This is a genomic window from Mesomycoplasma ovipneumoniae ATCC 29419 (assembly GCF_028885435.1).
In the GTDB taxonomy this organism is placed as follows: domain Bacteria; phylum Bacillota_I; class Bacilli_A; order Mycoplasmatales; family Metamycoplasmataceae; genus Mesomycoplasma; species Mesomycoplasma ovipneumoniae.
In genome coordinates this window covers 461371-519041 of record NZ_CP118522.1, presented here as the reverse complement: position 1 = coordinate 519041, position 57671 = coordinate 461371, and the positions used below count along the sequence as shown (strand labels likewise).

Here is a 57671-nt window from a genome sequence, read left to right as displayed (position 1 = left end):
ATAGTGTCAACAAAATGGTTATAAGCGAACTTGGAAAAAGGGACAGTGAATTTTATTTTGATTCATCAACAGTCTATTTTGAGACATTTGAAAGAAATGGATTAAGAATTCCTGGTTATTCTAAAGATGCTAAATTCAAAGAAGACCAAATTGTCATTGGCTTAGCGTGTGATAAAAATGGTATTCCTTTTCATATTAAAGTTTTTAAAGGGAATACCGGCGATTCTAGTACATTAATCCCTTTTGTATTAGATGTTGAATCCAAATATAATATCAAAAATATGACAATAATCGCTGATCGTGGCATGTCAACTGCCGCAAATATTCGATTTCTTGAATCAAGAAACTATAATTTCATTATTTCTTATCGTGCAAAGGTAGGAACTCAAAAATTCAAAAATTATTTACTAGATCCAAGCGATTATGTTAATGTAAGTGCGGATTTTAAGTATAAAAAAGAAGAATTTTATTCATCTTATAAGAATAAAAGATACACCGAAAATATTAGAAGAAGAATTATTACTTACAGTACAAAAAGAGCAATAAAAGACAGCAAAGCTCGCGAAGAGCAAATCGAAAGTTTTATTAAAAAGCAAAATAAAGATGGTTTTATTGAAGTAAACAAATTGTTTGGCAAAAAACCTAAATATTTTAAGGAAATTTCAAACATGAAATTTGAATTAGATCAAAGTAAAATTGACAAAGACAAACAATTTGATGGTTACTATGTTTATGAAACAAATATACTAAATTCAAATGTCTTAGACATAGTTGAAAAATACCAAAAACAGTGGAATATTGAAGCTAATTTTAGAAGTCTAAAAGGTTTGTTGAATATTCGGCCCGTATTTTTAAGAATTGACGAGCACATTCTAGCTCATACACTTTTGTGTTTTATCTCACTAGTTATTTTAAAAACTATAATATTTAAAATCAACAAACATATTAGTGATAACAAGTTATTTGAAAACAATCAATTAACTGAAGTTGGTTTAGTAACGATGTTGCAAAAATTAAGGCAAAGGGTTGAATTTAACACTTTAGATCAGCAAATAACATTTAAAAATCGAGATGGTGTTCCTAGTGATCCGAATATTTGAAATAGGTATGATTTTTACTATGATGTGTTAATAAATCAGTAAAAAAATTGTTATTAACTTTTACCGAAAAACTTAAAAAAGTACCTAAAACCAGATGCTTTTTTAAAATTACCTTATGAAACTGGGAAACTCAGGAAAAAATAACACTAAGGTGTTGGCTTTTTTGTCCGAGTTTAAGGAGAAAGCTAACACTCAAAGTGTTAGCTTTTTTAAATTTTCAAATGCAACAAAAAGGAGAATACTAATGTCAAGACACTTTAAAAAAGACGAGTTTGATATGATTTATAAAATTTACAATGAATTTGGATTAAAAAAAACAATAAATTATATAAATGATATTTCGCCAGATACAAATTTTATAACCAGAAGTCAGCTACTTCGAAGAATCAAAAAAATTATTAGATATTATAATAATGGTATGCAAGATCAATTATTAGATAAAAAGGGCGCAAACAGAAAGCCGGGGAGTGGCAGACCTAAAAAATCAATCGAACCAGATTGAAGCGAATTTACAAAAGAAGAATTAATAGAAATAGCTAAGAGATATTACGAAATCAATAAAAATAAATCAAAATCAGCAAAACTTAGTGAATCCAAAACACTAAATATTCCCTACAGCAAATCTGCAAAAATTTTTAATGTATGCAGACAATCAGTGGCAAAATCTAAAACTAGAGTTATAAAAGTAAAGGAGTACAAAAATGACGCAATAATTAAAAAATCCTTTCTTGATAACGAAGGTAGATATGGTCGCTTAAGGTTGAGTGCTTATATTTCTATGAAATATAATATTTACATTCACCCTCGAACTCTTGGAAGACATTTAAAAAGATTGAATTTAGTATGCAAAATTAGACGATAAAGAAGAAAGAACGAAATTAAGAACACCAAATTCGCACTGCCGGATATTGTTAAACGCGACTACAAAGATAAATTAAATAGAAATATTTTTGCTACTGATGTTTCATATGCAAAAGCTACCAGAGATGTTAAGGATAGTCATGTATTTTTGTCTGTAATAATTGAGCATAAAACTAAAAAAATCAGAGATTTTAAATTATCTGTAAACAATGATCTTAATTTAGTTATGGATAATATAAAGACATTTAGGTCTATTGATAAAGATTTTGTTATTCATTCAGACCATGGATTTCAATACACTTCAAAAATCTATATTGACAAAATAAATAAAATGGGAGGAACTGTTTCGTTGTCTCGTGTAGGAAATTCATTATTAGATAATAGGGAGGCTGAATGCTGATTTTCAATTATAAAAAGTGAATGCTTAAACAAGTTAGACTAAGTAAAATAACTTTAGAAGATCTGAAAAAAATAATTGCAGATTATATATTTTGATACAACAACTATAGAATTCAATCAATTTTAAATTGAAAACACCACAACAATATGCTATGATGTTAAAATAATATTAAACTGTTATTTTTTGTCCTAGTTTAGTTTTGGACGCTTTTTTAACTTTTTTGGCAAAAGTTAATTACCTATTTTAAAACACTAACAAAAATCATAAAAAAATACAACTACTATTTAAACTCAATGCAAATAGAAAACTCGTTTTTATTTGCATTGAGCCTAAAAAAATATATGAAGTTTTGAAAGAACAATAACTAAAAGCCTTAAATTTGTAGATTTCTAAACGGTTAAATTTAAGGCATACCATCATATTTAAAAATATAATGGATAATTCACATTTTCTGATTTTTCTATGACAAAAACATAACTAATTCCCCCTTAATTCAATATCAAATTTATTAATTATTCTTAGTGAGTCTTATTATAACATAATTTTTCCTTAGACCAAGCATTTTTTTTTTTTTTGCAAAATGTTGATTTTAAAATAATAAAAAAAAATAAGATTTTAAATCAAAAAACCCGGATTTACGGGTATTTTTGCATATTTATATTCATTGAAAAGTGAATTTTTGCCATCAAACTGTCAAAATCAGAAAAATCAAATAAACTTAATAAAAAGGTAATTTTAGAGCAACCACCTAATATTTATAATACTTTTCCAAATTAAAAAAGATGCAATAAATTACTGCATCTTTTTTATTTTTTTCAGAACACTAGCAACATTTTTATCAATGTTTGGCGGGTAAATTATTTTCACTTTTCTTAGATCAATTCCTACAAAAGCATTTTCAGAAAATTTTTCAAGACTCTGTGGTATTTTAATAATTGAAAGCGAACTTAGAGAGTTAAATGTAAAATCGGGAATTTCTTTTGTGCCTTGGCTAATTTCAATTTCAGTGATTTTTGGATTATTTGCAAATGTATGTGGGTTTAATTTAACATTTTTAGCAGTGATAATTTTGCCTTTATAATTTTTAGGGATAAAAATAATTTTGCTTAAATCGTTGTTGTATAAAATTCCGCCATAGTCTCTAAAGTAATAATTTCCCGGTTCAACAGTGATTTTTTCTAAATTTTTTGCATTCAGAGAAAATTTGTAATCCTCGATTTCTTGTACTGTTTTTGGCAAAACAAATGAAGAAAAGTCGTATTTTTCAGGCATTATAATTAATTTTGTCAAGTTTTTATTATATAAAACGCCGTCTTTTGATGCAAAATAAGGGTTTTGGGGATCAACTTCAATACTTTTAACGTTAAAAGTTCCACTTTGATAATCAATTCGTGAAACGTTTGGACCGATGTATAATTTGCTTGCTTTTTTTAGAAAATCATTAGAAATTCCGACTACTTTAGAATTATTTTTAATTTCAGTGGCAGGCTTAATGTTGCTAGTGTTAGCAGAAACAAGCGAAACACCTAAATTATACTCATAAGTTTGGCCATTTTCTGAATAAAATGAGTCAAGAATTTTAAAGGTTTTATGATCTTTTGCAAATTCAGCATCATTTCTTCTGAATTGTCCTCAAGTTGGATCTGAGTGAAAAAATTCTTTGGTTTTTGTATCAAAAACTAAATTTCACTGGTGTGGACCAAATTTTGATCAACCAATGACAATTGAATTTTTAATGCCAATTGAATCAAGCATCGCTTTATATAAATTAGAATAGCCACCACAAACAGCGTATAATTCTTCTAAAACAGCCGAAGGTTCAACTGCGGGAATCCGATTTAGATTTCAAGCATATTTTACATTTTTAACTATTCAGTCAAAAATAATTTTTATTTTTTCGTCATCATTTTTTGGCTTAGACTCATCGATTAATTTTTTAGTAAAATCAGCAACTTTTTTGCGATTTTTTTCATTATAGCCTTGATATTCAAAATTTCTTACATCTTTTGGGTCGATTAAATTCATAAAACTTTTGGCAGAATTATTGGAATTTAAATTACCTTGATAATCTTGGTATTTTTCAATCCCTAAAGGATAAGAATTTTCGTCTTTTTCTTTTGGTTTATCATCTTGAATTTTTGGCTCAATTATTTGTGAAAAATCAGTTGAATTTTTATAATTAGTTTTAACTTCATCAAAAATTTTTGTTAGTTTTTCGATGTTATTTTTGAAAAAGGAGTCATTTTTATTTTTTTGGTCACGAATTTTTTCATATTCAACCTCGTCAATTACTTGATTTAATTTATCCCTGAAAAATTCGTGTTTGAGCTCTTTTAATTCAGTGTTAATAAAATTCTTGACATCGTTTTCTAACTGCAAATATTTTTGCGAATAATTTACAAAAACAGCCACTTCTGGCTGCTTTTTAGTGATAATTTCAGTTTTATTATTATTATTATTATTATTTGGACTTAAAAGTTGCTGTTGTTGCTGGTTTTGATTTTTGTTTTGGTTAAAATTTTTTAAAATTTGTTTTTTAACTGTTTTTGTTTTTATATTAGATTTTGGAATTGAAACTAGATTTGATTTTTGATCAATTTTTTGTTCAATTTTTTGATCAAAATTGGTTTTTTGGCTAATTTGAGCTTCTGAATTATCTAGCAAATCGCCGGTTTTTTCAGCTGTTAGAGTTTCTTTTTGAATAAAATTATTCTCTTGAAATTGAGTTTTGGGATTTTCATCTTTTTTATTTTGCAACTCAATTCGTGAAGTAGTAAGTCCACAAGAAGTTAAAAGCAAACTCCCTGAAGTTATTAACAGTAAAAACAACGATTTTCTAAGTTTTTTCATAATTCCCCTAAACAAAATATTGACTATAAATTATAGCAAATTGCTTAAAAATTTCCAAGAAAGAAATCAAAAAAACTTAGTAAAATAGGCAAATTAAATCGCAAAACCTAGTAAAACCGCGGCTAAACTAGGAGCAATAATTGGATTTCATGAATAATCAAATCCATAAATTTCTTTTCAATTATTAACATTCAAGAAATTATTATGTTTTTTTAAGACAAATGAAGTAAGGAAAAAGATAAATCTTGGACCAAAATCACGCGCAGGATTTATAGCATAACCAGTTGAAGAACCAAGTGATAGTCCAATTGAAAGCACGATTAGCGCAACAATTACTGGTCCCATTGTTTGAAATGATTTATCCAAAAAGGCAATTGTGGCAAGTAAGACAATAGTTCCAATAAATTCGTATAAAAAGTTGGTTACATAAGATTTTTTAAATGCCGGTCCGGTGTGGTGACATGAGGCAATAACTTCTGCTTTTGTTTCTTTAATATGACTTCAGTTAATCGTATTTAGAATTATCTGGCCAAAAATTGCCCCTAATATTTGTAAAGGAATAAGCGCTAAAAGTTCGGCATTTTTTTGGTTGATAGCAAAAAAAATTGAGACTGCAGGATTTAAATGGGCAACAGAAATATTACCGGCTATTCCGTTAGCAACCATAATTCCTAAAAGTACACCAAGAGCTCAACCAAGGGCAATAACAATCCATTTTCCTGATTGATTTGCAAACATTTTTGTTGCACTTACAGAATAATTAACGCCATTTCCAAGCAAAATTAGCGTTGCCGTTCCCAGAAATTCAGATAAATAAATGATACTTTCCATGTAAAATTTCCTTTTATTTAATGTCTTTTACTCAGTTTAGAGTTTTCTTAACAGCAAGATCTCAATTTGCAACTAGTTTTTGAACCTGATTTTGGTCAAGTTGTGGCTTAAATGTTTTGTCAATTTGTGAAATTTGTTTTAGTTCGTCAATTGATTTTCAGAATTTTGCATGCAATCCTGCAAGAAAAGCCGCTCCCATTGCTGTTGTTTCGGTGTTTTTTGACCTTGAGATCTCAAGCTCAGAAATCGATGACTGGAATTGCATTAAAAAGTCACTTTTAGAAACACCACCATCAACTTTCATCAAGGTAATTTCTTGGCCTAAGTCAGATTTCATCGCTTTAATTAAGTCATTTGACTGAAAAGCAATTGACTCAAGGGCTGCTTTAATAATATGTTCTTTTTTGGTTCCTCTTTCAAGACCAAAAATTGCGCCCCGAGAATAAGAATCTCAATAAGGAGCTCCAAGTCCGGTAAAAGATGGAACTAAAATTGTCCGGTGGTCATCTTTATCAGTTTTAGAAATAAAATAATCAGTATCAGCAGCATTTTCGATTATTCCAAGTCCATCACGAAGCCACTGAATTGTTGCACCGGCAATAAAAACTGAACCTTCAAGGGCATATTCAACCGGACTGTCGCCAATTTGTCAGGCAATTGTTGTTAGAAGATTGTTTTTTGACTCAACAATTTTTTGGCCTGTATTAGCTAAGGTAAAACATCCTGTTCCATAGGTATTTTTTACCATTCCAACTTCAGTGCAAAGCTGACCAAATAAGGCAGATTGTTGGTCACCAATAACTCCATAAATTGGCACTTTTCCTTTTGCATTAATTGATCAAAAACTTGGTTCAACGATTCCATAATCGGCAGCAGAAGGTAAAACTTTTGGCAAAATTTCGACCGGTATTTCTAATAAATCAAGTATTTTTTGGTCTCATTTTCGCTCTTTAATGTCAAACATCATTGTTCTTGAAGCATTTGAGACATCGGTAGCATGAGTTTTTCCTTGAGTTAATTTTCAAACAAGTCAAGTGTCAATTGTTCCGGCAAGAAGATTTCCTTGGGCCAAAACTTCTTTAGCTTTTTGGACATTTTTTAAAATCCAACGTATTTTTGTTGCACTAAAATACGGATTAATTAAAAGTCCAGTTTTTTCTCTAATATAATCTTGGTGTCCTTGTGAAATTAGTTCATCACAAAAATCACTTGTACGGCGATCTTGCCAAACGATCGCATTATAAACCGGCTCACCGGTTGTTTTGTCTCACAAAACCACAGTTTCACGTTGGTTTGTGACCCCAAGCGCGATAAAGTTATCTGACTTTAAATTTGCACGCGTTTTGGCGCTTTGCATTGTATAGAGTTGAGTATTCCAAATTTCATTTGCATCATGTTCAACTCAACCTGATTGTGGATAATATTGTTGAAATTCCTTTTGAGAAATGGAAATTACATCGCCATTTTTATCAAAAACCAAACTTCGGCATGAAGTTGTTCCTGAATCAAGTGTCATTATATATTTTTGATTGATGGTGTTGTCCATTTTTTAGCCCCCTTTTTGTGCTTTTTTTAATTTAATTATACCATTTAGATAAGATTTTTTTATTTATAAAAATGTAAAATCTTATAATAAATTTTAATTTTGTCTAAGTTTTGAAAAAAATCAAAAATTAGATAACAAAATTACATTTTTTGCAAAAATTTTTGTCTTGACAGCGGTTTTAAATCCAAGGTGATTTTTTTAATTAACACATTAACTTTTATTTAAAAATAGTTAAATTTATATTGTTTAAACTAGATTTGGTGAATTCGTAGTAAAATATTTAATCAAAAAAATTTTTTTGAAAAAATCAAGGAAAATTAATGTTAAAAAAAATATGTTCACCACAAATTAGATTCAAACAATTTGACTCAGCGTGACTAACAAAAAAAGTAGGGGATTTATTTTTAATAAATCGAAGCGGCAATTTAACCAAAAAATATTTTCGTCCGTTTGTTTCGGCAAAATATATCTACCCAGTTTATTCTTCGCAAATAGAAAATCACGGAATTTTGGGATATTATAAAGATTTTTTGGCTGAAAATGTAATAACATGGACAGCTGATGGCGTAAATGCAGGAGTCGTTAATTTTCGAAAGGAAAAATTTTTTGCAACCTCTGGCTGCGGAATTTTAATCTCAAAAAAGTACCAACCAAATGAATTTTTTGCAATTGCAATCGGTAACAACACTCGCGATCATATTACCCCAGGACCAATTCCACATTTAATTAGTTCGGAAATGGCGCAAGTTGAATTAAAATTTACCCCTAATATCAACGAGCAGAAAAAAATTTCCCAACTTTTTGAAGCACTTGAAAACTTAGCTAATAAACTTGAAGAAAAAATAAGCGTCCTGAAAAATCTTAAAAATGATTTCAATAATAAAATGTTTGCTAATTTAAGTTCAGATTTTCCTTCAATTAGATTCAAAGGTTTCAAATCAGCCTGAATTACTGACCAAGTAAAAAATTTATTTGAGATTTCCCGAGGTCAAACGTTAACCAAACACCAAATAAAAACTAGACCCGTAGAGAGAGAGAGAGAGAGAGAGAGAGAGAGAGAGAGAGAGCGGATACATCTACCCGGTTTATTCATCACAAATAAAAAATCATGGAATATTTGGTTATTACAACGAATATTTGGCGCAAAAAAAGATAATTTTTTCAACTCACGGAAATCCTGGATCGGCTAAATTTATTCAAGAAAAATTTTTTGCTACCTCTAATTGTGGAATTTTGACTTCAAAAAAATATCCTGAAAGTACTCTTTTTGCAATTCAGTTCGAAAAAAACTCCAAAAAATTCATTTCTCAAGGGACAATCCCGCATTTAATTAGCTCAAATGTGCTAAAAATTGAACTAAAATTCACCCCAGATGTTGCTGAACAACAAAAAATTTCACAACTTTTTGAAACTTTTGACTCACTAATTCTTGCATACGAGCAAAAAGTTGAATATTTAAAAAATTTAAAAAATAGTTTTATTGCTAAAATGTTTATATAAAAAAATTTTTGGCTTTTTGTTAAAAAATGCTTAAGTTTAATTAAAAAATGAATTTTTTGAAAAAAATTTTGATTTTTCATACTATTTTTTGTTAAATTTTTTAAATGATTATGCTATAATTTAGACTAGGTAAACAGAGGTGTCCGTTTTGGGCTGAGAAAAACTCTTAAAAGTTGATCTAGGTAATACTAGCGTAACGAGTTTGTCCTTTTTTTCTTTAAAAGCAAATGCTAAAATCGTCATAAAACACCTTGTTTACTAAAACACAAAAGGAAAATTGTTTGTAATGACGAAAAAAAATAAATTTCACTCTAAAAAAAGAAATTTTTTAAAAAAATTATCTTTTTTTTCTTCTTTTTTAACAGTACCATTAGTGATTTCTGCATGTATCAATACTTCAGATCAAAATCCAGAGCAACTAGCTCAAACATGAGATACAAAAGTTAACCTTGGTTTAGGTCAAAGTTGATTTAAACTTAAATCTAAAGAACCTGATCGAGTTAATAAATTTCTTACCAATTTAACAGAAGAATTTAAGAAACTAAAAGAGGCAAATTCGCAAACTAAAGACTTGCCTGATGTGAATTTTGAATTTGTTGGAAATGATGATGCAAAATCAAAAATTTTGCAATTAAAATCATCAAATAACTCAGCTAATGCTCTCGATTTTGTAATTGCTGATGCAACTACAACTATCGAGGATGACCAAGACAAACAACTTTATAATGGTCTCCAAACTTTAACATGAGCTTTTAAAAATAGCCCTGAATCGCCGGTTTTTTACACCGACGGAACAGAAAATGATCCATTATATAAAGGTGCAAAACAATTAAATGAACTATTTAATAAAACTCCTTATAATGAATGGTCAAGTGATCCAAATGATCCGCAAAAATGAGACACAATTGCCTATCGATTTTTATATGATGAATCAAACCCGCGAAAAATAATTTCATATTACCGTGGTATGATTATGATTTATGGCGATGAAAAAACAAGAGCTGAAATTAAAAAAAGTTGACATGATAAAGACTGACCTAAATTCAGAAATTATGGAATAATTCATGGAAATCTAACTTCTGCTGGAACATTTAAAATGCAGAATTTTATTCTAAAAAAACATTTTGGTTCAAGTTTTAGATCGGCTAGTTTAAATGAAGATCGGCTAGGACATTCTGATAAATATATTCAAGGAGATGGTCATGCAATTGGTCAAGATCCAAATTTTAGAATCGCTTTTGATGATGAGGCTTCTTTTGCTTGAACTGAAAATAAAAAAGATTCAAAACAATATACTTCAAGCGAAACAGAATCTAAACCAGACTCTAAAGTTGAAATTTTTATGCTAACAAACCCAGCTTCATATGATATTGGTTCATTCCGCCCAAAATTCAATAAAATTCAAGCTGATTTAATTTCTCAAGCATTTATTAACCTGGCAAAAAACGGAAAAGATGAATACGGTCCAAATGTTGGGTACAATGGTTATAGAAAAGTAAATCAACAAGACCCTGAATTCCGTAAGATTTATGCCCAATCAAAATCAAACTAAAAACTGTCTAATTTTTGAAGATTTTTCATTTAGACATGACAAAAACGGAAAAAATTTAATAAATCCTCTTAATTTTAAGTTATGTAATACAGAACTTTTATTTGTAATTGGCCCAAGTGGTCAAGGTAAGTCTTCGTTTTTTTTGTCAATTTTACAAAATATTTTTGTTTCAGGTAAGCTAATTTGGCAAGAACAAAATTTATTAGATCAAAACAAAAAAAATAAGAAAAAATTTTTAAAAACAGTTGGATATCTTACCCAAACACCAACTTCAATAAATTTTCAAAGTGTTTATTTAAATTTAGCAAAAAATTTACCTAAGTATAAAAATATTTTTTGCAGTTTATTTGCAATTCCAACCAAAAGCCAACGAGAACAAATAATTAAAATTATGAGCCAACTTGGTTTGGAAGAAAAAATTTACTCTATTTTTCAGGACTTATCTGGAGGTCAGCAACAGCGAGTTGAAATTGCAAAGCTCATGTTACACCACCCAAAAATAATTCTTGCTGATGAGCCAACTTCAGCTCTTGATCCAAAAACAGCTTCAAAAATTATTGATTTAATTATTAATTTTGGAAAATTAAATAATTCAATCACAATTATTATTTCTCATAATATTAATTTAGTGAAAAAATATGATGGCAGAATTTTACTAATAAACAATGGAAATGCTAACTTTTATAATTCATTTTCAGATATTGACCAAGAACAAATAGATTCAATATTTGGTAAGGATGACAATGAAGATGACGATCATTAGCGCATTTAAAAACAAGCCTTACCAAAGATTTAAAAAAACAAAACTTTTTTTCACATTTGTTTTTTTAGTTTTGTTTATTGTATCTTTTTACTCAATTTTTTCCGAAATTAATTATAATGGTTGAACCCTTTTTAAAAAAAATTTAACTGACTTGTTTGCTTTTTCAAACAAACATCCTTATTATAGTGATTCAGTTTTTTCTTTAAGCATGAGATTTTTATGAATCACAATTAAATACACTTTTCTTGGCACTTTTATCGGTGCAACTCTTGCTTTTTTTTCTGCGCTTTTTAGCTCACAATTTATTAAAAATAAATATTTAAAAAGCATAATTTGATGAATTATTATAATTCTTAAATCCTTTCCAATTACGTTTATAATTGATCCTTTAAAACTTATTTTTGCTCCAAAATTAGCGGCAATTTTAATTGTGACTTGATTTTCTTGAATTTGGTTACATCGGTATTTTTATTCTTTTTTAAATTCACTTGATTTAAGCGGGTATCAAAAAGCGATAATTAAAGGAAAAAATCGCTTCTTTGCATTTAAAAATGAAATTTTACCTTTTGTAATTAATAAATTTTTTGGGCTATTTTTATTCAGTTTTGAAGCAAATATTCGTTGAACAACGATTATTTCAGCAACTGGAGTTATTGGTATTGGAATTTTAATTAATGATGGGGTTCAAAATCCTGCATTGGGTTGAAAAATTGTCGGAATACCACTTGCAGTTTTATTAGTCTTTGCAACTTTTTTAGAATTTTTAATAATTTTCTTTAATAAATTTATATTACACAAAAGATCTGTTAATATAAACCAAAAAAATAAATATATTTTATGGTTAAAAGTAAATTACAATTGAATTTTAAGGATTTTTTTTGGATTTCTTATATTAACCTTATTAATTATTAGCATTTTGGATATTGAGTCATGGAACGTTAATCAACATCAAATTAATCGTTTTTTTGGATCACTTTTTGTTATTGACTGAAGTGTTTTTTTACAAGGACAATTAGACAATCCAATTTACATGGTTTGAAAACTTTTAGCTCAAGTTATTGTCTGTCTTGCAATTATTGGTGTAGTTTCAATTTTATGACTACTGGCTGCAAATGAAAAATTAAACCATTGAATTAAATGATCATTCTTTAAATTTTTACTTAACTTTTTTAGGATAATCCCGTCAATTGTTATTTTTTATCTTTTCTTGAGTTTTGCTGTTCAACCAATTTTATGGGTAACATTTCTTGTTGGAATTAAAAACGGCCTTGGAATGGCAAAAAAACTAAATGAAACTCTTAATTCGATCGACTGGCAAAAATACAAATTGCTAAGACTTCGCCAGTGAAATAAATTTAAGACAATAACTCACTATATTTTCCCGTTAATTTACAAGGAATATTTTAAATATTTATCGGTTCAAATTTCAGATTCAATTCATGATTTGCTTCTTTATGGAATTTTTGGCGGATCTTTATTGGGACAAAAGCTCACAACCCTTTCCCAGACAGGTATTGCCGGTGATAGAACTGCATTTTTTACTTTTTCGTGAGTAACATGGTTTTTAATTTTATCTATCGAAATTATTATTATATCTATTCAAAACAATTATTTTAAAAAAATACTCGCGATCATGGTCAAATTGAAAAATATGATTTTTAATGTTGGCGCAAAAAAATATTTATTATAACCTTTATCCTTAAAATTAAATTTCTCCCGAGTTTGTCAGTTTGATGAGATAATCTTAAAAAGTGTCCGCTTTTGGGCGCTTTTTTAACTTTCTTTGCAAAAGTTAATTACCTATTTTAAAACACTGGCAAAAATCAATTTATGGATAAAACAACAAAAATCATAAAAAAATTCAACTACTATTTAAACTCAATGTAAAAAGAAAACTCGTTTTTACTTACATTGAGCCTAAAAAAATATGTGAAGTTTTGAAAGAGCCATAATTAAAAGCCTTAATTTGTAGATTTCTAAACGGTCAAATTTAAGGCATTCCATTATATTTAAAAATATAATGAAAAATTCGCAATGTCTAATTTTTTTATGGTAAAAACATCCTTGATTCCTCCTTAATTCAATATCAAAATTTATTAATTCATTCTTAGTGAGGTTTATTATAACATAATTTTATTTTTGACCAAGCATTTTTTTTTTTTTTTTGAAAAGGTTGATTTTAAAATAATAAAACTTAGGATTTTAGGGAAAAAAGCACGGATTTACCGGTATTTTTCAGTGTTTATATTCACTAAAAAGTGAATTTTTGCCATCAAATTGGCAAACTCGGGATATTCATTATAACTTTTATCCTTAAGATTAAATTTCTTTTATCAATATAAATACAAACATGAAAAACAAATATTTTTTCATGTTTTTTTCCTTTTTTAGACAAAAACTAGTTAAAAAATTAAACTAAGTACATGAAAAAAATACAGGTTATCAGTTTAATTGTTTTGGCTGGGTCTCTTGCTGGATTCTCGTTTTTGGCATACAAACTTCAATCTCATGTCAGGCCGAAGAAGCAGATTTCTATAACAATTTTACACGGAGTTCGCAATCCTGGTACAAAATTTTTCAATTATGGAACAAAATGACGGCAAATTTTTGCCGATTTTGATGTAATTCGCGGATATGACACTAGCCAATATGAATCCGAACTAGAAGTTACAAGTGACCAAAAAATTTCCCTAAAACCTACAGAGAAAAAATCCACATTAAATAAAATCACTCTAAAAGCATTAGAAAAAATTATCACTAACAAAAAAATAGCAACAAAATTACATGCTTTTTTAAAAGAATCAAAAAATAAACAAATAACTTGAAAAGAAATCGAATGAGCTTTACATCTTGATTCGGCAACTTTAAAAATTCTTCAAGAAAATTTTATTCTTGATTAGCAATTTTTTTAAGTTGTGTTTTTACAATTTTACTAGTTGATAATTTTAGAATTACCTGAGTTGTGTTGTTATTTTTATCAGTTTCATTTTTAATTTTTGTTGGTGAATTTAAAAAAATTATTTTTTTACTGATATTATTGTTATTTTTTTTAGTATCTTATTGACTAATGTTTCCAAAAATTGCAAATTCAAGCGTTAGTTTTGAAAGTAAAGTTGTCGATAAAGTTAGTTTTGGAAATTTTGTAAAGTTTGAGAGTGACAAAATTTTTATCCGCGGCAATCAATATGAAATTGGAACACTATTAAAACTTAGTGGGAAACTTGTCAGACCTAAAAACACATCAGATTTTGATTTTGTTTCGTATTTGAAGTCAAAAGGTTCCTTTTTAGTTTTGGAAGATGCAAAAATTACTTTTTTAGAAGAAAGCAATACTATTTTTGCAAAAGTTAGAAAATTTTTCTCGATTCAAGAAAATTATTCCAAAAAGCTCATTCCGATGATTTTTCTTGCCGAAACTCCAGTGGATGCTAGTGAATTTCGAAAAATATTAGTAAATCTTGGAGTCTACCAAATTTTTGTCGTTTCAGGATTTCATATTAACCTTTTTAAACAATTATTTTTTTCATTTTCCAAAATGTTGAAAATACGGCAATTTATATACAAACCTTTGTTTTTTTGTTTTTTGACTTTTCAACTGTTTTTGTTCAATTTTTCAATTTCGTTCTTAAGAGGATTTTTGTTCTGAGGTCTCATTGAAGTTAATAAATTATTTTTGAATAAAAAATTTAATAAAATAGAACTTCTATCAATGAGTGGAATTTTAATTTTATCTATAAATCCTTTGATTTTTTACTCAGTAGGATTTGTTTTGACATTTACAATCAGTTTTATAATAACAATTATAAATCAGATAAAATTTCCAAAAAATTGGCACAAAGTAGTTGTTAATTTCTTATTTATAAATTTTTTTAGCAGTATTTTTTCAACTTTTTTAAATTCATATTACAACCTTATGGCTCCGATAAATACGATTGTTTTCACCGGTTTTTTTACTTTTTTATACGCAAGTTTGCTTATATTTATTTTTAATCCACAAATTGTTGAGTGAATTAGCAAGTTTTTCATCCAAAGTGTTGGTTATATTCAGGAATTTCAAATTTTAACTTTAAATATTCAATCCAGTTTAGCTTTTTTAATTATTTCATGTATAATTTCATTAGTATGTTTTTCATCATTGGAAGCGACAATTTCCTTGTCCAAGAAAAAATTTTCAGACTCCCAGAAATTAAAAACTCATTATTAATAAATTTTTTTGCAAATGATTCGCTAGATTTTATACAGGAAAACCTTGAAGATTCATCACTTTTCGACGAAAAAAAAGTATTAATTTTTAATAATTTTTTGCTTTTTTCAAAAAATGAAAAATTAAATAATCTACTGGCTTCTAAAATCATAAAGACAAAACACACAATCATTTTTAAGTATGTTTTTGATGAAAATTTAACCAATTTTGCTCTTAAAAATTCATGAATTTATAAGCGTTTTACTCCTCAGGCCACTAAAATAATTGAAGCCCAGCAAATTACAAAACAAAATGTTGGCCAATTTATTGCTCAAATGGTCAAAAAATTTAATGTTGAATTAGAAGCAACCAAAATTTTTGAGCTTGAATCAATCTTACCGCTAAATGGTTGAATTATTTATAATGAAATTGCAAAGCTAAAAACTCTAAATAAACCTATAAATTCAGCAATAATTCGCGAATATATAAGCGATTACTCATCATATTCTACTTGAGGTTTTATTGAATCATTTGTTGATTTTGATTTAACAAAAGTTCTAAAATTTTACCGACAAAAATTATTAGAAGGGCACACAATTGGCTTGTTATTAGGGCAAATTAACTCAAAATTATTGCTTAGTTTTATTGTTTTTTTACATAAAAAAGCAGGTAAAAAAGATTCTTACATCACTAAAAATCTTAATATTTCTGATTTCCAACTTAAAAAAGCAGTCGAACTATATAATAAAAACGGAATTAAAAAAATTGAAAAATTAATAATTAATCTTGCAAAATTAGATACAGAAATCAAAACTTCGCAAATTAATAACAAAATAGCCTTTGAATTATATTTGCTCCAAGCGTTAAGATAACTAATTTAATCCCCAAAATTGCAAAAAAAAAAAAAAAATGGTTTTTTAAATAAATTATAGTTAAAACACTAACAAAAATCATAAAAAAATACAACTACTATTTAAACTCAATGCAAATAGAAAACTCGTTTTTATTTGCAGCGAGCCTAAAAAACATATGAAGTTTTGAAAGAACAATAACCAAAAGCCCTAAATTTAAAGATTTCTAAATGGGTAATTTAAGGCATTCCATCATATTAAAAAATATAATGGATAATTCGCATTTTCTGATTTTTTATGACAAAAACATCCTTGATCACTCCTTGGTTCAATATCAAAATTTATTAATTCATTCTTAGTGACTATATTATAACAAAATTTTTTTTAGACCAAGCATTTTTTTTTTTTTTTTGCAAAAGGTTAATTTTAAAATAATAAAACTTAAGATTTTAGCCTCAAAAAACACGGATTTACCGGTATTTTTTCATATTTGTATTGACTAAAAAGTGAATTTTTGCCATCAAACTGGTAAAGTCAGGTCATTAAAAATAAATTTTAAAATATTTTTGTTTTTGGAAATTTGTGCTATAATGATGGCAAATTTAAAATCATCTCAAAAAATTTACCGTTTGTTTTTATTAACTTGTTTTAATTCAAACAATTTATTTTTTGGGGTGATTTTTTATTTTTAAAAACAAAAAACAAAAAAAGACGGATCAAAAAACTATGAAAAAACTAGCAAAACCAATTTTATTCTCACCACTTCTTATCTCGGGATTAGCCTTAGTATCCTGTACATTAGGCACTACGAATGCTAAGGAATTTAAATTTGACGGAAATAATGACGGGCAGCTTCAATTTGTAACAAGTTGAAATGAAAAACAGCCAAGATTTCAGGCCTTAGATCAAGTTGTTAAACTTTGAAATGAAAAACCAGAAGTTAAAGATCAAAATAATCACGAGTATTTGCCAATTAAATTAACTCCAAATTATGACAAAGATTACACCGTAATGGCTGCTAAATTCGAGCAAATTTTTTCTGCCAATGATAAAAATCAAACCCTAAATCTTGTAATAAACTATCCAGCTGTTGCGGCAAGTGCGGCTAAACATAAAATGCTTTTAGATCTAAACAAGTTTCCAGATTTGGCTCAGGCTATAAAAGATACTTATCATCCAAAATTTCTCGAATCTAATACTCAAATCGCAACTCTTGATGAAAAAGGAATTTATACAATTCCATTTGTTAAATCTTCGCAGACTTTAGTTATAGACGGACCAGTTATGGCCTGAATTATTGAAAATGCAAAGAAAAATGGCGCTAAAATTGCAGACTCTCCGGAAGATAAACGCTTTTTTGAACAGTTTTCTTTGCCAAAATCAGACACCGAACATATTAAAAAGCTCTGAGCACCGCGAAAATTTGACGATAAAAACCCTAATCCTTGACAGAATTTTGAACTTTCCCACGAGACATTCAAATATTATGATAAAGTTTTTGATTTTTCCAAAAGAATTAAACAAGGATTTGTATTAAAACCAGCTGACATTAGCACAGGAGATTTTCCTTTCGGGACTGATGACATTGAAAATTTAGCTTTTGCCAAAATTTTTGCATCAGCTGGCGGGGATTATTCTAAGTTTATGTTTGAGGTAACAAGGGAAAAATCAAAAGATCTTGAGCGAGTTAGTTTTGATAAATTATTTAATAAAAATTCGCAAAGTTATCAAAATACAAAGAAAAATTATGAACAAATTTTAGATCTTTTTAAATCAGATGCGATTTTTTATCCAGGAAGGTTTTCACAAGAAAGTTTTGCCAACAATTTGATGAATAATCACCAACTTGCAATGGCAATTTCCTCAACAAGTAATTATCAACGCCGTTTTGTAAAGTCAAATTCTAATTTTGTGTTTCAAGTAAATGGAAAAACTGAAAAAATTCCATTTTCTTCAAAAATCCAAGCATACCAAATTCGTGAGCTGGATCCAGACCAAAAAGATTCCCAAAAAGCAATTTATGAACTAAAAAATGTCCTAACAAGTCAAATTAGCCAGTTAATAAATGAGACTAAAAGTTCAACTTATGCTGATTCAAATGTTTATTTAGATCCTAAAGACACTAGTCAAGCTAAAAAAGTAAAAGAATTTGTTGATTCTAATTCAAAAGATTCTCGTCAATCTTATTTAGTTTTTGGTGAAGATTTTTCTAAGTTTTATCAAGAAAAAATTAAAAACACTGACTCAGAAATAATTAATCTTACAAATAAAAATGATAAAAACGACATTTTTTTACTAAAAAATGCCAGTGTTGAAAATCCGGGTGGGGACAAACACTTAAACCAAAATGAAGTTGTTTTCCTCCAAGAGCCAATTAAAAATTCAAGCAGTGATTCAAAAAGTATTTATACTTACCAAGGACCAGATTTAATCGCTTTTCACTCAAATGCCGAAGAAGATATTGCAACAAAAAATTTCCTAAAATGAATGCTAACTCACAAACAAGACTTTACATATCAAGGCCAATCTGGTGAGGCAAAATATCATGGTAGTCCGAGTGAATATGTTGCATTTCGTGGAAATTATCTAGCGCCAACAAAACAAGTTTTTGGCCAAAATTTGTCTAATACTGAACAATTTCAGCAAAATAATTCTTTTAGAGCCGCATTTAAAAATTTTAAAACCGTTAATGATGACCCGCAGCACAACTCATTTTATATGGATCCAGTTGACTCAAGAAGTGCGCTAATCCGTCTTGAGGTAAAATCTACGCTAAACCAAATGGGCCGTCTTGTTGCTGATGGAAACCAAGATCAAGCTAGTTTTGAGAAATTTTTAACAGCACTGCAGACAAAATTAAATTCAGCAAACGTGAGTTAATTTTTGACCAAAAGGCTTAACTTTTTTAAATTAAAGTTTAATTAATTTGAAAAAAATTCAACAAATTTAAGAAAAAAACGTAATTTTTGTTAATTTTTTCTAAAAAGTTATATAATAATCTCAAATGTTAAGCACAACTGGAAATTATTTATTGTTAGTTGGTCTAAATTGTTAAAGTTTTGACTAAGTAAATTAAGATAATTTATCGTTGTGCTTTTTTATTTTAAAAACTAACAGGAGAGCAATTTGGAAAAATAAAATTAGAAAATTAAAGTCACTTTTAAAAAATAAATAAACACTAATTACAGATACTGCAAATCTTCTTATTAAAAAAGAAATTTAACAACAATGGAAAAAATCAACAAATTTAAGTCAATATTTTTAAAAACAGCAATTAGCTTAGGACCGGTTTCTTCTTTGGCTATTTTGACATCCTGTTTTTCAAATGCAAATCACACTGAATTAAAATCACAAAAAGACAATCCACTTCATTTTGAAACCGAAAATGACAATACAATCGATTTTCGCGTAATTTTTGGGCCTACAGATAATCGAACTAAAGCTCTAAAATCAATTTTTGAAAAATGAAACCAAAAATCTGAAGTTAAAGACAAACAGACAGGATTTTTACCCGTTAAATTAGAAAATGTCGCGGCAAATTACATCGATGATCAAACTAATTTAATAACATTTTTAGAAGTTAAAGATACAAAAAAACTGCCGAATTTAACACTAAATTACCCAGCTCTGGCGGCTAGTTTGAATAAACACGGTATGATTTTGGATCTAAATTCCAAAAGCGATTTAGCCCAAACTATTAAAAATAGTTATGATGAAAGATTTCTGGTTGAAACAAAAAATGTACCTGGAATTGACCAAAATACACTAGCTTTTTTACCAATTCTAAAAACTTCAAAGGCACTTTTGCTCGACAAACCAGTTTTATCATACATATTAGAATCAGCAAAAACAAGTCCTAATTTTAAAATTAGTGAATCTGATAAAGTGCGAGTTGAAAATCTAGATCCAAAAAAAACCGATCTTGAATATATTAAAAAAGTCTGAGGAGAGTACAAAAGTTTTCCTTCAGATCAAGGCGGTTTTGAAGGCTATACTTTTAGTTTTGAAAAATTCAATAATTATAAAGATCTAATTGATTTTTTAAGTCGAGTTAGAAAATCGTTCCCAGATGCCGAAAAAGGTAGTCAAACTGAAAAAGTTAACTTTTTACTCGGACTAAATGATACAGCTGCACTCTTCTTTTTTGTGGCATTTGCCCAGGCAGATGGTGAGTATGAAAATTCAAGTTATTTTAAAAATCTTGATGGTGGCTCACTCAACTATACAAATCTTTTTGATGAGACAAGCGCAAACCACCAAAATACAAAAAAAGCCTATGAAATATTGTCAGATTTAGTAAAAAATAAATTACTTGGTCCAACAAGCGGCAGAACTAAAGCTAGCGAATTTTTAAAAAATCACCAATTAGTTTTTGCAATTACTTCAACAAGTGATTATTCGCGTAACTTTGAAAAACAGGGACAAAATTTTTTACGTCTAAAAGTTAATACAAAAACTTTTGACTACCCGGTTGGCTCAAAATCTAAAATTTGAAAAATAGTGAGTGAAGAAAATATGCCTGCAAATGCAATTGCAAAAGTTCACCAAATTTTAGATAATTCAACCGGTTATGTTTATGAAGCTGATTCATTTTCTGTTAAAGAAAACGATATTTCTTTAAGCAAAACTGATGACAAGGATCTAATTGAAAAAATAAAAAACGCTATAAAATCAAAGACTAATTTAAATAGTTTTAATTTTTTAGCAATTGATCCTGATTTTGACAAGTGAGTTGCTGATAAAACAAAAGAAGATTCAAACACTTCTTCACTTTATGTTGAATCAACAAAAAACAAAGTTAAACTGATTAATCAACCTGAAAATGCCTTTATTTTTTCAAAATCACACGAAAAACTTAATGAAGACGAGTTAGAATTTCTCAACGAACCTTCAAAAACACAAGAATCAAATAAATTTAATATTGTTACATCCCAAGGTCCATCTTTGATTGGATTTTACAATAATGAAGTTGAAAATGAGGCCACACTTAACTTTGTTAAATGATTTATTTCGGAAAAAATTGAATTTGACGGGCCAAATAACAAAAAAATGACTGTAACTCCGAGCGATTTTTTAGCATTTTCAGCTTCAAACATCAATCCAACTAAGGCAAATTTGGAATCAAATTTTGATCAAAATCCAGCTTTTGCAAAAAATAATGCTTTCAAAGTTGCTTATGAACAATTCCAAAATCAGCTAAAAAACCCTGAAAAATATAGAGTTTTTACCGAACCTGCAGGAATTGACTCAAATACTTTCCGAAAAGCAACTCTAGGAAGTGTTTCTCAACTTTACAATCAGTTTTTAGCCAACCCGAATTTAAATCTTGAGTTTAATACTTTTCTTAGAATTCTAAAGGAAAATATTGGCGCATCAGTTAAATTAAAAACAGAAAAAAATACACAAAAATAAAATACTAAGGAGAAAAAAATGAACACACATAGTAAAAAAGGTACAAAATTAAGGCATAAAAATAACATAGCAAAGAAAATTAGTCGGATTTTCTTATCTTCTTTATCAGTTTTAGCACCAATTGGAATTATGGCTTCTTGTGGTATCGGTTCAAATGGAGTTAGAGGATTTACATTCGACACTCCTGAAGATGGTAAGTTAGTTTTTGGTCACAATTTTTCTTCAAGTGGAAATGAAATTAAAGCATTAAATAAAATTATCGAACTTTGAAATACAACCCAAAAAGATAAACCTGATTTTGTAGAAATGAAAGAGCAATCCTTTCAAGGGGGATATTCAGGAGCATCTAATTCAATTGACACTTTTTTAAACACAAAAGATCGACTTAAATTACCTAATATTGTTACAAATTATTCATCTTTATTGGCGATTGTAAATAAATATTCAATGACATTTCCGATTGTTACTAATCTAAAATCAGATCAAGATCCAACTGATGAGAATGAAAAAATTACCAAAAAATTCCTAAAAGAGCAAGGAATTGAAGACTTTTTGCAAATTAATTCAGAAATTCCGTTTCTTGATGAAAAAGGAGTCTACACTCTTCCGTTTGGAAAATCTTCTGAAGGTTTATATGTAAATAAAGTTTTATTTGGCTGAATTATTGATCAGGCAATGAAACACTCAACCAATCCAGCAAAAATTAAAGCTGAAGACAAAGCTTTTTTTGAAGAATTTACCAAATTAGCTGCCCAAAAAACTGAAGATGTTAAGGAAATTAAAAAACTTTGAAAAGAATACGTGTCAACCCCAGATGGACTTTCAGGTTATGAGTTTAAAAAATCTGATATTGAAAACTTTAGTGATTTACAGAAATTATCTTCAAGAATTGTCAAAGCTTTTCCAAAAGCACTTGAAGGCTCAAGTCTAACTGCGGCAAAATCAGTTTTAGGAATTGACAATGCAGCTACTTTAATTTATGGGCTTTCACGTTCTTTGTCAGAAAATGATAAATCTAAAGAAGTTACCGTTTTAAATCGAAAAGAAAATCTTATTAGTTATACATCATTTTTCAAAAAACCTGAATCAGACAGATACAAAAATTTAAAGCAAGTTTATGAGCTACTCACCAAAGGAATGGCTGATAAGTCAATTTATTTTACAACTTCTGGTGAATATAATTCAACTTATTTCCGTAATCATCAACAACTTTTTTCAATCGGATCAACAGCAGGATTTCACCATAATTACATAAGAGCAAACGACAAAAATTACAAAGTAAGTTTTACTCACGAAAATGTTGAACATATTTACAGCCCAAATGCAAGATTTTCGGCAGTAATTAAGGCATCAGATTTAGCAGACATCTCAAAAGAAATTAAGGTTAAGGCGCTTAATGGTAAAGACACCGTTAAAATTAAGCAGTCAATTTTAGCTGAAATTAAAAGTCTTTTAGAAAAAAACCCGAAAAAAGAGTTGTTTTATTTTACTGACCGAGATGAGGTTCCTTCTGGAATCATTGAAGGATCATACAAAGTTCTTGATAAAGAAGAAAAATTTAAGCCAATTGTAATTACCGGATACAATGGCGTTGAAATAACAGAAGCCTCAAGTTCACTTAACGAAGATGAAATGGATATTTTAGCAGCACCGCACAAATTTGACAATAATTCAAAAATTACTGCCGTTGCTGCCCAAGGCCCTGATTTGATTTTTATTCACGCAAATGAAAAAGAAGACCGTGCTGTTAAGGCTTTTGTAAATTGAATCCTAACTGAAAAAGTTGACTTTGGGGACAAATTCGGAAAAATAACTCCTGTTGAGTATTTTTCAAAAGCAACTTCATATTTATTACCGCTAAAATCAACGCTAAGTCCAGATGTTTCTAAACCAAAAAACAAAGGTCAAAAGTTAGCACTCGAGCAATTTAGTCGCTTTAATAACGAACAAGCTAAAGCAAATTATTCGCTTGTTTATGATAATGCTGATGCTAGATCCTCTAAATTTCGTTCAAATTTAGACTCAACCGTTGCACAAATGCAATCACTTAAGGCAGCCAATGGCACTGTTCCTAGTTTTAACGATTTTCTAAACACTTTGAGTCAAAATTTAGGACCTGAATTTGCAAGAGAAAAAAATTAATCTGATAAATTTGTCTTATGAAAAGAAAATTTTTAAAGCTGTTTTTTACTAGTATAAATTTTACTTTTATCCCTTTTTTTATTGCCGCTTGTACAACAAATCAAGGCGCCCAAGGTTACTTTCAGGCCCAAAAATACTATAAAATAGAGGATTTTTCACAAAATCCTGAGCTTGATTTGCAAAACCCAGATAGTCAATATGCCAAAGACATTGCAAAATTTCTTAATCCAAATTATTCTTGAACTGAAGAAGATAAACTCAAATTTAAAGACGATACTTTGCCTGATTCAAAATTTTTTAACCACCAAAAAGTTACAATTCAAAAATGGACTGATGGCGATACAGCAACTTTAAAATCTGTTGGAGAAACTAAAATTGAACCTACTTTTAACGTGAGAATTGAAAGTATTGACACTCCCGAGGTAGGAACGTCCCAATCTGGAACTTATAAAAAAACTGAAGGACTTGAGGCCGAATATGCTGGTCGGGCAACTAAATTTGCCGAAAAAATGTTGCCAAAAGGCACTGAAGTTTATTTTGTCTACCCAAAAACAGGTCCAGCGCGTTCTTTTAACCGTTATGTTGGAAGTTTATTTTTTGGTCATAATGGATTTTATAAATCTTATGGAGTTGAAATAATAAAAGCAGGACTTGCTGTTCCAACTTTGCAATCAGGATTTTCAGGAATAACTAACCAGGCTACAATTTATTATTATAATTCAATCAAACAAGCAGCAGCAGTTGAAAATTCCATCAATAAAAAGTTCGGAATTTATGAAAAATTAAAAGATTCAAACATATCTTCGGTTAATGAAAATCTTGAATCTATCTATAAAACACGAGGTCTTGCAAAAATTTCTGATTTTTTAGTTCTAGGTAAAGAAAATAAAGATAATAATGTTGTTGACTGGTATGAATTTAGGTTAGAAAATTCAAAAGATACAAAAAGTGGAAATAATAAATAATATGAAAAAAGCAGATGATAATAAAAAAATCGAAAAAAATAACTTTGAATCCGAGTTAAAAAAAATTCGGCAGGCCTCAAATAGTCGTTATAAATCGAAATTTTCAATCCCTGCAATTGAAATTAAGGACTTAACAATTGACTTTGGTGAAACACTTGCTGTTGATAGTGCAAATATTAAAATTTACAAAGGTGAACTTGTTACACTTTTAGGACCTTCAGGTTCAGGAAAAACTACAATTTTAAATGCAATTGCTGGTCTTTTGAATCCAACTTCAGGTCAAATTATTTTCAATGGCGATGATGTAACCCGAAAATCACCTCAGCAACGTAAAATTGGTCTTGTTTTCCAAAATTATGCACTCTATCCGCATTTAAATGTTTTTGGAAACATTGCTTTTTCTTTGCATAATGACCCAAGATGAAAGCAAAAAGCAATTGAAAAATCAATGCTTGCACGTGTAAATGCTAATTCAATTGCTCTTGCCAAAAACGGTGCTTCACTTGAAGATCTAGAAATTTACAAAAATAAACTATTTGATTATTTTGATATTTACCGTCAGTTAGAACATGATTATAACGAACTGAAAACACAAATTTATCATAATTTAAATCAACTTCAGACCGATTATTTTTTAATTGAAGCACACAAACAGGCTGAAATTAAAAATTTAACGATTGATTTTTTAAAATTAGGCAAGTCTGCATCAATTTTTTGAGCTTTTTGGAAAAAAATTTTTGGCAAAAAAGAAGGGGAAATTTGCCCAATCCAACAGGCAATTACCTTTCGAAAAGCTTATAAATTAAAAGTTGACAAAATTAAAAAACAAGCAAAACTCGACAAAAAAGCTCATAAAAACAAAATTCAGGAAGAAAAATACGCAATAAAAAATGCTCCTGAACTAGTTCGAGCTCGGCAAAACTTTTTAGAACAAAAAGCACTTTTATATGAAAAATTGGAAAAACTTGAGAAATTGCAAGCTCAATTTCTTAGTAATTCAAAAATTGAACTGGCTAAAATTCAACAAGGTTATGAAAATTTTACTAAAAAAACAAGTCTAAAAGATGCTGAATCACTCAAATTAGATTATCAAGAACAAATTGAGGCTTTCAATCAACGAAAAAAAGAAAAAGAGCTTTGATTTAAAACTGAAATTGAAAACGAGAAAAATCAAATCAAAAATTCAGGAAAACTTGCAAATCTTGAGCATACTTACCGTGAAACTACAAAGAAATTTCTTGAAACAAATACTCGTCATTCACCGAATTTGTTGCTTTTAAAATCGCTTAAGACTAAATCAAAAACTTACAAAAAGGAAACTTTAAAACTGTTTTTAGACTATGAAAGAAACTTAATTAATAAGTTTTCCCTTAATACTTCAAAACTAAACGAGCAAGAATTAAAGCAATATCAAGAGTATCAAAATGATAATATTTCAATAAAAGAAGCAATAAATCGCGCTGTTTTACGTACAGCTGAAAAAGTTGAAATAACTAAAAATTTAGCTAAAAAACCAACAAAACTCTCTGGTGGACAACAGCAAAGAGTCGCAATTGCCCGTGGAATTGTTCGACATCCTGATATTTTACTAATGGACGAGCCGCTTTCAAACTTAGATGCCAAACTAAGAGTTCAAACTCGTCAGTGAATTCGAAAAATTCAAACTGAAATCGGAATAACAACAGTTTTTGTTACCCACGACCAGGAAGAGGCAATGTCAATTTCGGACCGAATTATTTGTATGTCAACTGGATATGTTCAGCAAATTGGAACTCCAACTGAGTTGTATCATAATCCTAAAAATGAATTTGTTGCTTCATTTTTAGGTGTTCCTGAGATGAATATTTTTGATGCTTTTTATGACAGAGAAACTAAAAGTGTCATTGTTGATAATCAAATAATTTTTGAATTACTCAAAGATTATCAGCATGAAAAAATAAGAGTCGGAATTAGAGCTGAAGATTTAGTCGAAAATGAAGCTGGTAATTTTCAAGGTAAAATTAGCGTCATTGAATATTTAGGAAAAGATATTCTTGCCAAAATTGATGTTGAAAATATCGGTCAAATTTCAATAATCTTGCGTAAAAAACCAGCTTATGAAATTGACGAAATTGTCAAATTCAGTATTAAATCAGGAAAATTGCATCTATTTGATTATCAAACAAGGGAGCGAATCCAATGAACTTAATTAATAGATATTTCCTAAAACAGCGAATTAAAAAAACTAATCTTGAACTGGGAATTCTAGACCAAAAGCAACCATTTTGAAAGCCTTTTTTAATACTTTTGCCTTCAATTTTAGTTATTTTTATTTTTACTTTTTTGCCATTTTTATACTCAATTTCTAAGTCTGTAAGTATCGAAATTAATCCTAATATTGCCGGAAATACTCGATTTGGTTTTGATAATTTTGTTGATTTAATTACTCTTGATACTAATTTTCATATTGCAATTCGAAATTCTGTCATTTATTCAATAGCAGCTCTACCACTTGGCCTAATAATTAGTTTAATTATTGCCTCAACAATTGCCTCACTCCACCGCAAATATGCCCGTGGATTTTGACAGACAGTGTTTTTTTTACCTTATGTAACCTCAGGAATTGCCGTTTCAGTTGCTTTTGCCTATATTTTTGATAGTGAAACTGGCTTTATTAACCGTCTTTTTGGGATTTCAACAAGATGACTAAATTCCGGAAATCCCTCATCTTTTAATGCACTTTTAGTTGTTTTAATGTCTGGAGTCTGAAGAAGTCTTGCTTTTGAAGTTTTAATTCTAACAACCGCAATGCTTTCAGTTAATCCAACACTTTATAAAGCAGCGGCAATTGATGGAGCTAGCCCAGTTCGTCAATTTTTCAAAATTACATTGCCGTCAGTTTCAAAAACAATTAACTTTTTAATTACAATCGGAATTATCGGCGGAATTAAGGTCTTTCCAATCGGTATTTTTGCCAACGAAACTGAAGCAATTAGTAACGGTGGTGCAACTTTACTGATCTATATTTACAAAAATGTGCGCGGAACACCTAACTTTGCCCAAGCAGGAGCGCTAACTATTTATCTTTTTGTTTTTGGAATTGCCCTTTCAGTTGTTGTCAAAAAGTTTTTAAGCACAATATTTTTAGTAGCTGACAAAATTACGGAGAAAAATGTTCATTATAAAATTAAAAATTCTAAAATATATTAGCGACAAAAAAACCGCTAAATTAACAGAGTCAATTAATTCGCAAGTTCGCAACAAAAATATCACAAGTGCAATTTCAAGCTTTTTGCTCAAATTCATCGTGCTTTTCTTTTTTGGAATACTAATTGTTTTTCCTTTTTATTTTATGTTAGTCTATTCACTCTCGCCTGAAGAGCAAATTCTTGACACGCGAATTCCAGTTTACTGACCGAATCATTTTGCCTGAGATAATTTTGTCAAAGCTGCTCAGTCAGGTTATTTTGCCGCTCTTGGAATCACGATTTTAGTTACTTTAATTTCTGTGGTTGCAAAAGTTTTTTTCTCAATGACTTTTGGCTATGCCTTTTCGCTAAGAAAGTGAAAATTTAAACAAGCTTCTTGGGTAGTTTTCCTTTCAATTTTAGTTCTTCCTGAAACTGCCCTTTTAATTGGTCAGTACCGGATTATGGTAATGCTCGGGTGAAATGATGGTTTCCAGTCAATTTTTGCCCTAACTAGTCCATTTGTTGCCTCTGTTTTTTCAGGCTTTATGTTTCGAAATGCCTTTGAAGAAATTCCTGATCGAATTAAAGAAGCCTCAATGGTTGATGGTTGTTCTGGGATTAGATATTTTTTTAAGGTAGCCACCCCGATGATATCGCCAACAATTTGAACTGTCGGAATTCTAACTGCTTTTTCAGCCTGAAATTCAACGCTTTGGCCACTTTTAATACTACAGTCTAATTCAGCTGATCTAACTACGCTAAATACTTGACTATTACAAAAAGTTGGAGTTGCTGATGAGACCGCCCAAATTCCCGGAGGCTACTTTAAAAACATCAGAATGGCCGGTGCAATTTTAACAATTCTGCCAATGTTTATTGCTTATTTTGTCTTTCGTAAGAGAATAATGAGTGCAGTCTCACGTCAAGGATCAACCGTAAAAGGATAAAATATGACTAGATTGAAAAGTTTTTTTAAAAAAAATAAAGAAAAAATCGGACTTAAATTACAATCATCATTTATTTGAGCTTCTGTCATTGTTGGTCTTGGCTTTACTGCGCTAACTTTTTGAGCAATTATCTATTTTTTCCAGCAAGCTTTTATAGACGGCTTTTTGTAAAATAAGTACAAATTTAAACAACAAATCCAAACAATTAAGTGTTTGGATTTTTTTATTTTTGCTTTTATTAAATAGTAAAATTTAGCCTTTTTAGCAGGGATTTTATAAAAGTATAAATATTTAATTTTATAGATCTAAAAAAGGGACTAAAAATTCTGAGATCCGCCAGTGGCAAAAATTCACTTTTAGTGAATAGAAATATGCAAAAATAGCCGGATTTACGGGCATTTTTGAGGTTAAATCTTAATTTTTATTATTTTGAAACTAACCCTTTGTAAAAAAAAAAAAAAAAAATAAAAAAAATGCTTGGTCTGAAAAAAATTTAGGTTATAATAGAGTCACTAAGAATAAATTAATAAATTTTGATATTGAATTAAGGGGTAATAAGTTATGTTTTTGTCGTATTAAAATAAGATAATGCGAATTTTCCATTATATTTTTAAATATGATGGAATGCCCTAAATTTACCTGTTTAGAAATCTATAAATTTATGGCTTTTAATTATTGTTCTTTCAAAACTTCATATATTTTTTTAGGCTCAATGTAAGTAAAAACGAGTTTCCTATTTACATTTAGTTTAAATAGTAGTTGTATTTTTTTATGATTTTTGTTATTTTATCCAAAATTGATTTTTGCCAGTGTTTTAAACTAAAAAAAGCAGTGTTTAAAAATTTTAGCTTTTTTAGTTTGCTTTAGTAGAAAAATTCAGGCAATTAGTCTTTTATTTATGATTTTGATTGTACCAGTTTTGGTTTGATTTTTATAAATAAAACAAAATACTTATGCAAAATTGTAAAACTAAAATAATTAAGATGACTAATTTGCTAAATTTTAACTTGCTGTTTTTGCCTTAAAATCAAAAAAATAGCCCTTTAAATAAGCTATTTTTTTGAAAAAACATCTTTTTGTGTGGCTAGACCTTCAGGAAATAGATTAGTTTTAAAATTGCTTTCATTTTTATAAAGTTCAGAAAGCGCTTTTCAATAAGATTTTTGTTGTTGAGCATCACTAGAAGAATCGCCGTAAATTAAATCATATTTAGGAAGATTATATTTGCCATAATAACCTTTATAATCATAGCCATAAGAGCGCAAATTTAATGTTAAATTTGCTGAAGCTTGCGAATCTGAAGCATAAACCACAGAATAAAGTTGACCATCTTTAAAAAAGACAGGACTACCAGACAAACCACCGCTAGCAGTGTAATTATCAATAACAGTTCCAAGACCGCTGTTTAAATATTTTTTGGATTTACGTTGCTTGTCTTTTTGGTCAAAATAATCAAGTTTTGTATAAGATTTAGCTAATACTGGTGCAGTTATAAAATAATCGCTAATTCCGGGAAGATTTACAAAACTGCGATATGATCTTGATCAGGCAAATTCAGAACCGCCATTAATTAAAGGATCTTTTTCGTTTCTAGAATTAAAAAGACGGAAATTTTTATTAATCCAAGGCGAAACACTGTAGTTTCTTTGGGCAAAATCGGCTGGATAATCGTTTTGAGAAATAGTAGGGTCACCTTTTGAACCTGGGTAGCCTAAACTATAAAAAGGTGTTTTTTCTAGTTTTGAATATTGATCTGAATTAAACGGATTAAATTCAGAAATTTTTAGTGAACTTGCTTTGTGATTATTGTAAAATTCTTCGGTAATTTTTTTAGCTTCTTGCTCATTATTGAAATTTATTTCAATAACTGCAAAATCAAGAAATTCATCAACATTCTGGAGGTCTTGTTGATCACTAAAATCGCTAGGTTTGAATTTAAAAACGTCTGAACCCATTAAAATAGTTCTAACATTCATACTTTGGGTTGGTTTTTGGCGGGATTTTGGTTGGTTATTCACCCCCGCTAAATCTGGAGATTCTGAACCGTTATTGTAAATTTTGCCATTCTTTTCTTTGATATCAAGTTTAACTGTGTTATAAAATTCATCATCAGTGATTGCTCCTCTAGTGGTTGGCAAAATTGTATTCAAAGGAACGGTTTGTTTTAATTTTGTAAGAGTTATACTTTGTGTATTTAAACGAAAATCAGAATCATTATAATTTGAAAAATCACGTCCATAATGTTTGCCCTCATGAAAATCATTGGCAATTTGCAAATTATTTGCCACGTGAGCGTTAGTTAAAAAGAATCATTTTAGTGGGTAGGATGAATTTTGCGGAATTTGGTAGTCTAAAATTCCTAAGGTTCCAAAGGAAAAATTTGTGCGCGTAATTGGATTGTTATTGTCATTTTGGTAGGCATCATCAACGACTAAATTTTCGATTTTTATTGAAACAACATTTGGAATTAGTTTTCTGTAATCCTCAGAAACAATTTTTCTTGGCAAACCAAGTCGATTTGGACCGCCAAAAGTATAGTCAGAATTTTCGCTAGATTTTCATCAAGCCGGCGTCTTAAATCCAGACTCATAAGTATTGAATTTTATTTTATTTGTGTTTGCATTATCGTCAAAAACCGGTAAGGAAAAAAGGCGAAATTGTGCTTTTTCAAATAAAGGTTGGTCTGATTCTTTTGCTTTTTGATTTAATTTTGCAATAGTTTCGGGCTTTTCTTTTGGGAAATTTTCCGGCTTTTTTTCAAGTTCACTTGTAGATCCAAAACCAATTCCACCGCCACTAAAATTAGAATTTATACGATACCAATCTCATTCTTTTTCGGGAAAATCATTTTCATATTGATCAAGAATTATCCGTTTGCCATCAGGGGAAAAACGACTAAAATTTTGTCCAGAAGGACGAGAATTATTAGTTAATTCAGCAATTTTTTTATCTTGTTCTTCTGATGATTGAGGATTTTGAGGGCTTTGAGGTGGCTGCGGTTGAGTTGGTTTTTCTTCCTTAAAAATATCTTTAAGTGCGCCTAATGTTAGTGTTGCTGTTGATCTTTGAGCTTCAAGATCGTATTGAGTCTGTGTTGCAATTTTTTCTAGAGCACTAAAAATATTGTTAATTTGGGTGATTTTTTCCTGTTTTTTACTTAAATCTTTAACATTATTATCAAGAAGTTGAAAAACTGACTTTTGTGACTCGGAAATGAATTTTTTAAACTCATTTTCTGATTTTTGACCAAAAAGTGATTCAAAATTTGCGTCAATTTTTTGGAAAACTAAGTCAATTTGGGGTGAATTTGAAATATTTCCTTCAGTTGGAGGGGTTTTTTGACCTTGTTGACTTTGTTCTGAAGGTAGTTTTTGCTGGTGGTTATTACCACAAGCGATTGCAAAAAATGGAACAGATAAAAGTGGAAATAAAAATTTAATTTTCATTTTATAGCTCTCCTGAAAATCCCTCTTGAACAGTGTTTTGGTCAGCTTTTTTAACTGAAACTTGAACAATACCAATTCGTGAACCAACCTGTTTTAAAACTGATTCATTTTCAACATAAAGACGATTTACTAATAGACTACGTGAATTTGCTGCTCTAATAAAGGCGCTAATTTCGTTTATTGCATCTCCACTAGGCGTTCCAGATAAAAAGATGGCTATTGGACTTGAAGTTTGATTACCGGTATTGTCGCGAAACTCAATTTGGGCTCCACCTGGTTCATCAAAGGTTAGTCGTGAATTTAATTGTCCGCCGTTAAAATCGTCTCATTTTGCAACAAAGTTGTTGGCATCATCAAGGCCAAAAATTAATTTTCTAAATTTTATCGGCCTAAATCCGGTAAAATCTTCATTAGAATATTTGTCATCTTTTCAATTTTTAACATGATCATTTCAGATTTTATCTAATTTTTCAAGACTTAAGCCTTTAAGTGATTTGATGTTTTTTGCCCGTGAAAAATCAAGATTAACCGGACGCCCGCCTTTGCCACCGTGAGATCCTTGGAAAATTCGCTGATAAACTTTTGAGTCAAAAACAATTGAAAGACCCTCATCAACAGTTTGGATTGTATCATGAGCATCTCAAGCTAAAGTGCTAAAAACAATTGATCCAGGTATTTTTTCACTAGGATGATTTTTATGAAAAGTTGCGGCATTATTATAATCAAAACTAATGTAGTCAATGTTTTTTAGTGCGTTTGGATTAATTGACCAGTTATCTGATAATGCATCAATATTTGAATAGAGTTCAAGTTCATCAAGTTTAATTTTTTCTAAAGGACGCAAATTAGCTGTTGCATTGTAATTATCAAGGAAAAGCGTTAATTTTTTAATTGAAGGTGGAATTGAACTTAAAATTTTTTCAACATTTTGGTTTGAATTTTTATCACCGACATTTTTTAGAACAACAGCTTGAATTTTATTATCTTTTTGGAGTACTTATGTTAGAATTTCCTGAAATTTTTTAAATGCATCATTGTCATTAGCATCAAGAACAATAACTTTGAGCGGTTGACGATTAGCTCTGTCTTCATTTTTATCATTAGGGGTATAATTATAAACTTTTACTGAATTTCCAATTGAATTATCAATTCCATTAAATTCACTCGAGACATCTTGACGGTCTCATCCTTCATAAGTTAGATCAGAAATTGTTCCTGGAGTTCGTGAATATCATGAAGGAATATTTATAAGACGGCGATTATTTGCTGCTTTTAGTTGATTTAGCACAGGATTATCAGATTCATTTTCATAACCTCAAACATAAGGCGAGTCAGTTGAAGGCAACATTCCGCGTAAAAGCATTTTAATTTCTTCTTGATTAAATGATTTTTTGGTTTGCTTTAACTCTTCAAGTATTTTTAGATCACTTTTAACTCTTTCGAGTTGGTATTCAGGGGCATTTGAACCAATAAAAGTTCGTAATTTTTGAATCCGAAAATTTTCTCAGATTAATTTTGTGACTTTATTAGGATTATAAAACGGATCATCAAAATGCTTGTCATAAATACGGTTAATTTCGTCAATTTCTTGCTGAAATCCGACAATTTTTGCTTTTGCTTCTTTGATTGAATTATCGATTGCTTGACTATATCGCGCTAGTGCTTTTACTTTTAGTGCTTCAAGATTAGAATTAACATTTGTTTGTGATTGACTAACAACTTTTGTCTCAGTGCGAGGAATTGTTTGAGGTTGGGTCTTAGGTGGATTTATCGGTACTATTATTGCTTTTTCAGGAGTTGTAACTGGTTTTGGCTTTGGCGTTTCTACTTTTACTGGCTCAACTGGTTTGGGAACATCTATTTTAGTAACTTCGGGTTTTGGGACTTCAGTTTGTGCTGGTTTTTCTGGTTCTTTTAGAATTTCATTTCTGTCTTGGGGAGAAAAAACTATTTGTGGTCTAGGAATTTGACCTGTATAAGGATTTAATTGCTGGGACAATCCAATGGTTAAAGTCGCAATTATTGCAGGAGTTGTTGCTAATAAAATTGTTTGTTTTCGTTTTGAAACTCTAGGTAAAATGCTCAATCTCATAATCGTTCTGCCCTTCCTAAATGTTTATGAGTTAAATTTTACTATAAAAAATAAGTCTATACAAAAAAATGTGAAATTAGATAAACTATAAATGAGTGTTTTGATTTAGCTGATTCAAAAAAGGGTGCCAAAATGAAAAAATTCAAATTTACAGTTGAAGACAAAATTAGAACAGCAAAATTGCCGAATTTGAAACTTTTAAAAGCAAAAGTTTACATTTTACAGAAGAATTTAGGGCAAATTTATAAAAAAGAAAAATGCAAAATTGCACACAAAGAGTCAATTTTGCATATAGGTGGTAATAAATTAATACAAAATTAGTAAAAAAGCTTCATAAGTCTATGAAAAATAAATCGCGCAACCCAAAAAAGAAATAGAAAATTAAGGTTTTAATATTATTTCTTAGTTATTATTTGATTATATAAATAATTGAATTGATCTAGTGTTTCAATTTTAGAAAATTCAACTTGTGTTATTGTTGTATTTCCGATATCAATTTTTTCAAGTTTTTCTAAATTTTCAATTTTAAAATTTTGAGGTTCTGTTGCAAAATTAGGGAATAAATCCTTATAATTGAAGGTGTAAATTTTAATTTTATTAGCTTGCTCATCAACATTTCAATACAAAATTTCGTCATCAAAAATTTTTTTTGCATCTTGTTTTTTTAAAATAAATTTATTAAAAACTTCGGAATTATCTTCTGTTGGAATAAAAAGTTTTGAAGGAACAAATGCACCACCTCATTCTGAATTTATTGAATCTTGCATTGATACAATTAGGTTTTTTGTTTCTTCTAGGGTTGAAAAAAATTTTAGGTTTTCTAGTTGATTTTTATTTGTTCTTGCATATAATCTTGTGCTTTTTAGGTTATTTTTATCTAAAATTTCCTGTTTTTTTAAAAGAAATTCTTTGAATTTTGAAGAATTATTATCGCGAACAATGTTATTATAAAGAACAAGATCTTCGATTCTGCTAATATGAATGTCGAATTTAGGATTAAAACTATTTCCAATAGATTTGTCTATAATTTTGTAATAAATATTAAATTTTTTAGTATAAAAATCTGAATCAATAATCGAAACAACCGGATTATTAACTATTAAAGGATCAATAATTTCGTTATATTTAAGGCCGAGAGTAAAAAATTTTTCGAATTTTGAGTCAAACGACATAATCCCAACATTATCGGGATTATTTGGATTAAAAAAAGTATGATTTGGATTAAAAAATGGTTTTTTAGCTTTTGATGTAAAAGCTAAATCTTGATAATTTCAGATAGGTCGAACATAAGCAATAATTGACTTTTTTCCAAAAAAATCAGGTGTTTGTAGTACTCTTTTGTAAAAATTATCGTTTTTTATCTTTGAAAAAAATGAGAAAAAGTCATTATAGTTTTTTAAAATCACAAAATTATTAATAATTTTTTTATCTTTTCATACACCTTGATCAGTTATTTGGTCAAATTCTAATGTGTCATTATTTTTCTTAAATTCAGAGCGAAAAAAGCTACTTAATTTAATAAGGGGTGAATTGTTATCGGAGTTTTTGAACAAGTTATTTTCAAAAGATGGATATTTTTGCCGTAATTGGTTAGCTCTTTCTGGATTTTTTTGAAGCAAATCTGATCAATATTGCGAAGTAAATCAATGATTGTCTGCCGGATTAGAAAAACCCTCAGGCTTAGTGTTGCTAGTAAAAAATTTATTCTCAGCATCGGACACATCCTGAAAACTAAGTGTTTCTGATTTTTTAGGACTTATATAATTAATGATCAAAATTGTAGAAACAACCCCAGCAGCTACAAAGTTTGTTAATAACAAAGAACTATAAAAAATTTTTTTTGCTTTTTGTTTCATACTTACACCACTGTTTTATTGTATAAATTATTGAAATCTTCGATGGAATTTAATTTTTTTATTTCAATTTCTTGAACATCAATATCACCAATATCAATTTTTTCAAATTGCAACAAGTTATCAAAATTAAAATTTTCAGGTTGTTTTGCAACTTGATGGAAAATGTCTTTGTAATTTAAAGTATAAATTAAAACTTTTTTGGAATTTTTATCAAATTCTCAATAAATAATTTCATCTTTAAAAATCTCTTTTAATTGTTGTTTTTGCAAGATGAAGCTATTAAATTTATATGTTTTGTCCTGTGTTTTTATGGGTATAAATAAATTTGATAGGTGAAATTCGCTTTTTCAGTGCTCATTTTTCAATAAATTTTTGTTATTTATCAGGTCTTTTACTTCGCCAAAGTTTGAAAATATTTTATTTTCACTTAAATTAGATATGTTTTTATCAATTTGTGATGCATAAAATCTATTCTTTTTCAAATTTTTTCTTGACAAAATTGTGTTTTTTTTATTAATAAAATCCAAAAAATTACTAAACTCTGTTGATGTTTTGTCTAGTGAATTATACAAAACTAAATCTTCTATATCGGTAATTTTTATTGAAGATAGCGGATATGATTTATTATAAGAATTTTTAGGAATTGATTTATAGAAAATTCGGAACCTTTCGCGTGTTCTACTAGTAGAAGAAGAATTTTCTTTTAAATAATTTGAAAATTTTTGATCTATTGAAATAATTAAGTTCTGATTTTTATAGGTAATTAGATCTATTGGTGATAAATTAGTTTCTAGGCTTGTTTTGTTAAAAATAGGAACAACATTTGACTCGTCTTTTACATAAACTAGAAGTTGGTTATTATCAAAGAAATCTTTATTTAAATTTTTTCTTTCAAATTCTTGCTTGTCTTCAAATTCTTTGAAAAAATCCAAATAATCGTCAAAATCTTCGATGATTAAAAAATTATTAGAAAATAAATTGTTAAATCTATCAGAAAACTCTCCTAATTTTAATTCTTTAAAACTAAATTCGTCCTTTTTATTATTATATTGATTAGCAAAAAAACTTGTTAAATTTTTAGTTGTTTTATCATTTCAATTATTGACAAAATTTTGTTCTTGAAAATATAAATATTTTTTTACTATTTCTTGAATTTCTTCAGGATTTTGTAGAAAAGTCATTTTCCATTTAGAGTTTTTAATTCATGGCGCTTTTTTGCTGTCAATATTTAGTAAATGATTATAAGAAAAAATATTTGATTTAATTAGATCATTACTATCATCGACTCAAATAATAGGTTTTTGTGGATGTTGACTAGAAAAATTTGCTTTATGTCCAAAAGAAAAATTTTGAACTGCAAGAATAATTATAGGAAGTAACCAAGGAGTTACTAACATAGTTGCTATAAAAAATATTTTATTTTTCTTGTATAACATATGAAACCGCCAAATTATCATCTACCGATTCTTTAAAAAGAGAAGAACTAAATTTCTTTACCAGGATTCGGTATGTCCCTGATTCTTCTGCTGAATATCTTATTAACTCAACGTTCGAAGAACCTGAAGAACCAGAATTTAAATCGATAGTTTGCCAATTGTTCCCCACCTTTTTTTGCAATTTTAAATCATAATCACTAAACAATGTATTGTTTTGTTTATTAAGGAGAGTTTTTCTATTTAATCATTCATCAGGATGTTTAGGATGATATTCTTTTTCAAATTTTGATTGCACAGCTTTATTATATGCTGATTCTACGATTTTATCAGCAACATATGATAAACCAAATGTAAGCAAATTATTGTACCACGTATTAAGTGGAGATTCATATTTATCTAGGGGTTTTGTTAATCCTGCATTAAAAGCTCAAGCAAGTGAAGCTTTTATTTTCTTTCCTTGATTTAATTTTATTTCTGGTGATACATAAACATATTCATCAGTGTTTTCAAATGATACAGAAAAAGTTTTTAAATTTTCTATTGCCTTTTGTATATTAGCGAAATTAATTTGCCCCGCCCCAACTGCTGTATCAAAACCATTTGACTTAGATTCGTGCTCATTTTCATAATTTTGCAAATATCGGGCTTTGCTAGAATCTTCTATGTAATTATCAATCGAAGACCATGTGTTTTGTTTTTCATTTTCTTTTTTTGTAGATTCAACAAAATTCTTTATACCTTTATAATCTAATTTACTATCTACCGCAGATGAAGACAATACACTCTTTATTGCTGGAATAATATTTTTATCATTAAATAAATAAGGATTTGAACCAATTATGGTTGAGACTATACCGGTTACAATTGGCACAGAAAAACTAGTTCCTGATTTTGGTGATTCTTGATCAGATAGCCCAACTATATTCTCGCCTGGGGCAACTATGAGCGGTTTAGGCAAGCCTTTTAGAGCCTTTGGCAATAATCTATTGCTAAAAATACTTGCATAGAAATTTTCTTTTGTACCAAAACTAGAACCAACAACAATAGAATTTATTGCATTAGCATACCCAGATATGTAACCATATTCTTTTTCAGGATCAGGATTATTATTGTTTATTAATCTATCATCATGTTTTTTTAATCTATCATCATATTCATTTCCGGCAGCAAAAATATTTATAACACCATATTTTCTTGATAAAAAATCCAAATAATAAAGATGATCAATATATCGAGAGACAGAGTTTTTTAATATAGAATTATTACCATAAATATCTTCGAAATTAGCATCAACGTCTTTTTCATGTATGAAATCATATCCATAGCTATGGTTTATTAGTCTAACTCCTTTTTCAATTATTAGTTTTTCAAAAATTGACATTCAAACAGGGGAATCAAACGATGATACTTTACCCAAATTTGCGAGATGCAAATCAGTATTAAATGCAAATCCGCTCTTTCCTACTATTATTCCAGAAACCAAACTGGCGTGATCATTTTGATTTTCATTAGTTTTTTTTGAATCAGCACGACCAATATTATAGTAATTAACCAAATATTTGGGAATTTGAGCTTTGAGTCAATCGCTTTCATCATAGGTGCCGCTCATACCTACTTCAACTACTCCGACTTTTTCATACGTATTATCTCTTGTAGACTTATAATCAACTATTTCCTTTTCTTTTGTAAAATAATCTTTAGTATTTCTTAAATATGAGTAATAGTAGGCGGCATGTTCTAAGTTACTGTAAAATATTTTGGGTTTAGCTTCTTGGTTTAAAGATTTAGCAGAATAAGTCGGGAGTGAATCCGAGTTTGGCGTATTTTCTATATTATTAATTACTAATGAAACAAAATCTAGTTTTTCTAATAATTCGAGGGATTTTTTTTCGGCAAGTGAATTAATATTAATCCATATTATTGGTGACAATTTGCTTACATAGCTACTATTTATTTTTATATTATTTTCTTCAAAGAGCGAAATTATTTGTTTTAAATATTCATTGTTTTTAGTTTGATAATATTCAACATTCGCACTTATGGAATTATTGTTGGTATCAATTAAATCTAAAAATATTTTAATATCTACATTTTCAGCTTTTAAAACATTTTCCACATTACTAGATTTTAGTAACGAAAAAGCTGTGAATTTTTGATTAGATTTTCTACTAAATATTTTTTTATTTTTTTGCTTAAAACCAGCAAGATCTTCTTGTGATTTTGACAATTTGTTGTCGTAATTAATTTTATTAGCAAAAGTATTTGCAAAATTACCAGTTTTGTTAGATTCTGATGAAAGTGTGAGCGAAATAAGACCTGAAAAAATTGGTATTGCTAAAAACGATATTAAAGGGAAGAACTTAAATAGTTTATTTTTTGACATTTTCATAGCACATCCTCCTAATTATCCTTATATAAATATTATACAAATTTTAATCAACGAAAATCAAAAATAATTAATATTTATATTTTTATTAAGGTTTTACTAGAAAAAATCATAAAAGTGAAATATAGTAATTTCAATGTTACAATATAATAAAATAAAACATTACATAATAAGGTATTTTTTTGGACTTTATTTTTTATGAATAGTTTTAAATTTTAATATTAAAATGTAAAAAAATTTAATACATTCAACAAAAAAATATAATACTTTTTGCGTTAAAACGTTGATTATAGGCGTTAAAGAAAAATAGCAGAATCTAAAATAAAGCCTTAAACCTTGCACATTTAATCTAATACACACTAAAAAACGAGTGAACAATTGTCAGCTTCTTATGCCACTTTAAAACAAAAACAGTTTGAAAAACTATAATTTAATTTTTCAAACTGTTTTTGCAAATTTATAATAGTAAACAAATATTTTTTAGATTTTCTCAAGAAGATCTAAGGCATATTCTGCGGCACTTTGAGCGCCTTGTTTTATGTTAAGATTAACTTGGGAAATGTCAATATTTTGGCCAATTTTATCGCTTAAATATTTAATACAATAAAAATTCAAGCTATTTTTAGCACTTATTTGAGCAAAGGAAAATGCTTCCATATCAAAAAAATCAACAAATTGAAAATCTTTTACTTGATTTTCTTCAAAAATAAAACTATTTGATGAGCCTAAATTAAAATTTTGAGCAGCAAGTAAATTATTCTCGTAAAATTTAGGTTCAAATGGTAGTTGACCTGGCTGATATCAAGGTGTTTTTGCATCAAGTAAATAAAAACGTTTGGGAAATATCAATTGATTTTTCATTTTTGAAAAATCAATTGATGACCCTCCTCCACAAGCGCCATAATTTATTATATTGGTAATTGAAAATTTTACTGCAACTGTCTGAGCAAAAATAGCCGAATTAATTAAGCCAATTTGCGAATGAATATAAAAAAAATAAATATTTTTATATTCATAAACTGGAAAATTTAGGTCTAATACACTAACATTTTCTATAAATTTTGCACCAAGTAATTCTAAATTTACTTGTTCTTCCTTATCAGCATAAAAAATAGCAGTTTTAATTTTGATGTTTTTCATATAGTTTCATTTGATTGGCTGAGTTTTTCATATTTTCATGCTCAATTTTGGACATTCTTACAAGTTGGCTAAAGGCTTTATTTAAATCTTGTTTTGCTAAGTCGCGTAATTTTTGAATACCTGGAAAACGACGGCCACGAGCTAATTTATCGGCAACATAAATTGATTTGTCAAATAATGACATTTCAAAACAAAGGGTTGTATGACAAGAAATAGCGCGGATTATTTGCTCAAAAGGTAATAAATAAACATTCTTTAATCAAATTGAAGCTGAAAGTTGGTGAAGTTCATAGTCTTGAAGATCGCTAGCATCAATTTTTTGGGATTTAAGAAAATCAATATGTTCTTGCCTGCTTCATTTTTTGGTTAAATCATGAAATAAGCCAGCATAATAAGCTTGTTTTGAATCTAGTCCATAAATTTTAGCATACTCGCTTGAGAGTTCAGCGGTATTTTTTGAATGGATAAATCGGTCAGAATTACCAAGAAAACCTTTAAGAATTGAATTAGCATATAAAAAATTAGCGCCAATAAAGGCATTTATTTTTGGATCAAGGCCAAAAAAGTTTCCATTTCTTATTTCTGAAGAGCTAAAATTAGGCAACTGGGTTGGCAAAATTAAGGCATTATAACGTTTAACATTTCCTAAATCAGGATAATTTTTGCGCCTAAAAACAACAAGTTGGACTTTTTCAAGAATTTCCTTGTAATTTTTCCACATTTTAAAACTGGCAAGATTATCAGAACCTATTATTAAAAAAAGTTTGGCACCTGCGTATTTTTGCTTGAAATAATTTACTGTTTCAATTGTGTAGCTAATTTTTTTGGCTTTAATTTCATAATCACAAACTTGTGTTTTTTCAATTTGCACTAATTTTAGCATTTCAAAACGAAATGCGGGATCAATGTTGTTTTCTTTATTGTTTTTTAGTGGATTTATGTAATTTGGCACAAAAAAAAGCATATCTAAATTTAAAAAATCGATTGCTTTTTTTGCAATTTGTATATGAGCTTTATGAACGGGGTTAAATGAACCGCCATAAATTGCAATTTTTTCTAATTTCATTTTTAGTACTCGGTTGCTTCAACTGAAACTGCTGAACGCGCATATTTAACTTTTTTTGATTTTTCGATTTCTTTTTCAGGATCTTTTAAAAAACGATTAATATAATAACCAACGCCACCTTCTTTGTTTGTTTTTTTAAGAATAACGGTTGCATGTTTTTTTACTTGTGAAGGCGAATTTGCCATTGCAACAGAAATTGTTGAAATTTCAAACATCCCAATATCATTGTAACTATCACCAATTGAAATTATATTTTCTAAGTCAATTTTATAATAACGCGAAAGCATTGAAACTGCCTTAGATTTATTAACCCCAATTGCGGTCATATCAAAAACGTATGTGTGATTTTCTCCTTTTGATCAAGCCGAAAATTCACCTAGATCGCCATAGCGTCGCTCTAAATATGATTTAAAATCGTTGATGTTTGTAGATCGCTTTGTATCAAGAATTAAACAAGTCGGTTTTAAAGGTATTTTATGGAAATTTAGACCAGGCTTTAGATTTTTAATATGGTCAAATCCAAAAACTTGCTCTAATTGTTTATCGCGTTTTTTGATTTTAGCTCATCCAGGTCCTTCAATTGCAACATTTGAGGTTTCCGCTTTTACCCGTTTGTCACCCATTATATACATAATGTCGTTTAAATTTAAGTAATTAATTGTTGGAATAAATTCAGAATCTGTTGGGTTATGAATATAAGCGCCGTTAAAATTAGCAACAATTGTTTTTAGACCTAATTTTTCGTATATTGGTTTTGTTGATCTTCAGGGTCTTCCTGTCAAAATGCAAACAATATGACCTAATTCAACAGCTCGCTTAATTCCTGATTCAGTATCGGGATGTATTTCGGAATTTGCACTATCAGAAAGCACTGTACCGTCAAGATCAAGAACAAAAAGAAATCGATTTTTTGAGATTTTCATTTTGTAAAATTATACCATAAATTTACTCGATATTATTATTTTGTACCGATACAATTTTTAAAATATCAAAATGATTTTTTTATTAGTAAATTAGATTTTATTATTGATTTTAAGTTTTAACTTAAAATTTTGTCATAAATTCTTAAAACATTTGTGAATTTAGTTATAATTTAGGCGGTATTTTACCTAAATTTTTAAGGTTATTTATAATTATCAGGATAAGTTCCATCGCGGATTTGCTGCAAAATTTGGTCTTTTAATTTTTCTTGCTTTGTGGAATTGGAAAACCGATTACGGTCAGCATTATAATAAATCATTGTAATCATGTCATTTAGATTTACGTCAGAAGGCGTATAATAAGTATTTGAAAACCAGCCTGCACGTTTTACAGGGTTACCAATTATATCGTTAATAAAAGTTTTATAATTATTATCAGTACTTTTACTTTTATCTGATTGTTCACCACTGTGTAACGATGCGCGGATTATTTCAGATGCAGTTGAAGATGAAAAAACACCACCATAAAATGCCCATTTTCGAACTACCTCAGCAAGCTTAGAAATTCTTGATTCATAAGTATAAAAAAGAAGGATTAGCGTTAATCTATAAAGGAGTCTTCCTTTTGATGTTTGTTTGAAATTACTGAATGATATTTTACTAGATCCAGCACTCTCAGAGTACCAAATTCTATGAAATAATTTTGAAATTGCTTCAAGTTGAGGATCTTTTTTATTTGATGAAAAAAGATCCTTAAAAGAAATTCCAGTAAAAGGTATATGATTTAATTCTTTTAAAATTGGCGAAGCCTCATTTTCCTTTTTCTTATCTCAATTTGGTGAAGCTAAAAATACTAAATCAAAGAAATCAGCAAGTGATTTAGGTGTTATTTTTTGTCCTGTTGGTGTTTTTAATGTTAAATGTTCTTCATCAATTAGAACTTTCGGATCGCTTGGGGTTTGTCCTATTGAGTCATTTGTGCTAATTTTTGGTTCAATTTTAACAACTAAATCAAGATTAATTAATTTTGCAAAATCTAATTTACTAAAAATGGCACTGAAAAAAGTAGATGCTTCTTTGCTAGAATCTAAAGTTTTAACTGCATCTAACATTTGATCTAAAATTTCAGAAATTAAAGGATTATCGAAGCCTAGACCAATGAATTCTTTTAAAAAAACTTTAGGAATTTCTCTTGGTTTTTCAACTTTATTAGTTAAACTTGGGTTGCTGCTGTCTAAATTTAATTTTAAATATGAGGCAATTATATCAACGGCTAGATCTAAAAATTTATCATGTTTTACTAAAAAATCAAGCACATGTCACAAATAGGCCTTCAAAAATTGGCTATTAGTTTGGGTTTGTGAATTCTGGGCTTGATGGTTATTTTTATGACTATTATCGTTGCCTAAAAATTTAGTTAAGATTCCTGAAAAAGTTTTTACATCCTTAAATAATTCTTGATTTTTATTTATATAGTCTAAAATTCGAAAAATAAAAAGTTTGTTTGCGGAATTTGGTAAAAATTCTAACAACAAACTTTTAAATGTTGGCTCAATTTTTTCCTTACTTTCTTTTGACAGACCGCTAAAAATTGAAAAACTAGCAATATTTCCTACGCTTAATAGTTCAATTTTTTCTTTGAAAAAATCAGATTTAAAAATCTTTGTCAATATATTTCAAATATTATCTTTTTCTGATTTATCAACTTGATTATAAACTGTTGCAATTTGCTTGACTAGATCAACGATAAACTCTTCATTTCCAATTTCAGATTCTAATAATGAATTCAAATTGGAAGTAGAAAACTGACCGTTAGTTAATTTAGTCAAAATAGTTATAAGCTTTGTTAAAAAAGCATTTTCTTTTGAATAATTTGCCGACTTATTGACTGGATTTTGTTTTTGTGCTTCTGTTAAAGATGAAGTTGGGGATTGTTCTTCAGGACCAGAATCACTAAATGGTCGAGCTATAATTTGAAAATCAGAAATATCTTGACTGACATTTATTTGTTGAGGTTGTTCTGAAAAAATATCTATTGACTCTGGCTCATTAGTGTAATAACTATCAATATTATTTTGAATTATTTTCTTAATTAACTGGAAAAAAGATTCAAATTCTGTTCCTTCAAATTTAGTATTGAAAATTTTTTCTGATAATTTTGCAAAATTGCCTGTTAGATTATTCTTTTTTTCGTCTAATTGAACAATAAATTCACCAATAATTTTATTAAATTGTTGCTTTTCAAATAAAGACTTAATTAATGACAAATTATTCAATGGCTTATTAATTTTTGCTTTTGCAACTATTTTAAAATAGGAATTAAATAAATCTTTAAGTCCATCAGATTGTAAAAATGAATTAAAAATTGGAACAATATCTTCGCGATATTCATCTGGAATACTTGATAAACTTGATTTAATTTGCTCTGAAATAGGCTCAGTTTTCATTACCTCAGCAATTAATGAGGAAATTTTATCTTGATTAATTTTACTTTGATCTTGCTTGCTTGTTGCCTCTGAAGAATAATAATTATTTGCAATATCAACACTAAAACTATCGAATAAAGTCTCAATCACTGATTTATTAGGGGTTGGATTATTAGAAATTGCATCAAGAATAATAGTAATTATTGATTTTATTGTTAACGGCGGTTGAATTGTTGCACCATTTTGAATACTTAAAATTGAATCTTTTAGTTTTGACAAAAAATCACGAACAAGTTCTAATATTGTATCAACAGATTCTGATTTTAAATTTAGTTTATATTCATCCAAAATTGCCCGTAAAAATTCAGAAATTGATTCTCAAGTTGTTGTATTTCCTAAAAAAAGTGTAAAAACTTTTTCAATTAATTGAGAGTTTTCTGTAATAAAATTCTCAATTAATGAACTAAAATCAGGGTGTTCTTCAAACTTTTTATTGTCAAAAAAGTACTCAATAAGTTTTGAAAGTAATGCTTCAACTTCTGAAGATTCAAAGAAGCTAGATAAAATATTTAAAAGGGGTTTTTGAATTTTTTCCTTGTTAAAAAAACTATTTTGGTTTAATTTTTCGATTAGCTGCTTATGTAAAAATGATTGATCAAAAAGGTTTTTGAAAAATAAAACTAGATCTCGATTTGTAATTTTGCTTTTAAAATCAAGGCTAGCAAGACTTTTTAAAAGTGAATAAATTTGTTCTTGGCTAAAAAAATTATTTAGAAAATAACTAGAAAAATTTTGAAATGAAAGTTGTTGGTCAAGATGCGTGATTTTTGCTGAATATTCTTGAATTTCTGATTCATTTTTTGCTTGTCTTGCCGATTCAAGGTTAGTTTTAAGTGAATCATACTCGGTAAAATTTGATTTTGTAAAGGTTTCAAAAGTATTTATTGCACCTTTGACAAAAGCAAAAATCAGATTGTTAGTCGGACTTGCTTTATCGTCTTTTCAAACTTGATATTTAGCGTAAAAATCTTCAAAAATTAGTCTAATAATTTCCGAAAAAGTTTTAACCGATGTAGGTTTTAGACCTTGCTCACTTAGTGAATTGCTAATTAAATCAATTAGACTAGTTAAAAACTTTTCATTTTGAACATTTTTTGCAATAAAATCGTAAATATTTTCCTCAAGTTTTGGTAAATTATTAGCTAAAAACTGAAAACCAAAACGATTTAAATCATCAATTCGCTTATATTGACTTTTATTTATCAAAAAATCATTAATTGCTGAATTTACAATATCTGATAAAGGTTTGAATGAATTTGAAACTAAAAAATCTTTGACCGAATCAAAAAGGAAGGAAAAACTAGCATAATTTGGCGAAGAAGTATCAATAAAGTTGCTTAGGTCAAATTTTGTTAGAATTGGGTAAAATTTATTAAGTAATTTTTTAAGTGACTCAATTTGATTATTGCTTAGCTCAAAACTTAAAAGTTCATGAAATAAATCAAGTAAATTTTTGGAATCTTTAAAAAAAGATGTGTAATTTGTATAAATTTGGTCAGCAAAAATTGATGAGATACTCTCAAAATTTTTATAATCAGATTGCTTAATAACTTCTAAAAAGTTTTTAGCAGCAATGTCATTCAATTTGGTCCAGACATTTGTTCGGACAATAACATCAGCAAGCGAAACTAAAAGATCAGTGAGCGAATCTTGATCATCTTTAGACAAATTAAAATTAAAATTATCGTTAATAATTCCAACTAGAACCTTAACAGACTCATGATGTTTTAGAGTTTCAGAAATAAAATTGCGGATAAAACTAACATTATCAGCGTCATTTTGAGGATTTTCGAGGTAAGTTTGGATTATTTGCTGAAAAGTGGCAGAATTTTCATAGTCTTTTGTGCGAAGCTGAAAATCAGTAATTATTTTTGTAAATAGTTTTCTGATTGAGTCAAAAGTAAAAACTACCTTTAAATTATCTTTATATGCAACATCGAGTTTGATAATATTGTTAATTATAAGATCCTGAACTAAACTTTGGCCAAAAATAGAAGCAAAAATTAGTTCTTTAGTTTTTTCGGGATTTTCGCTGGCAAATTCAGAAGTTACAACAGTATTTAAAACATCAATTATCTGTTTTTCATCAAAGTCGGCAAAAATTTGATTAACTAAATCAGAAATTGTCGCCTTTTCTCAGTCTTGGGTATTAATAATATTTTGAACATAAGTCTGAAAACGCGAAATTATTTGACTAAAAAAGCCACTTGAGAAAATTTTTTGCAAAATTTGGGCAAAAGAAGCGCCTGCTCTTTGGTTTTGTTGTCAAAAATCAGTTAAAGTTTTTTGCACGCCTGGATTATTTTGGAGTCCTAACTGAACAAAACGGCTTAAAAAATCACCAAAATTATTATTTAATATAACATTTACAAAATTTTCAAGCGGTGATTTTTCAGTTTTTTTGATATCTGCAGTCGTTCTTGTTTCGATTTGAGAGGTCTGAGAAATAAACTTATCAGTTGAGCCTTCAAGACTTAAGGCCTCAAGAATTTGTGAATTTGATGCTATATTTAAAGTACGACGATAATTATTTAAATCTTTTTCGATATAGTCTTTATCTCAACCTAATTTTTTGTGTTCTTCGTTTTTAAATAAAATATCTTGTTCCAAAGCAAGTTTGAACAAGAGGTCTTGGGCCATTTTTTTATAACCTTTTGTTGAAGGGTGAATATCTAATTCTTTTGTTGCAAATTCAGTTGGATTTTCTTGTCAAATTTTTTCATTATACAAGTCAACATACTGAACTTTTTGAACTTTGGCAACCTGTTTAATTGTTGAATTTAGTCGTTTTATTGCTAAATTAGCGTAGTTTTCGGGCAAACCTATTTCATTTGTTAGTAGTTTTTCAAAAAATTTGACAATATTGGATGTCAAGGAATTATAACCGACTAAAACGATTCGAACATTAGGGTTGATTTTGCGCAAATTTTCAACTAAAGTTAGCAAATTTCGATAAATTTTTTGGTAGGCTAGTTCAATATTTTGCATAAATTCAAAACTTGCCTCAGCTTTTGTGGCAAGTTTTTGGAGTGGTTTTGCAATTACACGAAAATCAATAGATTCAATTAAATCATTTGCCCCTAATGAAAGTGTTATTAAATTTGAATCTTGAATTTTTTTGTGAAGTTTTGGAAAACTTGTTGCCGAAAAGTCATCAAAAACTTCACGAATTTGTTGTCCATATGGTGAATTTAGTTTTTTGTCTAGATGATAATTAAAACGAAAATGTGTTTTGTCTGAATTTTTGTATTTTTCATTTTCAGGATTAAGTAAATATAGTCAATCTGTGACTGTTGTTCAAGAAAGGCCCAAATTATCGAACGATTTAAGGGCATTTGGATTAACTTTCTGAATAAAATTAGCAAAAAAGGCAGGATACGAAAGTCCTTTTACTTGATTATTTTCATCAAGCATACCTCTAACATCAAAAGAATAATCCCAGTTAAAACCAGCAGAAATCGAATCACCTAATGATAAATAATTAATTTTATCCAAAAGCTCTTCAGTTTCTTGGGCCGAGTGGGTAATTGGTATGTTAATTTGATCGGTTTTATCGCGGTTTTTTATACCAATCAAAGTAATTCCAGAAATAGTTAAAGATAAGGTGCTAAAACTCAAAAATATTTTGAATGCTTTAGAAAAATCAGGTTTTGAGATACTTTTTTTCATTATTTTACCCCGCTTCTTTTTGTTTTTCCAGATTTTTTTTAGAAAAAATCGATTAGATTGGTCCAATTAGTTAAGGAGCAAACTAGAAAATAAAATTAAATTATACACTAAATAAGTTTAAAAAACTCAGATAAATATTTTTTCTGATTATTTATTTTGATGCTTAAAAAAAGCTTCTGTCTTGCTTAAATTAGTTTTGGCTTTAAATTTTATTACTTAATTATAAAAAAACCTCGATTTTACGAGGTTTTTTTATAATTAAAATTTGTGATTAGAGATATTCGGATCTAAATTTTTCAAAAAGTTTATTATATTCTTCTTCACTTTGAGGTGTGTCAAATAAAGCAAAACCTTTAAAGGTGATTCCGGTTTCAGATCTTCCTCCAGGTAGTTCCTCCAATTGTTTGTCGATTTGTTCTTGAAGTTGTGACATGGTAGTTCCAAAAGTAAAACCTTTTTCAAAATCTAATTTTGCACCAGTTGGTATTTCACGACTTCAGGTAAAAATTGGTTTTTTAGCATCATCAGATTCGGTAGAATAAAATTTAATATTCATAATCGATTTGCTATCTTTTTTTTCAATATCCACGCGTAAAATAATAGTGGATCTAGAATTATTAAGAAAATCATGAAAATCATTGTGAGGATTTTTTGGATCAATTCCTATTACAGTTCTCATAGTACCCTTTTGAATTGCAACTGTAATTTCACCATTATATGTTGATCGAAATCCTTCTTTATCGGTTGTTAGAAATCCATCATTATTGTGGCGAAAAATTTGAGCCGGCGGCTTAGGGACGAAATCAGCACCAATTTTAAAAACATCGGGAACTCTGAATTGCTTTTCAATAACTAAGTTAAAATTATTTTCTTTTTCACCTGTTTTTAGTAAAAAATATTGAAAAAAATCTATTTTAGGTAATTTTTTGGGTTTAAAAGCATAAAGAAAGGATGTGCCGTCTTTTAATTTTAGATCTTTATTGTTATTTACAGTTTTATCCAAAGAAATTCCACCTTCGGCTAAATAAATGCCTTGTTTTTGTTCATCAACATGGACTTTTTCTTTTGATATTTTTGAAGGTGCTTCGTTTGCATTAAATCTAAAATTTGGATTATTAACGGCTGAAATTGATTTTACAACTTGCTGTTTTTGACCATCTTCTAAAGTTTTCTCTTCTATTTCAACATTAGTTTTTCAATCTAAAAATAGGTGAGTTTTTACGCTATCAGAAAAAGATTTATAAAGTTTATTATCTTTATTTACATCGTCAACTTCAACTGTTAAATTTCTTTCAATTCCATTAGGGGTTTTAATCTTAAGATTTATTTCATAGGTCTCATCTTTATGATCTGCAGAAATAGAAACAGAAGTTCCTTCAGGAAGATTAGATTTTTCAAGATTTCCAAGAAGTTTTCTTAGGTAATCGCCTAAAGATTGATCACTTAGAGGGGTAGTTGGAGTTGGAGTTGGAGTTGGAGTTGGAGTAGTTGACTCTTCACTTGAAGAAGCGGGCGGGGTTGGAGAAGGGACAGGAGTTGTTTCTTCTGTATCTTGGAATAAGGTAGTCAAAGCGCTAACATTTGTATCAACAGTTGTAGAAGCATCTGAACCTTCAGTGGTTTCTTCAGCGGTCTGATCAGTGCTTGAAACTATTGAAGTTTGACTAATTTTATTACTTTTTGTTGCAAAAAAATTAAGAGCTTCAAAAAAAGGGGCTAGTTGAGTTGTTATATTTTTTATATCGTAAGGTTTATTTAAAAAAGGTTGGATTTTATCATCAATTGTTGAAGCAAAAACTGTAATTGGCAAGTCTTTCTTGATTTCAAAGGTTAAATTGTCAATATCTTGTGATCCTTGCTTGTCAAAACTCTCAATTGCATTTATAAAATGTGCACCATAAATTTCTTCGTTTGCATTAAATTCTAGTTCAAAATTGAAGGTATAAGTATTATCTTCGCCAAGTTTTAGACCTAAAGGAAGTAAGGTTTCTTCAGTAAAATTACCTTCAATATTTAGTCCAACATTGACAATATTAGGATTTTTAGGATTATTTTTGTTTTCTTTTACTGAAAAAGTGACACTTTTTGGAGCAAAATTAGGGATTAAACCTTTGATTTCTTCTAGAAATGTTTTATTTTCAGCTGTATTTTCACTTGAGTTTGAAGTAAACCAAGAATTAAACTGTTCAAGATTTAAACTTTGAGGATTTTGGGAAAAATATTCTGATACACTAAGTTTGTTTTGTGCTAAATGTTTAGAAATTACTGAGTTAAATTTATAATTTTTTTTAAAAATTTTTAATAGTTCAGAAGATTTTTTTTGTTCTGTTTTCTTAGGCACATCAACAAAATTAAGTGTTAATTTACTACTTTTTTGTGTTTTTTTATCAACTAAACTTAATGCTAAATCAATTTTATTATTAACATCATCAACATTTGTAAAATTTAGTTTTTCTTCTTGCAATTCAGGTTTTATTTCAAAATTGGAAGGAAAAACAAAAACTGGCTCAGAATTTATACTAAATGAAATTCCGCCAAATTTAGAAAATGTTGCAAATAGTGCTGAACTTGAATTTTTTGTTTCTTCAAAATTTTTTTTAAATTCATTATAAAACAAAATAGCAATTTCGGTCGCGGTTTTTCCTTCTAAAAAATCTTGATTTAGAAGACTAATTGATGCGCTCAAATTTTGGGCTGAAAAATTCAAGGTTTTATCTTGATCTGAAAAATCTAGGTCAAAACTTGCGGTATAATTTATACTTTTACTTGAATTTGAAATATTAACTGCAAGATTTTTTATTTTATTTGACTCAATTTTTACTTCAGATTGACTCCTAGGAACAACCAATCTGAAATTTAAATCTGGATATTTTTGACTAATTTCGCTAAAGTCAATTGCATTATTTAGGTCAAAATTATATGCCTTATCAAAATGCAAATTTAGAGCGTCAGAAGCACTTAATTTTTTAGCAAATTTTGACTTAAGTTTTAAATTAGCAACTAAGCTATTAAATTCGGTCGTGTTAAATTCTGAATTAACATTTAAATTTGTAGCGTTAGCTAATTTCTCGTCAAATTCGGACAATTTTGAATTATAATTTTTCGAGTGTAAGGAGATTAAATACGGAACACTGGCAGAAATACTAACGACCGTGCTAACTCCAATAATTGCAAAAATTATATGATTTAATTTAATTTTTTTCATAATAATTTCCTTTATAAGTTTATTATTTTAACAATAAAGAGCTTGTGTGTTCCATGATAATAACGCGGATAGGTTGACTTGAGAAATTTTCAGGATTATTTTTATCATAAAGATATAAAAATAAATTATATTGAACCCGGTTTCCGGTGTTAGGAATTTTCTCAATTACACCGCTAGTGTCGATGTCGTTAGTTTGTGATTCTGATTCTGTTGTACCTGTTGTGCCTTGTGTTTGATTTTGTTTTGGTTTTTTTATAGCATAAAAGCCTAAATCTAAATCTTTGTGTTCGAAGGTTAAATAACTGCTAAAAGGTAGTTTTTCCACTTCTTTATCAACAGATACTGGTTTATTGTCATTTGATTTTGAGATGGCAACTTTGATTTGAGATTCAAAATCTTTAAAATCTTGACTGGTTAAGAAAACTATTTGTGAATTTGGTGAAAAAGTTGAGGCAATTTCATCTAATTTATCAACTTCGTCGCTTAAAAGTTTATTTTCAGAATTGATTTTTAGTTCAATTTCTGATTTTTTTGTTTGATAAATAACGCTAGCTAGATCGCCGTTTTTATCAACTGGACCAATATTATATCAATATTTTACTTTTAAATTTTGGTCATTTTGTTTTTCTAAAGCATCAACATTTGTTAAATTAGGTTCCAAGCTAAATTGAATTTTGTAGTTAAAATCCTTACCAAAATTACCAGTAAAAAGTTTTTGGCTTTTTTGTTTTGAATAAGCTAATGAATAAAAAGCTGCGAGAAAATCGGTAAGATTTTCAATATTATTTTTACCGGTTTGCTCTAAAAAATTAGGCTTAGTGAATTTGCTTGATAGTAATTCAATTTGTTTTATAAAGTATTCAGGGCTAAAAGATGAATTTGTTTTTATCAAATTAAGAGTGTTTTTAAGCTCATTACTAATGTAAAAACCATTTTCAAGAGGTTTATTTAAATCTAAAAAACCATAGTTAAATGAAAAAAGTCAAACTGTTGGTTCGGAATTATCACTATCAATTTGACCGCGTGGTTGTTTTGTAGGCTTAATTTTAATGTTGCTTAATTTTTCAAATAATTCATTACTATTAGTATTTTCTGGCCAGTTTGCTCCAGAATCTATTAATTTAAAATGTTTAAGATAATCAAACCAATATTTTGCAACAAAACTAACATCCTGTTTTGATAAAAATGACAAAAATTGTGAAATTTTTTCGTCACTATTAAAATAATTAGAATAAATTGATGTTATCCCTTTTGAGGCCGCATCATCAACATTTGAGTTTTTAATTAAATCTTCAACAGTTGGTAAATTATAATTATCAACCATTGATTTTAATTGTGTTTCATCAAATCTAAAGCCATAATAACGGGAATTTTGAAGAACTTTTTTTAATTTATCGAAATTATTTGTCTGAATTAGTGCTAATAATTCGTCTTTTGGAATTCCTTTTTGATTTTCTTTTCTAACAAATTCTTGGGCTTTTGGTTCAATAGTTAAACTACTTTTGCTAATTGAAGCCGCAAAATCAAGATCATTTTGAGCTAAGATTTCAAAATTTTTAATACTTTGAGAAAATTTTTTTGTAGCAACAATTTTATCATTTCTTTTATCTTTTATAACAATGTCACCATTAATTTGGGCAACAACATTGTTATCTTTGAAATCTAAATTGACTTGATCAGTGTCTAGTTTGATTTGAACATCTAAAAATTTTGAAATTTGGTTAAAATTTAAATTTGCTAGGTTATTTTGGAATTGAATTTTTGATATTAGTGGTGTTTTTACAATTTTTTCAATAAGTGAATTAAGAAAATCGGCGCGTTTTTCTTTGGTTGCAAAAATTTCATTATTATAGTAATTTAGAAAATCTCACCCTGTAATTAAAGTTGAATTATTTTGACTAAAATTATTTATTGCAAAATAATCACTGTCAGAAAATTCGCTTAAAACAATATCATCACTAATTGATTTATCAAGGAAAGAATTACTTAAATTGAGTTGAGTAGTAAGGAAAAATTTGGAATCCTTGTTAATATCAGCGGCAATTTCCTTTGAGAAATCAGAAGAAAACTGGGCAACAAAGGTCAATTTATAAACCCCAGGAGTTGCTGTTTTTACTAAATATCGATCAGTTATAATTTGATCTTTTACCAAATTTATATCATAGCGAGGTTTTTGAATACCACTTTCAGATTCAAAGTAAAAGCTTTTATTGCTAAAAATTTGTGAAATTGTCTCATCGAGGTTAAAATATTTACTAATAATTTCTCTAGCTTCATTGTCATTTTTTGCACTATTAACTTCTTTTTGAAAATCTTCAACTGAAATTAACTTTGTCAATTCTTTTTTAAAAGAAAAATTAACCTCACTATTTGTGTAAGGCCTTAATTTTTTGAGTTGGTCTTCTGAATAAGTTGAAAAATTAGAAAGCGAATAATCTGGAACATAATTATAAGCAACTTTTTGTTTAAATAAGTCAGAAGTTGCTGTTTTACCATCGGCTAATTTTTGTGAAACTCGCCAGTAAACTTCGAATGTTTGCTCATTATCATCAGGTTTGATATCAAAAATTTCCAGTTTGAAAGGTTTTCAATTATGATCGGTTGAAAAATTAACAGGAATGCTAGAGTTATTTGTCTGGTAAAAATCAAAAAAATCTGTTAAATCAATGTCAGTTTTTTTGGTATTATCGTCGTTCAAAAGTTTCTTTTTTAGATCTAAATAGTCTGAATTAGCATTTAAATATTTATCCTTTATACTAATGAAAGAAATTGATTTTGCTTGGTTTTGCACATCAATTCGCGGGTTTTTTAGTTCTAAATTTGCAAAAACAACTAGCGGAACGGCAATAATTGCTCCACCAGCAATAGTACTTAGCCCTAAAAGAAAAATATTTTTTTTAGTTAGTAGTTTTTTAGTGATTGTACTCTTCGACACACTTCCTCCTAAGTATTCTATAAAAAATTCTAGCAAAAAAAAAAAAAAAACAAAGAGATTTTGTAAAATAGTATATTTATTCCAGAATATTCAAAAAAAATTCTATCAAAATGAAGCAATACAAATTTAGACTTAAAGACAAATTTAAATACATCAAAAATTGACAGTCTAAAGGTTAAAAATTAAAATTTTGCATTTTGCACAAGAATTTGGGCAAATTTACAAAAAATCAACAATAAAAAGGTGCACAAAAATCAAGACGGCTTAAATTTTTATTTTTTTGCATTAATTTAAAAAAAGGAAACTAAATAAATAATTTCCTTTTTTGATGTTTTGAAGAAATTAATTGAGTTGATTTTTGATTTTATCTTTTTAGTTTTGCTTGTGCAGCACGGGCTGCTTCTCAAATTACTTCGCTATAAGTAGGGTGAGGGTGAATTGCTGCTGCAAGTTCATGAATTGTTACCTCAGCATCCATTGAAACGACAATTTCTGAAATCATATCAGTAGCTACTGGACCGATAAAGTGAGCACCAAGAATTTCGCCATATTTTTTATCGACAATTAATTTAGCAAATCCGTGGGCATCTCCGGCAGCAATTGCTTTACCAATGTGAGCAAAACTAGCTTTTCCAACAACAAAATCATAACCTTGCTCTTTTGCTTGTTCTTCAGTTAGACCAACTGAAGCAATTTCGGGATGAGTATAAACGCAAGCTGGAACGGTTTTATCGTTATATTTTTCGCCTTTTCCAGTTATTGTACTTACTGCAACAACGGCGTGACGGTAAGCAACATGGGCTAGCATTGCTTTTGCACTAAGATCACCAATTGCATAAACTCCGTCAACATTTGTTCTGCATTGATCATCAACGATAACACTTTTGCGAGCATCAAGTTCAACTCCAACTTCGCTAAGACCTTCAGAATTTGGCTCACGACCGATGCTTACTAAAATTTTATCAGCACTAATTTGTTGTCTTTTTCCGTCAAGTTCGTAAACAATACTATCATTTTCATAGCTAATAATATTAGAATTTAGAACAACATTAACACCACGGTCAGTTAAGTTTTTTGTAATAATTTGTGAAATTTCGCCATCAAGGTTTGCCAAAAGTCTTGGAAGATTTTGTAAAATTGTTACCTTAACTCCAGCAGCGACAAAAATTTGGGCAAATTCAACACCAATAACACCGCCACCAATTATTACAATTGAACTAATTTTTTCTTCAAGATTAATTGCTTCTTTTGAAGTTAAAATTTTTCCTGATTGGTAACCTTGTTCAAAACCAGGTAAATTCAATTTACGGTCACGTGATCCAGTTGCAAGAATAATATTTTTTCCACGATAAACTTTATCTTCAACTGAAATTTCGTGCGCACCTAGGAATTTGGCTTCACCAAAAATACTTGTAGCTCTTGCTGATTTTACAATTGCCTTAACTCCGCCAACTAATTTGTTAACAACTTCAGTTTTTCGTTGGTGCATTTTCTCTCAGGAAATTTTTACATCAGTTTTTCCTTCAAGACCATAGTCACTAAAGTGAGTTACATAATCAAGAACTTCGGCAGTTTTTAACATTGCTTTTGTTGGAATGCAGCCAACATTTAAACAAACACCGCCTCAATATTCTTTTTCAACAATTAGAGTTGATAAACCATTTTTACCAGCCTCAGCAGCCGCAAGATAACCACCAGGTCCTGAACCGATAACAATTACATCAAATTCTTGGTCAATTTTACCTTGGTAAACTTTGCCAGTATTTGCAGAAGAAGTAGGTTTTTCAGGTGCTTTTTCAACTTTTGGGGCAGGAGTTTTTGCTGGTTTTGCTGTTGATTTTTTTGGACCAAAATCAAAACTTAAAAGATCATTGCTTACTTTTACTTCACCAACAACACTTGCTCCACTTGCTTCTTCTTCCTTTTTCTCTTCAGTTTTAACTTCGGGAACATCGCTATCA

Annotated in this window: 34 protein-coding genes, 1 pseudogene and 1 riboswitch (2 of these 36 only partly in view); of the genes and pseudogenes, 20 read left to right on the top strand and 15 right to left on the bottom strand. The window is 28.7% G+C overall.

The window, feature by feature from the left end:
- The 3 genes from PWA39_RS01955 to PWA39_RS01945 form a co-directional block, all read left to right on the top strand.
- Nucleotides 1-1142: the 3' portion of an IS1634 family transposase gene (locus PWA39_RS01955; RefSeq protein WP_465223527.1), read on the top strand. It extends 520 nt beyond the left edge of the window; 1142 of the gene's 1662 nt are visible here — the last part of the coding sequence; the start codon falls outside the window, past its left edge; its stop codon occupies nt 1140-1142.
- A 202-nt stretch (nt 1143-1344) separates the two neighbouring features.
- The gene (locus PWA39_RS01950) at nt 1345-1962 is read left to right on the top strand and encodes a transposase (RefSeq protein ID WP_244890606.1); all 618 of its coding nucleotides are present in this window, start codon (nt 1345-1347) and stop codon (nt 1960-1962) included.
- 147 nt (nt 1963-2109) lie between these two features.
- A complete protein-coding gene (locus PWA39_RS01945) occupies nt 2110-2403 on the top strand; it encodes a hypothetical protein (protein ID WP_274827493.1) in 294 nt (97 codons plus the stop codon).
- A 750-nt stretch (nt 2404-3153) separates the two neighbouring features.
- Here PWA39_RS01945 and PWA39_RS01940 read toward each other — a convergent pair.
- The 3 genes from PWA39_RS01940 to glpK form a co-directional block, all read right to left on the bottom strand.
- On the bottom strand, nt 3154-5211 hold the full coding sequence (locus PWA39_RS01940) for a leucine-rich repeat domain-containing protein (protein ID WP_069099434.1): 2058 nt from the start codon (nt 5209-5211) through the stop codon (nt 3154-3156).
- A 93-nt stretch (nt 5212-5304) separates the two neighbouring features.
- Nucleotides 5305-6042 carry an MIP/aquaporin family protein gene (locus tag PWA39_RS01935; protein WP_069099435.1) on the bottom strand — a complete coding sequence of 246 codons (738 nt, stop codon included), beginning with the start codon at nt 6040-6042 and terminating at the stop codon, nt 5305-5307.
- 13 nt (nt 6043-6055) lie between these two features.
- Entirely contained in the window at nt 6056-7588 is a 1533-nt protein-coding gene (gene glpK, locus PWA39_RS01930) for a glycerol kinase GlpK (protein WP_069099436.1), read from the bottom strand.
- 320 nt (nt 7589-7908) lie between these two features.
- Here glpK and PWA39_RS01925 point away from each other — a divergent pair, with 320 nt between their 5' ends.
- From PWA39_RS01925 to PWA39_RS01850, 16 genes are all read left to right on the top strand, one after another.
- A complete protein-coding gene (locus tag PWA39_RS01925) occupies nt 7909-8778 on the top strand; it encodes a restriction endonuclease subunit S (protein WP_075949634.1) in 870 nt (289 codons plus the stop codon).
- Complete coding sequence (locus PWA39_RS01920) at nt 8663-9088, top strand: restriction endonuclease subunit S (protein ID WP_075949635.1); 426 nt, start codon at nt 8663-8665, stop codon at nt 9086-9088. The genes PWA39_RS01925 and PWA39_RS01920 overlap by 116 nt, the downstream gene beginning before the upstream one ends.
- 125 nt (nt 9089-9213) lie before the next feature.
- Nucleotides 9214-9305, top strand: a riboswitch (TPP riboswitch).
- 69 nt (nt 9306-9374) lie between these two features.
- Nucleotides 9375-10640, top strand: coding sequence for an ABC transporter thiamine pyrophosphate-binding lipoprotein p37/Cypl (gene cypl, locus PWA39_RS01915; protein WP_069099439.1), 1266 nt, complete (start codon nt 9375-9377; stop codon nt 10638-10640).
- Nucleotides 10618-11403, top strand: coding sequence for an ATP-binding cassette domain-containing protein (locus PWA39_RS01910; protein WP_069099440.1), 786 nt, complete (start codon nt 10618-10620; stop codon nt 11401-11403). The genes cypl and PWA39_RS01910 overlap by 23 nt, the downstream gene beginning before the upstream one ends.
- On the top strand, nt 11384-13093 hold the full coding sequence (locus PWA39_RS01905) for an ABC transporter permease subunit (protein WP_069099441.1): 1710 nt from the start codon (nt 11384-11386) through the stop codon (nt 13091-13093). Before PWA39_RS01910 ends, PWA39_RS01905 begins: the two co-directional genes overlap by 20 nt.
- A 733-nt stretch (nt 13094-13826) precedes the next feature.
- Nucleotides 13827-14303 (top strand): MAG0490 family ComEA-like DNA-binding protein, encoded by a 477-nt coding sequence (locus PWA39_RS01900; RefSeq protein ID WP_069099442.1) that lies wholly within the window; start codon nt 13827-13829, stop codon nt 14301-14303.
- A 167-nt stretch (nt 14304-14470) separates the two neighbouring features.
- A complete protein-coding gene (locus PWA39_RS01895) occupies nt 14471-15607 on the top strand; it encodes a ComEC/Rec2 family competence protein (protein WP_240534030.1) in 1137 nt (378 codons plus the stop codon).
- On the top strand, nt 15526-16458 hold the full coding sequence (gene holA, locus PWA39_RS01890; RefSeq protein WP_069099444.1) for a DNA polymerase III subunit delta: 933 nt from the start codon (nt 15526-15528) through the stop codon (nt 16456-16458). The genes PWA39_RS01895 and holA overlap by 82 nt, the downstream gene beginning before the upstream one ends.
- Before the next feature lie 705 nt (nt 16459-17163).
- Nucleotides 17164-19317, top strand: coding sequence for a P68 family surface lipoprotein (locus PWA39_RS01885; protein WP_069099445.1), 2154 nt, complete (start codon nt 17164-17166; stop codon nt 19315-19317).
- 348 nt (nt 19318-19665) lie between these two features.
- Nucleotides 19666-21849, top strand: a complete 2184-nt coding sequence (locus tag PWA39_RS01880) for a P68 family surface lipoprotein (RefSeq protein WP_069099446.1) — start codon at nt 19666-19668, stop codon at nt 21847-21849.
- Nucleotides 21850-21867: 18 nt separating this feature from the next.
- Nucleotides 21868-23991, top strand: a complete 2124-nt coding sequence (locus PWA39_RS01875) for a P68 family surface lipoprotein (RefSeq protein WP_069099447.1) — start codon at nt 21868-21870, stop codon at nt 23989-23991.
- Between the two features lie 17 nt (nt 23992-24008).
- Nucleotides 24009-24956, top strand: a complete 948-nt coding sequence (locus PWA39_RS01870) for a thermonuclease family protein (protein WP_069099448.1) — start codon at nt 24009-24011, stop codon at nt 24954-24956.
- Between the two features lies 1 nt (nt 24957).
- On the top strand, nt 24958-27144 hold the full coding sequence (locus PWA39_RS01865; RefSeq protein WP_069099449.1) for an ATP-binding cassette domain-containing protein: 2187 nt from the start codon (nt 24958-24960) through the stop codon (nt 27142-27144).
- Nucleotides 27135-28145 (top strand): carbohydrate ABC transporter permease, encoded by a 1011-nt coding sequence (locus tag PWA39_RS01860; RefSeq protein ID WP_044284206.1) that lies wholly within the window; start codon nt 27135-27137, stop codon nt 28143-28145. Before PWA39_RS01865 ends, PWA39_RS01860 begins: the two co-directional genes overlap by 10 nt.
- Nucleotides 28108-29073: a carbohydrate ABC transporter permease gene (locus PWA39_RS01855; protein WP_044285977.1), complete on the top strand. Its 966-nt coding sequence runs from the start codon at nt 28108-28110 to the stop codon at nt 29071-29073. The genes PWA39_RS01860 and PWA39_RS01855 overlap by 38 nt, the downstream gene beginning before the upstream one ends.
- Before the next feature lie 3 nt (nt 29074-29076).
- On the top strand, nt 29077-29244 hold the full coding sequence (locus PWA39_RS01850; protein ID WP_169815917.1) for a hypothetical protein: 168 nt from the start codon (nt 29077-29079) through the stop codon (nt 29242-29244).
- A gap of 881 nt (nt 29245-30125) precedes the next feature.
- Here PWA39_RS01850 and mip read toward each other — a convergent pair.
- Together mip and PWA39_RS01840 are read right to left on the bottom strand one after the other, a co-directional pair.
- Entirely contained in the window at nt 30126-32519 is a 2394-nt protein-coding gene (gene mip, locus PWA39_RS01845) for an Ig-specific serine endopeptidase MIP (protein ID WP_069099504.1), read from the bottom strand.
- 1 nt (nt 32520) lies between these two features.
- Nucleotides 32521-33867: pseudogene (locus tag PWA39_RS01840) on the bottom strand (putative immunoglobulin-blocking virulence protein).
- Between the two features lie 876 nt (nt 33868-34743).
- On the opposite strand from PWA39_RS01840, the gene PWA39_RS01830 reads away from it, so the two are divergent.
- Entirely contained in the window at nt 34744-34932 is a 189-nt protein-coding gene (locus PWA39_RS01830; RefSeq protein ID WP_069099507.1) for a hypothetical protein, read from the top strand.
- 74 nt (nt 34933-35006) lie between these two features.
- Here PWA39_RS01830 and PWA39_RS01825 read toward each other — a convergent pair whose 3' ends face one another.
- The 10 genes from PWA39_RS01825 to lpdA form a co-directional block, all read right to left on the bottom strand.
- Entirely contained in the window at nt 35007-36467 is a 1461-nt protein-coding gene (locus PWA39_RS01825; protein ID WP_240534034.1) for a hypothetical protein, read from the bottom strand.
- A gap of 2 nt (nt 36468-36469) precedes the next feature.
- Entirely contained in the window at nt 36470-37903 is a 1434-nt protein-coding gene (locus PWA39_RS01820; RefSeq protein ID WP_081311149.1) for a hypothetical protein, read from the bottom strand.
- On the bottom strand, nt 37884-40286 hold the full coding sequence (locus PWA39_RS01815) for a S8 family serine peptidase (RefSeq protein WP_240534036.1): 2403 nt from the start codon (nt 40284-40286) through the stop codon (nt 37884-37886). Before PWA39_RS01815 ends, PWA39_RS01820 begins: the two co-directional genes overlap by 20 nt.
- 483 nt (nt 40287-40769) lie before the next feature.
- Nucleotides 40770-41429 (bottom strand): phosphorylase family protein, encoded by a 660-nt coding sequence (locus PWA39_RS01810; protein ID WP_274827492.1) that lies wholly within the window; start codon nt 41427-41429, stop codon nt 40770-40772.
- Complete coding sequence (locus PWA39_RS01805; RefSeq protein ID WP_069099510.1) at nt 41410-42495, bottom strand: nicotinate-nucleotide adenylyltransferase; 1086 nt, start codon at nt 42493-42495, stop codon at nt 41410-41412. Before PWA39_RS01805 ends, PWA39_RS01810 begins: the two co-directional genes overlap by 20 nt.
- A 2-nt stretch (nt 42496-42497) precedes the next feature.
- Nucleotides 42498-43418: a Cof-type HAD-IIB family hydrolase gene (locus PWA39_RS01800; RefSeq protein ID WP_069099511.1), complete on the bottom strand. Its 921-nt coding sequence runs from the start codon at nt 43416-43418 to the stop codon at nt 42498-42500.
- A gap of 200 nt (nt 43419-43618) precedes the next feature.
- Complete coding sequence (locus PWA39_RS01795) at nt 43619-49570, bottom strand: SGNH/GDSL hydrolase family protein (RefSeq protein WP_081311150.1); 5952 nt, start codon at nt 49568-49570, stop codon at nt 43619-43621.
- Nucleotides 49571-49841: 271 nt separating this feature from the next.
- Nucleotides 49842-52775 (bottom strand): P110/LppT family adhesin N-terminal domain, encoded by a 2934-nt coding sequence (locus tag PWA39_RS01790; RefSeq protein WP_075949636.1) that lies wholly within the window; start codon nt 52773-52775, stop codon nt 49842-49844.
- Between the two features lie 22 nt (nt 52776-52797).
- Complete coding sequence (locus tag PWA39_RS01785; RefSeq protein ID WP_274827491.1) at nt 52798-55710, bottom strand: P97 family adhesin; 2913 nt, start codon at nt 55708-55710, stop codon at nt 52798-52800.
- A 364-nt stretch (nt 55711-56074) separates the two neighbouring features.
- A protein-coding gene (lpdA, locus tag PWA39_RS01780; RefSeq protein WP_069099450.1) for a dihydrolipoyl dehydrogenase crosses the window boundary here: on the bottom strand, nt 56075-57671 show its 3' portion. It continues 239 nt past the right edge of the window; the window shows 1597 of its 1836 coding nt (coding positions 240-1836); its start codon lies beyond the right edge, outside the window; its stop codon occupies nt 56075-56077.